At 42.0% G+C, this 56,451-nt stretch carries 59 protein-coding genes and 2 pseudogenes (1 of these 61 only partly in view); 12 read left to right on the top strand and 49 right to left on the bottom strand.

Annotated features, from left to right (window positions below; genetic code table 11):
* The 11 genes and pseudogenes from AC4HAJ_RS03535 to AC4HAJ_RS03485 form a co-directional block, all read right to left on the bottom strand.
* A protein-coding gene (locus AC4HAJ_RS03535) for a YggT family protein (protein WP_491078964.1) crosses the window boundary here: on the bottom strand, positions 1-237 show its 5' portion. It extends 3 nt beyond the left edge of the window; 237 of the gene's 240 nt are visible here — the first part of the coding sequence; the start codon lies at positions 235-237; its stop codon lies off the left edge, out of view.
* Positions 238-260: 23 nt separating this feature from the next.
* On the bottom strand, positions 261-887 hold the full coding sequence (locus AC4HAJ_RS03530; protein WP_491078781.1) for a cell division protein SepF: 627 nt from the start codon (positions 885-887) through the stop codon (positions 261-263).
* Between the two features lie 9 nt (positions 888-896).
* Complete coding sequence (locus AC4HAJ_RS03525; RefSeq protein WP_491078780.1) at positions 897-1,571, bottom strand: YggS family pyridoxal phosphate-dependent enzyme; 675 nt, start codon at positions 1,569-1,571, stop codon at positions 897-899.
* Between the two features lie 2 nt (positions 1,572-1,573).
* Positions 1,574-2,866, bottom strand: a complete 1,293-nt coding sequence (ftsZ, locus tag AC4HAJ_RS03520) for a cell division protein FtsZ (protein WP_491078779.1) — start codon at positions 2,864-2,866, stop codon at positions 1,574-1,576.
* Positions 2,867-2,885: 19 nt separating this feature from the next.
* Complete coding sequence (locus AC4HAJ_RS03515; RefSeq protein ID WP_491078963.1) at positions 2,886-3,092, bottom strand: cell division protein FtsA C-terminal domain-containing protein; 207 nt, start codon at positions 3,090-3,092, stop codon at positions 2,886-2,888.
* Positions 3,093-4,280, bottom strand: a pseudogene (gene ftsA / locus AC4HAJ_RS03510) (cell division protein FtsA); the annotation flags it as partial.
* A 208-nt stretch (positions 4,281-4,488) separates the two neighbouring features.
* Positions 4,489-5,190 (bottom strand): 5'-methylthioadenosine/adenosylhomocysteine nucleosidase, encoded by a 702-nt coding sequence (locus AC4HAJ_RS03505; RefSeq protein ID WP_491078778.1) that lies wholly within the window; start codon positions 5,188-5,190, stop codon positions 4,489-4,491.
* 33 nt (positions 5,191-5,223) lie between these two features.
* Positions 5,224-5,481: a cell wall synthase accessory phosphoprotein MacP gene (gene macP / locus AC4HAJ_RS03500; RefSeq protein WP_491078777.1), complete on the bottom strand. Its 258-nt coding sequence runs from the start codon at positions 5,479-5,481 to the stop codon at positions 5,224-5,226.
* A 10-nt stretch (positions 5,482-5,491) separates the two neighbouring features.
* On the bottom strand, positions 5,492-6,046 hold the full coding sequence (locus AC4HAJ_RS03495; protein ID WP_491078776.1) for an NUDIX domain-containing protein: 555 nt from the start codon (positions 6,044-6,046) through the stop codon (positions 5,492-5,494).
* A 12-nt stretch (positions 6,047-6,058) separates the two neighbouring features.
* On the bottom strand, positions 6,059-7,438 hold the full coding sequence (glmU, locus tag AC4HAJ_RS03490; RefSeq protein ID WP_491078775.1) for a bifunctional UDP-N-acetylglucosamine diphosphorylase/glucosamine-1-phosphate N-acetyltransferase GlmU: 1,380 nt from the start codon (positions 7,436-7,438) through the stop codon (positions 6,059-6,061).
* Between the two features lie 279 nt (positions 7,439-7,717).
* Positions 7,718-8,680, bottom strand: coding sequence for a Gfo/Idh/MocA family protein (locus AC4HAJ_RS03485; RefSeq protein WP_491078774.1), 963 nt, complete (start codon positions 8,678-8,680; stop codon positions 7,718-7,720).
* Positions 8,681-8,960: 280 nt separating this feature from the next.
* Between AC4HAJ_RS03485 and AC4HAJ_RS03480 the strand changes: the two genes are divergently transcribed.
* Positions 8,961-9,416, top strand: a complete 456-nt coding sequence (locus tag AC4HAJ_RS03480; RefSeq protein ID WP_491078773.1) for a hypothetical protein — start codon at positions 8,961-8,963, stop codon at positions 9,414-9,416.
* Positions 9,417-10,024: 608 nt separating this feature from the next.
* Here AC4HAJ_RS03480 and metG read toward each other — a convergent pair.
* The 3 genes from metG to AC4HAJ_RS03465 all read right to left on the bottom strand — a co-directional run bounded on the left by metG (position 10,025) and on the right by AC4HAJ_RS03465 (position 14,259).
* Positions 10,025-12,034, bottom strand: a complete 2,010-nt coding sequence (metG, locus tag AC4HAJ_RS03475; protein WP_491078772.1) for a methionine--tRNA ligase — start codon at positions 12,032-12,034, stop codon at positions 10,025-10,027.
* Between the two features lie 168 nt (positions 12,035-12,202).
* On the bottom strand, positions 12,203-13,096 hold the full coding sequence (locus AC4HAJ_RS03470; RefSeq protein ID WP_491078771.1) for a hypothetical protein: 894 nt from the start codon (positions 13,094-13,096) through the stop codon (positions 12,203-12,205).
* 164 nt (positions 13,097-13,260) lie between these two features.
* Complete coding sequence (locus AC4HAJ_RS03465) at positions 13,261-14,259, bottom strand: hypothetical protein (RefSeq protein ID WP_491078770.1); 999 nt, start codon at positions 14,257-14,259, stop codon at positions 13,261-13,263.
* A 259-nt stretch (positions 14,260-14,518) separates the two neighbouring features.
* On the opposite strand from AC4HAJ_RS03465, the gene AC4HAJ_RS03460 reads away from it, so the two are divergent.
* From AC4HAJ_RS03460 to AC4HAJ_RS03450, 3 genes are read left to right on the top strand one after another with little or no spacing between them, the layout of a single operon-like run.
* Positions 14,519-14,644: an SPJ_0845 family protein gene (locus tag AC4HAJ_RS03460; RefSeq protein WP_491078769.1), complete on the top strand. Its 126-nt coding sequence runs from the start codon at positions 14,519-14,521 to the stop codon at positions 14,642-14,644.
* The gene (locus AC4HAJ_RS03455) at positions 14,641-15,543 is read left to right on the top strand and encodes a permease (protein ID WP_491078768.1); all 903 of its coding nucleotides are present in this window, start codon (positions 14,641-14,643) and stop codon (positions 15,541-15,543) included. The genes AC4HAJ_RS03460 and AC4HAJ_RS03455 overlap by 4 nt, the downstream gene beginning before the upstream one ends.
* Complete coding sequence (locus tag AC4HAJ_RS03450) at positions 15,544-16,356, top strand: TIGR03943 family putative permease subunit (RefSeq protein WP_491078767.1); 813 nt, start codon at positions 15,544-15,546, stop codon at positions 16,354-16,356.
* Positions 16,357-16,699: 343 nt separating this feature from the next.
* Here AC4HAJ_RS03450 and ftsY read toward each other — a convergent pair whose 3' ends face one another.
* The 3 genes from ftsY to AC4HAJ_RS03435 are packed head-to-tail and all read right to left on the bottom strand — an operon-like array spanning position 16,700 to position 19,746.
* Positions 16,700-18,115, bottom strand: a complete 1,416-nt coding sequence (ftsY, locus tag AC4HAJ_RS03445; protein WP_491078766.1) for a signal recognition particle-docking protein FtsY — start codon at positions 18,113-18,115, stop codon at positions 16,700-16,702.
* A gap of 20 nt (positions 18,116-18,135) precedes the next feature.
* On the bottom strand, positions 18,136-18,948 hold the full coding sequence (locus tag AC4HAJ_RS03440) for a Cof-type HAD-IIB family hydrolase (RefSeq protein WP_491078765.1): 813 nt from the start codon (positions 18,946-18,948) through the stop codon (positions 18,136-18,138).
* Positions 18,949-19,746, bottom strand: a complete 798-nt coding sequence (locus AC4HAJ_RS03435; RefSeq protein ID WP_491078764.1) for a Cof-type HAD-IIB family hydrolase — start codon at positions 19,744-19,746, stop codon at positions 18,949-18,951. It lies immediately after the preceding gene.
* Positions 19,747-19,956: 210 nt separating this feature from the next.
* On the opposite strand from AC4HAJ_RS03435, the gene AC4HAJ_RS03430 reads away from it, so the two are divergent.
* The 4 genes from AC4HAJ_RS03430 (at position 19,957) to AC4HAJ_RS03415 (ending at position 23,192) form a co-directional block, all read left to right on the top strand.
* Complete coding sequence (locus AC4HAJ_RS03430) at positions 19,957-20,814, top strand: glycoside hydrolase family 25 protein (RefSeq protein WP_491078763.1); 858 nt, start codon at positions 19,957-19,959, stop codon at positions 20,812-20,814.
* A 132-nt stretch (positions 20,815-20,946) separates the two neighbouring features.
* Positions 20,947-21,420 carry an aminoacyl-tRNA deacylase gene (locus AC4HAJ_RS03425; RefSeq protein ID WP_491078962.1) on the top strand — a complete coding sequence of 158 codons (474 nt, stop codon included), beginning with the start codon at positions 20,947-20,949 and terminating at the stop codon, positions 21,418-21,420.
* 2 nt (positions 21,421-21,422) lie between these two features.
* Entirely contained in the window at positions 21,423-22,052 is a 630-nt protein-coding gene (locus AC4HAJ_RS03420; RefSeq protein WP_491078762.1) for a histidine phosphatase family protein, read from the top strand.
* A 12-nt stretch (positions 22,053-22,064) separates the two neighbouring features.
* Positions 22,065-23,192: a low temperature requirement protein A gene (locus AC4HAJ_RS03415; RefSeq protein ID WP_491078761.1), complete on the top strand. Its 1,128-nt coding sequence runs from the start codon at positions 22,065-22,067 to the stop codon at positions 23,190-23,192.
* Positions 23,193-23,274: 82 nt separating this feature from the next.
* On the opposite strand, the gene AC4HAJ_RS03410 is transcribed toward AC4HAJ_RS03415, so the two are convergent.
* The 6 genes from AC4HAJ_RS03410 to ccpA form a co-directional block, all read right to left on the bottom strand.
* Positions 23,275-24,030 (bottom strand): class I SAM-dependent methyltransferase, encoded by a 756-nt coding sequence (locus tag AC4HAJ_RS03410; RefSeq protein WP_491078760.1) that lies wholly within the window; start codon positions 24,028-24,030, stop codon positions 23,275-23,277.
* Position 24,031: 1 nt separating this feature from the next.
* Complete coding sequence (locus AC4HAJ_RS03405; RefSeq protein WP_491078759.1) at positions 24,032-25,015, bottom strand: aldo/keto reductase; 984 nt, start codon at positions 25,013-25,015, stop codon at positions 24,032-24,034.
* 135 nt (positions 25,016-25,150) lie between these two features.
* A complete protein-coding gene (gene thrS / locus AC4HAJ_RS03400; protein WP_491078758.1) occupies positions 25,151-27,091 on the bottom strand; it encodes a threonine--tRNA ligase in 1,941 nt (646 codons plus the stop codon).
* Between the two features lie 479 nt (positions 27,092-27,570).
* On the bottom strand, positions 27,571-28,905 hold the full coding sequence (locus AC4HAJ_RS03395; protein WP_491078757.1) for a glycosyltransferase family 4 protein: 1,335 nt from the start codon (positions 28,903-28,905) through the stop codon (positions 27,571-27,573).
* 15 nt (positions 28,906-28,920) lie between these two features.
* Entirely contained in the window at positions 28,921-29,967 is a 1,047-nt protein-coding gene (locus AC4HAJ_RS03390) for a glycosyltransferase family 4 protein (RefSeq protein WP_491078756.1), read from the bottom strand.
* Positions 29,968-30,085: 118 nt separating this feature from the next.
* Positions 30,086-31,087 (bottom strand): catabolite control protein A, encoded by a 1,002-nt coding sequence (ccpA, locus tag AC4HAJ_RS03385; RefSeq protein ID WP_491078755.1) that lies wholly within the window; start codon positions 31,085-31,087, stop codon positions 30,086-30,088.
* A gap of 199 nt (positions 31,088-31,286) precedes the next feature.
* Here ccpA and AC4HAJ_RS03380 point away from each other — a divergent pair, with 199 nt between their 5' ends.
* Complete coding sequence (locus AC4HAJ_RS03380; protein ID WP_491078754.1) at positions 31,287-32,372, top strand: M24 family metallopeptidase; 1,086 nt, start codon at positions 31,287-31,289, stop codon at positions 32,370-32,372.
* A 104-nt stretch (positions 32,373-32,476) separates the two neighbouring features.
* On the opposite strand, the gene AC4HAJ_RS03375 is transcribed toward AC4HAJ_RS03380, so the two are convergent.
* From AC4HAJ_RS03375 to AC4HAJ_RS03350, 6 genes are all read right to left on the bottom strand, one after another.
* Positions 32,477-32,776, bottom strand: a complete 300-nt coding sequence (locus AC4HAJ_RS03375) for a hypothetical protein (protein WP_491078753.1) — start codon at positions 32,774-32,776, stop codon at positions 32,477-32,479.
* 11 nt (positions 32,777-32,787) lie between these two features.
* Complete coding sequence (locus AC4HAJ_RS03370) at positions 32,788-33,078, bottom strand: hypothetical protein (protein WP_491078752.1); 291 nt, start codon at positions 33,076-33,078, stop codon at positions 32,788-32,790.
* A 22-nt stretch (positions 33,079-33,100) separates the two neighbouring features.
* The gene (locus AC4HAJ_RS03365; protein WP_491078751.1) at positions 33,101-34,471 is read right to left on the bottom strand and encodes a hypothetical protein; all 1,371 of its coding nucleotides are present in this window, start codon (positions 34,469-34,471) and stop codon (positions 33,101-33,103) included.
* Complete coding sequence (locus tag AC4HAJ_RS03360; RefSeq protein ID WP_491078750.1) at positions 34,455-35,048, bottom strand: hypothetical protein; 594 nt, start codon at positions 35,046-35,048, stop codon at positions 34,455-34,457. The genes AC4HAJ_RS03365 and AC4HAJ_RS03360 overlap by 17 nt, the downstream gene beginning before the upstream one ends.
* Positions 35,032-35,481, bottom strand: a complete 450-nt coding sequence (locus tag AC4HAJ_RS03355; protein ID WP_491078749.1) for a hypothetical protein — start codon at positions 35,479-35,481, stop codon at positions 35,032-35,034. Before AC4HAJ_RS03355 ends, AC4HAJ_RS03360 begins: the two co-directional genes overlap by 17 nt.
* Before the next feature lie 187 nt (positions 35,482-35,668).
* Positions 35,669-37,213, bottom strand: a complete 1,545-nt coding sequence (locus AC4HAJ_RS03350) for a ClC family H(+)/Cl(-) exchange transporter (protein WP_491078748.1) — start codon at positions 37,211-37,213, stop codon at positions 35,669-35,671.
* Between the two features lie 323 nt (positions 37,214-37,536).
* Here AC4HAJ_RS03350 and AC4HAJ_RS03345 point away from each other — a divergent pair, with 323 nt between their 5' ends.
* The gene (locus AC4HAJ_RS03345; protein WP_491078747.1) at positions 37,537-38,214 is read left to right on the top strand and encodes an NAD(P)H-dependent oxidoreductase; all 678 of its coding nucleotides are present in this window, start codon (positions 37,537-37,539) and stop codon (positions 38,212-38,214) included.
* Between the two features lie 124 nt (positions 38,215-38,338).
* Positions 38,339-38,731, top strand: a complete 393-nt coding sequence (gene gloA / locus AC4HAJ_RS03340) for a lactoylglutathione lyase (RefSeq protein WP_491078746.1) — start codon at positions 38,339-38,341, stop codon at positions 38,729-38,731.
* Positions 38,732-38,917: 186 nt separating this feature from the next.
* Here the strand turns inward: gloA and msrA (AC4HAJ_RS03335) are convergent.
* Positions 38,918-39,409 (bottom strand): annotated as a pseudogene (gene msrA, locus AC4HAJ_RS03335) (peptide-methionine (S)-S-oxide reductase MsrA); the annotation flags it as partial.
* A 21-nt stretch (positions 39,410-39,430) separates the two neighbouring features.
* A complete protein-coding gene (gene msrB / locus AC4HAJ_RS03330) occupies positions 39,431-39,868 on the bottom strand; it encodes a peptide-methionine (R)-S-oxide reductase MsrB (protein ID WP_491078745.1) in 438 nt (145 codons plus the stop codon).
* Positions 39,869-40,118: 250 nt separating this feature from the next.
* Between msrB and lctO the strand changes: the two genes are divergently transcribed.
* Positions 40,119-41,255 (top strand): L-lactate oxidase, encoded by a 1,137-nt coding sequence (gene lctO, locus AC4HAJ_RS03325; RefSeq protein WP_491078744.1) that lies wholly within the window; start codon positions 40,119-40,121, stop codon positions 41,253-41,255.
* Positions 41,256-41,366: 111 nt separating this feature from the next.
* Here the strand turns inward: lctO and smpB are convergent, their stop codons facing one another.
* The 18 genes from smpB to AC4HAJ_RS03235 all read right to left on the bottom strand — a co-directional run bounded on the left by smpB (position 41,367) and on the right by AC4HAJ_RS03235 (position 56,236).
* Positions 41,367-41,837: an SsrA-binding protein SmpB gene (smpB, locus tag AC4HAJ_RS03320; protein ID WP_491078743.1), complete on the bottom strand. Its 471-nt coding sequence runs from the start codon at positions 41,835-41,837 to the stop codon at positions 41,367-41,369.
* Positions 41,838-41,861: 24 nt separating this feature from the next.
* Positions 41,862-44,255 (bottom strand): ribonuclease R, encoded by a 2,394-nt coding sequence (gene rnr / locus AC4HAJ_RS03315; RefSeq protein ID WP_491078742.1) that lies wholly within the window; start codon positions 44,253-44,255, stop codon positions 41,862-41,864.
* 174 nt (positions 44,256-44,429) lie between these two features.
* Positions 44,430-44,666 (bottom strand): preprotein translocase subunit SecG, encoded by a 237-nt coding sequence (gene secG / locus AC4HAJ_RS03310; protein WP_491078741.1) that lies wholly within the window; start codon positions 44,664-44,666, stop codon positions 44,430-44,432.
* A gap of 45 nt (positions 44,667-44,711) precedes the next feature.
* The gene (gene rpmG, locus AC4HAJ_RS03305; protein WP_491078740.1) at positions 44,712-44,858 is read right to left on the bottom strand and encodes a 50S ribosomal protein L33; all 147 of its coding nucleotides are present in this window, start codon (positions 44,856-44,858) and stop codon (positions 44,712-44,714) included.
* On the bottom strand, positions 44,855-46,048 hold the full coding sequence (locus tag AC4HAJ_RS03300; RefSeq protein WP_491078961.1) for a multidrug efflux MFS transporter: 1,194 nt from the start codon (positions 46,046-46,048) through the stop codon (positions 44,855-44,857). The genes rpmG and AC4HAJ_RS03300 overlap by 4 nt, the downstream gene beginning before the upstream one ends.
* Positions 46,049-46,134: 86 nt before the next feature.
* Positions 46,135-46,722 (bottom strand): dephospho-CoA kinase, encoded by a 588-nt coding sequence (gene coaE / locus AC4HAJ_RS03295; RefSeq protein ID WP_491078739.1) that lies wholly within the window; start codon positions 46,720-46,722, stop codon positions 46,135-46,137.
* A complete protein-coding gene (mutM, locus tag AC4HAJ_RS03290) occupies positions 46,719-47,540 on the bottom strand; it encodes a DNA-formamidopyrimidine glycosylase (protein ID WP_491078738.1) in 822 nt (273 codons plus the stop codon). Before mutM ends, coaE begins: the two co-directional genes overlap by 4 nt.
* 56 nt (positions 47,541-47,596) lie before the next feature.
* A complete protein-coding gene (gene era / locus AC4HAJ_RS03285) occupies positions 47,597-48,493 on the bottom strand; it encodes a GTPase Era (protein ID WP_491078737.1) in 897 nt (298 codons plus the stop codon).
* A gap of 68 nt (positions 48,494-48,561) precedes the next feature.
* A complete protein-coding gene (locus tag AC4HAJ_RS03280) occupies positions 48,562-48,966 on the bottom strand; it encodes a diacylglycerol kinase family protein (RefSeq protein WP_491078736.1) in 405 nt (134 codons plus the stop codon).
* Complete coding sequence (ybeY, locus tag AC4HAJ_RS03275; RefSeq protein WP_491078735.1) at positions 48,947-49,444, bottom strand: rRNA maturation RNase YbeY; 498 nt, start codon at positions 49,442-49,444, stop codon at positions 48,947-48,949. The genes AC4HAJ_RS03280 and ybeY overlap by 20 nt, the downstream gene beginning before the upstream one ends.
* Before the next feature lie 364 nt (positions 49,445-49,808).
* Complete coding sequence (locus tag AC4HAJ_RS03270; RefSeq protein ID WP_491078734.1) at positions 49,809-50,798, bottom strand: PhoH family protein; 990 nt, start codon at positions 50,796-50,798, stop codon at positions 49,809-49,811.
* Positions 50,799-51,005: 207 nt separating this feature from the next.
* Positions 51,006-51,221, bottom strand: a complete 216-nt coding sequence (locus tag AC4HAJ_RS03265; RefSeq protein WP_491078733.1) for a YozE family protein — start codon at positions 51,219-51,221, stop codon at positions 51,006-51,008.
* Complete coding sequence (gene msrA, locus AC4HAJ_RS03260) at positions 51,218-51,727, bottom strand: peptide-methionine (S)-S-oxide reductase MsrA (RefSeq protein WP_491078732.1); 510 nt, start codon at positions 51,725-51,727, stop codon at positions 51,218-51,220. Before msrA (AC4HAJ_RS03260) ends, AC4HAJ_RS03265 begins: the two co-directional genes overlap by 4 nt.
* A 152-nt stretch (positions 51,728-51,879) precedes the next feature.
* On the bottom strand, positions 51,880-52,572 hold the full coding sequence (locus tag AC4HAJ_RS03255; protein WP_491078731.1) for a tyrosine-protein kinase: 693 nt from the start codon (positions 52,570-52,572) through the stop codon (positions 51,880-51,882).
* 9 nt (positions 52,573-52,581) lie between these two features.
* Complete coding sequence (locus AC4HAJ_RS03250) at positions 52,582-53,280, bottom strand: Wzz/FepE/Etk N-terminal domain-containing protein (protein WP_491078730.1); 699 nt, start codon at positions 53,278-53,280, stop codon at positions 52,582-52,584.
* A 10-nt stretch (positions 53,281-53,290) separates the two neighbouring features.
* Positions 53,291-54,022, bottom strand: coding sequence for a capsular polysaccharide biosynthesis protein Cps4B (gene cps4B, locus AC4HAJ_RS03245; protein ID WP_491078729.1), 732 nt, complete (start codon positions 54,020-54,022; stop codon positions 53,291-53,293).
* A gap of 2 nt (positions 54,023-54,024) precedes the next feature.
* Positions 54,025-55,497 (bottom strand): LCP family glycopolymer transferase CpsA, encoded by a 1,473-nt coding sequence (gene cpsA, locus AC4HAJ_RS03240; protein WP_491078728.1) that lies wholly within the window; start codon positions 55,495-55,497, stop codon positions 54,025-54,027.
* Positions 55,498-55,699: 202 nt separating this feature from the next.
* On the bottom strand, positions 55,700-56,236 hold the full coding sequence (locus tag AC4HAJ_RS03235) for a hypothetical protein (protein ID WP_491078727.1): 537 nt from the start codon (positions 56,234-56,236) through the stop codon (positions 55,700-55,702).
* Positions 56,237-56,451 lie beyond the last annotated feature (215 nt).

Raw genomic sequence — 56,451 nt, 5'->3', positions numbered from 1 at the left:
AAAATTCTGTAGTCCTTGTAAGAGGCGATCAAGAATTTGTAATAATAGCAAAAGTGCTACTACTGAAAAATCTAAACCTCCAAATTCTAAACCCAGTTTCCTAACAGGATTCAATAAAGGGGCTAGAAATTCTTCAAGGCTCTGACCGATTTTTGATGACCTAGCTTCTGGAATCCATGATAGCAATGCGTTTATAATAAGGGCAAAACTAATGATTCTTATCAACAAATGGCCCACTAAAACTATTAATGTCACTGGTCTTATCTACGTTTCATATCGTAATCAAATGAAACATCTTGGTTTGCATTTGATAGATTCATTTCTTCCATGTTAACAACAACATCTTTTGGTGTTAACAAATACATGGATGATCCAACTTTTTGAAGATTCCCATAAAGGACTCGACTAGCTCCGTCAATGAAATCAAGACAACGGCGGGCTTGAGCTTCAAGCATATATTGGAAATCAATCAGTACGCATTCATTATTGATAAGCAGGTCAACTATCTCTTGAGCATCCTCGTATTTTCGTGGAAATTTTAGAGCAATTGTAGTGCCATTAGCAGATGGCACTGAGACATCATTAGAACGTGATGACATAGTTTTAATCTTTTCCTCCTGTAACTGGCGGTCCTGCTGAGAGACGGGCTGTGGACGTTCTACCGAAATAGGCACAGCAGCTCGCTCTCTTTGAAGACGTTGGGGCTGAGAAGCTGTAGTTCTTAGTGATTGACGCTGATCCTCTTGCTGAGGTTGTTGCAAGGAAGAAGATACAGATTGAGGTTGAATCTCTCTTGCTCCCTCTGCCTCTGGTGTTTCAACTACTTCGCTGGCATCATCCGTATCAAAGTAGGAAACGATTCTTTCAAATCTATCTTTTAAAGCCATAATTCTCTCCTAGTTTTTAAAGAATGAAGTTCCAATTCGAACGAAGGTTGATCCATTTTGGATAGCAGCAGCAAAATCTCTACTCATCCCCATACTCAAATCATCGAAAGGCATATTCTTTATCTTTCTCTCCGCAAGTACTTGTCGTAATTCGTTTGTCTGTCTAAAAATAGACTCCAGCTCTTCGTCACTAGCATCTAAAGGAGCCATTGTCATTAGGCCAACAATCTTAATCTTGTCGTATGCAGCGAGGGCTTCAATAGCGGAATCTATCTCATCTACTCTAAACCCGTGCTTACTCTCTTCTCCTGATATATTGACTTGTAAGAAACACTTAATCGAGTGATCTGCTCTTTTTTGTATTTCTTGAGCCAATTTCACTGAATCTAAAGCATGGAAATAGTCCACATAGTTGATGACATCTTTAACCTTGCGTCTTTGAAGTGTACCAATCAAGTGCCAAGTTAGATGATGGTCTTTGAGAGCTGCGTACTTATCAAGAAACATATCGACACGATTTTCGCCGATATGCTTAATTCCTTGATCTACTAGCTGTTGAGCAACGGAGGCGTCTACATATTTAGTGACAGCAATAATAGAAATCTCTGATGGATCTCTATCAGCCTGACGGGCTGCCTGTGCCACCGACTCAAAAACTTGAGTTTTATTTTTAAACAAATCCATGATTAACGATTTTTAAAGAATGGCGGTGTTTCTAACTCATCATCGCCTGTGTTAACTTCAGACGGTGAAAATGAGGTGACATCTAATTGGCTGTCCAATTGATTTTCCGTTGGGCGTGCTATTGTATCACGACGTAAATCCCAATCTCCAAAAGCAGATTGCTGAGGCTGCTGAGGACGAGCTGGAGCTTGTGGCATGTCACGATGCTCAGCCATATCAAAATCAAAGCCTGCCCCTCGACGTTCTGGAGCCACTGCTTGCCCATTCATATCATTTTGAGCAACCGGTGCTTGACGGTAAGATGATGGCTTAGCAAAACCAGATACTTGTTCAGCTTTTTCTTGGCGAACCCCTGTTGCCACAACAGTTACGCGAATTTCATCCTTCATAGAATCATCAATTGATGTCCCAAGCCAGATATTGACACCTTGACCTGCTGCCTGCCCAACAATTTCTGAGGCTTCTTCTGCTTCTGTCAAAGTCATATCCATACCACCTGTAACATTGACGATGACATCTTCAGCACCATCAATAGTTGTCTCAAGCAGTGGTGAGTAAATCGCTTTTCGAGCTGCTTCAATGATGCGCTCTTCGCCGGTACCAATACCAATTCCCATAAGAGCGTTCCCTTTATTAGCCATGACTGTTTTAACATCGGCAAAGTCAAGGTTAATCAAGCCTGGGCTCGTAATTAAGTCCGTAATCCCTTGAACACCTTGGCGAAGAACATTATCAGCTTCACTCAGAGCTTCAAGTAACGGTGTCTTTTTATCAACAATTTCCAGAAGGTTATTGTTTGAAATAATTAGCAAAGTATCTACTTGCTCACGAAGTTCGTTGATTCCTTCGATGGCAAAATTTCCACGTTTGTTTCCTTCGAAACCAAACGGTCGAGTCACTACAGCCACCGTCAGTGCACCGATGCCCTTAGCAATACGTGCAATAACTGGGGCAGCACCAGTACCAGAGCCTCCACCCATTCCGGCAGTAATAAAGACCATGTCAGCGCCTTGTAAAGCTTCAGCGAGAACTTCTTCACTTTCTTCTGCAGCTTTACGACCAACCTCAGGTTGACCTCCAGCACCTAGTCCACGTGTCAACTTAGGTCCTAATTGAATGACCGTTTCAGCTTTTGATGAACTTAGGGCTTGAATATCTGTGTTAGCAGCGATAAATTCAACCCCTGAAACACCCTCTTCAATCATGCGGTTAATAGCGTTTCCGCCGCCACCACCGACACCGATAACTTTAATGACCGCACCTTGTACTGATGCTGTATCAAATGAAAATGCCATTTTAGATCCTCACTTCAAATTAATCAAACATACCGCTAAAGATGCCACGAACACGGTCGCCCATTTTAGCTTTTGGCTTACTTTCTTGCTGTGGTTTTGGAGCTGATTCTTGGATCGGCTCTGGAATTGTAAAGTCAGTTGATGGGGCTACTGGTTGCTGTTGAGCTGGTGCAACCGCTGGCTGAGCAGGAGCCACTTGCGGACCAGAAACTGGTGCAACTGGCACCACCGGTTTACGACGTAAGAGTTCTTCACCAAGAACAGCACCCTGCGCAATAATATCAACTTCACTCATAACACCAACGAATTCAACTAGACTAATCACATTGGCGAACATAGGATTTCGAATACCAACCTGGGTTGGAATATGTAATTTCACTTGAGTTCCAAAGACTTCTTGAGCTAGCTCAACAACTCCAGGTAACATGGCTGCACCGCCAACTAAAACAATTCCTCCGGGTAAATCTAGCAGGCGTCCACGATCGAGATCCTGTTTGACACGATCAAAAATGTGACGAACACGTGCTGAAATAATTTCAGCCAAATAATGCTCAGAAATTTCTACCGGCTCATCACTACCTACACATTCAACAGGCATTGTTTCAGTTTCACTAGCCTCTGCCAAATCAGCTGTTCCAAAATTAAATTTGAGAGCTTCTGCTGTTTGAATAGATGTCTGCAGCACTTTTGAAATGTCTTTTGTGACAAAGTCTCCACCTTCTGCGTAAACATTGGTGTATTGTAGTTCTTGGGCACGCATGGAAGAAACTGTCGTTTGACCACCACCCATGTCAATAACTGTCGCACCAAACTCACGTTCACCCTCATTCAAAACTGACTTGGAAAGCGATAGAGGGGTGATGATGATGGTTTCAACATTGATACCAGCACGATCTACAGTTGTACGTAGATTATGAAGGATTGTACTTGGCCCTGTATAGATCAAGCCACGCATCTCAAGTCTGATCCCCATCATGCCTCGAGGATCACGAATGCCTTGGAATCCATCAACGATAAATTCCTCAGGAACCAAGGAAATTACTTCACGCTCTGGCGTGATACTCTTCGTCAAAGCTGACTGAACAACACGCTCGATATCTTCGTCCTTAATTTCTTTTGATTCCGTAATGACTGGAATCATACCTTGCGTTGGCTCGATCTGTAAGAGATTAGCTGGAAGACCGACATTGACCTTATCGATATTAATGCCAGCCTTTTCCTCTGCTTGCTCCACAGCTTCTTTGATAGAATTGGCCGCAGCTTCGATATCTACAATAATGCCATCTTTAACACCTGAACTTGGGACATTACTAACCCCAATGACATTCATTTGGCCATCAACCCATTCGGCCACCAATACTTTAATCGAGCTTGTTCCTATATCTAATCCTGTAAAAAAGCCATTCCTAGCCATTCACTCGACCTCTCTAACTTTCTGTTCTTTTTTCCTATAATAGACTGCTAAACTGTGCAATAAGGGCACAAGGGCAGAATTATTCAGAAAGTATTATATCATAAAATTTCTAGAAGTGGGTTGATTTTCCACTTTTTCTTAGATATTGACTCTTGAGGTATAAAAAGCGAATCCAGACTTGGATTCGCTCTTCTAAAGATGACTTCCCTTAAACCGCCCCCTTATACCTCTCCATAAAGTCAATGAGTACTTGGGCTGAGCGTTTGCCTGCCTCGATAATAAACTCTTCAAAGGTAAGGTTTGCATCTTGCTCAGCTGTATCACTCATGGCTCTAATAACGATAAAAGGTTTATCTGCAGCTTTTGCAGCTTGAGCGACTGCAGCGCCTTCCATCTCTACGGCTAAAGCATCAGGGAAATACTTCTTGATCTGATTAATTTTTCCTTGGTCTGCAATGAAACTATCACTCGTGGTAATCAGGCCCAGGTGACTAGTTAGGTGATGCTTCTCTAGCATAGATTTGAAACCAGCAACCAGATTAGGGTCACTTACAAAATACAGAGGCTGCATAGACATTTGTCCATAATCATAGCCGAATGCTGTCAAATCTACATCATGATAAGCTAATCGATCAGCAATAACCACATCACCAATTGCGATATCTGGTGCTACGGCTCCTGCGGATCCGGTATTAATCAGAGCATCCACCTGGAAATGATCTACCAAAATAGCTACTGACATAGCTGACATAACCTTGCCGACACCCGATTGCACTAGGACTAGCTCATGCTGACCAAGGTTTCCACTATAATAGGTATGTCCCAGCACTACTTCTTGTGACTTATTTTCTAAGGCAGCAACCAATGATCTGAGTTCCTGCTCCATGGCAGCAATAATTCCAAACTTCATAGATCCCTCATTTTCTTTATTAGTGGGGCGATTTTACCAAGTAAATATAGCAAAAATCAATAGAGCCAATAAGACAATAACAATGAGTAAAATCTTATTGAGCTTGGATTGAAAAGCATTTCGCTTAGCATTCTCAATGCGACGACTTTTATAGGTGTAACCTTTTTCATAGACAATATCATCCATGTCCAGATAGATCTGTGTATCTTGAGAATAACTATCGTCAGACTCCAAGGCTTGATTGCGCTTGGCATTCTCAATAATCTCATCGGTTAGTAATGGTTTTGCCATGACAACTCCTTTATCTTAAGATTTCTGGGTGCAAAGCTAGATACTGCAAGGCTATTAGGGTCTTAGCATCCACCACTTCTCCTTTGTCTATCATTCTCAGACAGTCATCAGGACTCAAGGCCAGAAGCTCTATGAATTCATCCTCATCTTTGGGACGCGGGTTCTCCACTTTCATCAGATCCTTGGCCAAATAAAGCCTTATACGTTCATTGCTGAAACCAATAGCGGTATAAAAATCGTATAATTTTTCAAGTTTTCCTGCTGTATAACCAGTTTCCTCTTCCAGCTCACGCAGAGCAGCCTGATCTTCGTAACCTGCCTCACCGTTTTCCAACTTACCTGCAGGTATTTCAAGCGAGATGTTTTCAATAGCCTTGCGATACTGTTTGACCATAATCACCTTATTTTCAGGTGTTAAGGCTAAAACAGCTACGGCTCCCTTGTGAAAGACTAATTCTCGGTAGGAGGTTTGTCCATCTGGTAGGCTGACTTGATCCTTGGCGACTGTAATCACTTGTCCTTCAAAAATTGTTTGTCTTGAGAGGGTCTTCTCTTCAAAATCCATTGAATCTACTCCTTAATGCTGAGAAGGATGATGGGGTTTGTCTTGAGCATAGCCTTCTTTATTGACCTGACGGCCACGGGCAATCGCAATGCTGTCTGTCGGAACATCTTCATAAACAACTGAACCAGCTGCTGTCAAAGCACCATCCCCAATTTCAAGAGGGGCAATCAGCGTCGAGTTGCTGCCAATAAAGACATGATTTCCCACTTTGGTTTGGAATTTATGCTTACCATCATAATTAGCAATAATAGTTCCCGCACCAAAATTTGTCCCTTGACCAACCTCTGCATTACCAATATAAGTGAGGTGGCCTGCCTTGACACCTGATTGGAGATGGGACGCCTTAACCTCGACGAAGTTTCCAATATGAACACCTGCGTCAATGTGGGAGTCTGGGCGTAGATGGGCATAGGGCCCGATGGTAACATCGTTTTCAATAATAGAAGATTCTATTACAGAATTAGTAATGACAGTCCCTTTAGCAATGACAGAGTCGATAATCTGAGTTCCATTGGTTAGTACAACTTGGCTGGCAATCTTAGTATTGCCTTTTAGGGTGACATTGGCTTCAATGAGGACATCTGGCTCTATCTGGACATCTACATCTATGTAGGTGCGTTCTGCATCTTGGAAAGTGACCCCGTTGACCATGTGATTGTGGTTGATGCGCTGGCGCATCACACGCTCAGCTGTTTCAAGAGCGACACGGTCATTGACGCCGAGACTTTCATTGAAATCTTCCAGAGTAAAGGCTCCGACTTTCTCTCCATTTTCACGAAAAATAGCAATCACATCGGTTAGATAGTACTCACCTTGGGCATTGTCTGTATTGATATCTTTAAGGGCTTCAAACAGGCGCTTGTTGTCAAATAGATAGGTTCCTGTATTGATTTCCTTGACCTGCTGCTCAAACTCTGAAGCATCCTTTTGCTCAACAATCTTGGTGACCTCACCATTTTTATTTCGGATAATCCGACCATAGCCGTGAGGATCCTGTGCGGTCGCTGTTAAAATAGTCGCTACATTTTTGTGATTGATATGAAACTGGATCAGCTCTTTTAGGCTATCTCCTGTGATTAAAGGAGTATCACCAGCGATAACCAAGGTATGTCCTTCTAAGCCAGCAAGATGCTTTTCAGCCATCATCACTGCGTGTCCAGTTCCTAGCTGCTCAGTTTGCAGTGCAAAGGCAGATTGCCCCTCCAAGACTTCTTGAACCTTATCGGCCTTGTGACCAACAACTGTCACTGTTTTTTCTGGTGAAATCGCTGAAACACTGCTAAAGACATGCTCTAGCATGCTAATCCCTGCAACCTTATGCAGGACCTTGGGTAAATCAGATTTCATACGTGTTCCCTTACCTGCTGCTAGAATAATAGCATAGTTTGACATAGTTGAATTTCCTTTCAAAAAAGTGGGCTTGGGCACACTTTTTTACTCTTATAATCGCTAATAGTCTATCACATTTTCGGGGGTTTTCCTAGGTCATCTGTCATAAATCAGCTAGGGAAAAGCGTCTGGGACAAAAGTTAGGACTTGTTTGTATTGCTTCTGGATTTACCAGAATGGCGCAGCGGTGGGGAGTATGACTTTCTAGTTGCCAAGAGTCTTACTCATGTACAGTGTATGAGGTGCTAACCACTACCGGTTGACTCCCCTCCACTTTTTTCTTTAGAAATTAGTCACAGCTTGATCCAGTACTGCCATAACTTGACGACTGTGATCCAGTGCCTTAGTTGCTGCTATGTGATCGTTTTGCGCCATCATCTTCTGAAAAGCGACGAACTCTTGGTACATACGATGATGTGAATCTTTAATTGTCAAATTCTGAGCGGGTTGACCATTTAGCGTTAGGTAAACTTCTGGCATGCTATTACTTGGTCCCAGCAGGGTTATAGATCCCTTGGTTCCTTGGATAGTTGAGCGGATTTCTGCCGAAGAATCTTTAGCACCGACACTGACTGCCTTAAAGTCCTTAAAGTCCATTAGCAATACGCCCGAAGTGTCAATACCACGCTCTACATTGGCTAAGTAATTGACTGATTGGGGTTTCCCAAAGAGACCGACCAAAAGGTGGATATTGTAGATATTGAGGTCACGCAGGGCTCCACCGCCCATTTCTGGATTAAAAACAGGTGCGATCTCTCCTCTTTTAAAGGCGTCATAGCGTGAAGAATACTGGGAATAATTGCAGGTTACAATCTTTATATCTCCAATATCATCTAAATGCTCTTTCATGACGTAAAAATTAGCTAGGTATTGGTTGGTGATAGCTTCAAATAAAAAGCAGCCTTGGGCTTTGGTGATTTCTGTTAATTCCTCTAACTCTCGGCTAGTCATGGTAAAAGGCTTTTCACAGATCACGTGCTTACCTGCTTTTAGGGCTTCTTTAGCATAGTCATAGTGGGTGTGATTAGGGGTTGCGATGTAGATTGTATCCACAGCTTTATTGGCTAAAACCTCCTGGTAATCACTGGTTGCTTGTGGGATGCTGTAGCGCTCAGCTAGCTGTTCTGCCGTCTCTATTGATCGGGGAGTTGATAAGATTGCCTCTAATACAATACCATCAACCGTTTCTAGTACGGGTAAAACCTCTTTTACAATCATGCCTGTCCCTAATAAAGCTAAGTGCATCGGAACACCTCCATATCTTTTTTCTTATTTTAACATGATGTCAAGGCATCGTCAGGTTTTGGTGCGTATTCTTTGGTGATTTCTTTATCATCGGAATTAGGTCGACCATTTTAGAGCTCTCGCTGTTAGGCGCTGATTTTTTCCAGCCTTAGGATGTTTATTTTTTAAGTTTTTGTTAATTTTTGTTGACTCCCAGATTGTAGTCTGTTACACTAAGGTAAAATCCTGTATACATTCCTATATTAATATTAATCTTCCTAAAGGAGAGCTATATATGCGTATGACTCCTTCGATTTCTAAACCTATCTACCCAGGCTCATCTACATCTGTTCCGAAATCTTTTCCTATTGCTAATATTCTGACCTCTATTGCCTGGTTATCTTTTCTCAGCCCGATCTTGCTTACCATTATAGCAGTTTTCTATCTTGATACATTTCCTGTACATGAGCATCCACCAGACGAGATATCCGAGATCTTCCCAATCATTACTATCTTGTTTGCACTTGCTGAGATTGCACCTTTACTTTTAACTTTCTATGTTGTTTTTATTCTGAGCTTTGTAGCTATAGTTAATAGTTTGATTTTATCTATTATAAGCCTCAACGTTTATCGAAGGACTAAAACACTCGGACAACCAACTAATCTTTTTACCGAGATTTCAAATATTATTCTGATCATTCTTAATTCTATTTCGCTTTTTCTTATCACTCCAATAACTCTACTATTATTCAGTTAATATAAGAGGTTATGCTTCTCATGAATACCTATCGTCCTAGTCTGCTATTACTAAAAAGTCCTAAGATGTTAGCATTTATCAGTTTTGGACTCACTGCTTTTAATGCTTTTATGGCCTTTATTTTACTCCTTGCTTTTGCCTTAAACTTCAGGTCGTCTAATCCATCTTATTGGTTTTCATTTTTGTCAGCCATCAGTTTAGTTTGGCTATGGTTCTGTGTTTTTACTGCACCTGCTTGTATAGTGCTATCTACTGTCTCTCTTTTACTACCTAGACGAATGGGGTTTAGTGCACTCATCCACTATCCTAGGATTAGCACTGGTAATTTCATCTGCCTGAGCCTTAATATCTCTATTTCCCTTTTGTTTTGTATCTGCGGTATTATGCTGTTGGTCAAGTGAACGTTTTAAAATTCAAAAGAGACTGAGACAAAAGTTCTCAGCCTTATTTATTTGGTCAATTTTATTTGCTAGGCGCAGTGGTTGGTTGGATATCCTTATCCCTTGCCATGCAAGTGATAGCGGCTATCCTAACCAACTGTGCGGAGGTGAGACAACGAAATCAAATACTTCGAATTATTGATTTCTGTCCCACTCTCTTTTTGAATATTATCCGATGATAGAGCCATTTGGAATAGATGGATCCACCGTTAGAACGGTCAGTTTGCCATCGTGTTCAGCTGAGAGAATCATTCCTTGACTAATGTATTTCCTCATCATTTTACGTGGTTTTAGGTTGGCGACAATTTGAAGTTTCTTACCAACTAGTGCTTGCTCATTAGGGTAAAATTTAGCAATCCCCGATAGGATCTGACGATCTTCTCCATCACCAGCATCTAGGCGGAAGCAAAGAAGCTTATCAGAACCTGGCACTTTTTTGACTTCCTTGACTTCTGCGACACGAATTTCAGCAGCATCAAAGGTGTCAAATTTGATATCGGCCTTGCTTGATTTCAGCTCAACCTCCTCAGGAATCCACTCTTTTTCGACTTGTGGTTGATTGGATGCCATTTGCTCTTTAATATAAGCGATCTCTTCATCCATATCAAGGCGGGGGAAGATCGGGGTTCCTTTAGCAACAACTTGCGTATTGTCCGGGAAGCCTGATAGCTTAAGGTCTTGCATTTGGAAGTTTTGACCGAGTCCTAGCTGCTCCATGATAGCTGTTGAGGTCTGCATCATAAAAGGCTGCAATAAGTGAGCGACCACCCGTAGGCTTGCTGCCAAATGCGCCATGACTGAGGCCAGTTTTTCTTTATCAGCCTCTTCTTTTGCTAGGGTCCATGGAGCTGTTTCATCAATGTACTTATTGGTTCGAGAGATGATGGTCCATACAGCATCTAAGGCCCGTGGGAAATCAACAGCTTCCATTTGTTTATGATAGTCTGAGAGGTTTTTTGCGACTACCTTGGCCAAGTCAGCATCAAAATCCGTAACGTTTTCCACATAGGCAGGCACCTGACCATCAAAGTACTTGTTAATCATAGCAATGGTACGATTGAGCAAGTTGCCCAGGTCATTAGCCAACTCATAGTTGATACGACCAAGATAATCCTCTGGAGTAAAGGTCCCATCTGACCCCACAGGTAGGGAGCGCATCAGGTAGTAGCGCAAAGGATCCAGACCAAATCGCTCAACCAGCATCTCTGGATAAACTACATTGCCCTTGGATTTAGACATTTTACCATCTTGCATGACAAACCAGCCATGGGCGACTAAGCGAGTTGGTAGGGGCAGGTCAAGTGCCATCAGCATAATTGGCCAGTAAATCGAGTGGAAACGTAGAATATCCTTACCAATCATATGGAGGACTTCATGATCCTCATCATTGTGCCAGAATTTGTCAAAGTCGGTATGGTTTTCCTGACCATAACCTAAAGCTGTAATATAGTTAGAAAGTGCATCGATCCAAACATAGACAACATGTTTAGGATTAGAAGGAACCTTGACTCCCCAAGTGAAGGTTGTCCGGGATACTGCTAAATCTTCCAAACCCGGCTCGATAAAGTTTTTGAGCATTTCATTCATCCGACCATCTGGCTGGATAAACTCTGGGTGTTCTTTATAGTAGGCAACTAAGCGGTCTGCATATTTGCTCATGCGAAAGAAATAAGACTCTTCTGAAACCTTTTCAACTTGGTGACCAGATGGAGCAATCCCACCGATCATATTTCCTTGCTCATCTCGAAAGACTTCGGATAGTTGACTTTCTGTAAAGAACTCTTCATCTGCAACTGAGTACCAACCTGTATATTCGCCTAAATAAATATCTCCTTGAGCAAGTAATTGTTCAAAAATCTGCTCAACTGTCTTTTCGTGGAAGGTATCTGTCGTGCGGATAAACTGGTCATAGGAAATGTCCAAGAGCTTCCAAAGCTCCTTGACTCCCTTTGCCATTTCATCAACATAATCTTGAGGGGTTAGGCCAGCTTCTTGGGCCTTGTCCTGAATCTTTTGACCGTGCTCATCAAGACCAGTCAAATAACGAACATCGTAGCCCATCAAACGCTTGTAACGTGCTAAAACGTCACAAGCAATCGTTGTATAAGCTGAACCAATGTGCAATTTCCCCGATGGGTAATAAATAGGGGTCGTGACATAAAATGTTTTATTAGACATGTGAATTCCTTTCGATTCTACATGGACGATCGCCTTTATATTTCAAGGTTTTGTCCTATGAATCTTAGCGTTATCGACGCTTATTATACCACAATTTAGCTAGTCACAAAAGGTGGAATACTGGGATCCTAGAGCCAGAGAGGAGTTATTTATCCGAGTTAGATCGTCTTATTTTGCCTTAAGATTAATCATATAATTATGCTCAAACTTTGATTTAATATGCTGACGAATTTTTTTGACCTTGCTCAAACGCTTTCCGGTAATACGTTTATAGGTGGCTTTACGCACTAGCTTACCTGCAGCATTTCTTGTATAAATGGTCAGATGATCTCCATCGACACGGTAGTTAATATCATAGGTGTAGAGGAGTTTGGCTCTAGCCACATCCTTCTTTAGATTGACATCAGGTGCACGTTTGTAGTAACTCTTCAGTTTGGTATTGAGAATTTTTTTAGTATTTTTTTCAAAGGCTTTACTGGATACATCAATTTCTATTGTTTTATTCCATTGATTGACTCTATAAAAATCCGTTAGATAACTCTTAACTGTCACCACAGGGTAGTCTTCAAAGGTCCCTTGTAAAGCATAATAAAGCCCTGTTTCATTGAAATGTCTCTCCTCATCAACTGTCAGGAGGCCTAAGTAAGTATAGTCATTATTTCTGGCTGCTTTGAAGGCATCTTTCCACGAGTCGCTTTGGGCATCATAATAAGTTAAAGTCGTTTGCTCCCATGTTCCTTCTATATTGGCATCATTGTAGGATTTCCAGTAAAGACCTGTAATCACGAAAGCTGCGATAGCCACTATAGCATAGACGACTACTGCTAAAAACTTTAACAAGGCAGTATAAGATTTTGGTGGAAAAAATCTGTTTTGGCTCAAGGACTTGAAATTTGACCTTAGGGTTACACTCTTTTCGTCATCACTTTTTATTGTTTGTAGAGATTGTTCTGAGCTCGACGTGCTTATAGCACCTGTTTTTACGGCTGCCTCTATCTCCTCAGCGCTAGGCTCTTGAGCATTCAGATCACGATAGCGACGGATCCATTCTTCTTGTTTCATACCACTCCTTCTATTCCTCTCTAAACAATCAACTTCATTACTTTGATTTATCCGTAAGTCCTAAAGAGAATGACTAAGACCTAGTCAAACACGGAAAATACTTGTTAAATAGGAAGACTGTCATAAAGTGAGAGTCTGGAGCCACTAGGCTCCAGACTCGTCTTTTATTTGATATGATAATTCTTTTCAAACAAGGATTTGAATTCTTCAAAGGTACTTACTAGGGTCTTTGCATCATCATCTGAAAGACGCTTGTAGACTGCCTTAGATATAGTTCGATCATTGACATCTTTGGTTAAAATGGTTAGTGTCTCCCCTTTGACCGTATAAGTTCGGGTGAAGTTTAGATTGTCTGTTAGGCTACGGATGTCTTCATTAACATCAGCGGATTTGACATAGTCATAGTAACCGCTTAAGTCTTTTTCCAGTGTATCTCTGACCCGCTGTTTAAATAGGGTCGGCGACTTATTAATCTCAATAGACTTATCCCATTGATTAACGATGTACTCATCGTCTAGGTAGCTTCCCAAAGAAAGATAAGGCTGATCTTTATGATCATTGATATAGTAGTAAGAATCTTCTTGGAAGTTTCCCTTGTCATCAATGGTGATATAGTCTGCATAGGTGAAATCATTATCCTGATAATTGGCAATGACATCAATCCATTTGCTGCTCTCTCTATTGTAGTAGTCCCAGCGGGTCAATTCCCAAGTTCCGGTGATATCAGCTGAGCTATAACGCCACCAAGCTGCACCGCCGGCTACTGCTGACATCAGCGAGAAAAAGACCAACACTACCGCAAATATCTTAGCGATTTTTGCCTTGCGATTATATTTGGGAGTTGGCACAGAAACGGTAGTCACACTCTTCTTTTGGTGTGCGCCTACTGTATAAGAGTGGGGGGTAGAAGTCGCTTGAGCAGATGGTGCTTGAAAAACACCGCCAAAAGTAGCACGTTTGATCGGCTGTTGTCTGTCAAAAGCACTCGGCGCTTTATCATCTGATGGAATAGATGATTGAGCGGCATTTGCTTGTGGCATCTGAGGTTCAGCGATTGTTTCGCCTCCCCAGATTCCTGCTTGTCGTGCTGCTTGCACTTCTTCATCGGTCGGCATACGTCCATTGACCGACTGAAACAGATCCATCCATTCTTTTTGATTCATTACTTTTTGATTCCTCGTAATCGTTTTGTCATCTTTTATTATACCATAGAAAAAGCTCCGATTATAGCAAACTCAGGCAAATATTTTAAAAAATAACTAAATTTTATCAATAAGTGCCCTTTGATTCAAACTCTACCATTTGACTCCCAAAAAAATTAGACCTTTAATCCTGATTATTATTGATTGATTGTCCTCTATGATTAAATCAAGAATTTGAATCTGAAATATAGTATAATATAGAAAACTAAAGGAGGCGTTTATGGCTATTGAGTATAAGAAAAATGATCAACTGGAAAAGATGCTAGAGGGCTTTGCTAGCTTTCCTGATTTTGAAGGTGGTAAAGATCCTAAAGCTGACAAGAAGAAAGATCAAGCAGACAAATGAGTATCTTTAATCACTTACCAGACAGTGTCCTTCAATGGTTAGCCATCTTCTTGTCTATCATCATTGAGGCACTGCCTTTTGTTTTACTAGGATCGATTTTAGCTGGTTGTATCCATATCTATGTAACTCCTGATCTGGTCAACCGCTATCTGCCCAAGAACAAATTTCTTAGGATCCTTTTTGGTAGTCTGATTGGCTTTGTCTTTCCCTCTTGTGAATGCGGTATTGTGCCTATCGTGACGAGATTTTTAGAAAAGAAGGTTCCAAGCTATACAGCTGTTCCCTTTCTAGCAACAGCTCCTATCATCAATCCTATTGTGCTCTTTGCGACTTATACTGCCTTCGGAAATTCTTTTTATATCGTAAGTCTGCGCTTGGTAGGTGCTCTCTTGGTGGCTAGCTGCCTGGGTATTTTGCTTGGCTTTTTTACAGATGAGCATATTTTAAGTCAGACTTATCAGGCGCATCCACAAGAAGATGTCAGTTTGCTCACACAAAGACAAAAGATCTTTAAAGCTCTAGTCTATGCTATTGATGAGTTTTTCGATACGGGGCGTTACCTTATCTTTGGGAGCTTGGTAGCTTCTGGTATGCAGATCTACCTCCCAACTCATTTTCTTCGGACCTTAGGGAGTTCCCCCTTCCTAGCTATCTTGGTTTTGATGCTATTGGCCTTTGTCTTGTCACTATGTAGCGAAGCAGATGCCTTTATCGGTGCTAGCCTCTTATCGACCTTTGGCGCTGGACCTGTTTTAGCTTTCTTGCTCATCGGGCCTATGGTTGATATCAAAAATCTTATGATGATGGCTAAATCTTTTAAACCTAGATTTATTGGTCAATTCGTCGGTCTTTCAAGTCTAGTCATTATACTTTACACTCTGATTGTAGGAGCCTTATAGATGCTACGATTTTTAATATTAGCAGGTTATTTTGAACTCAGCATGTACCTCTATCTCACTGGTAAGCTGAGTCAATATATCAATACACACTATACCTATTTAGCCTATCTCTCTATGATTTTATCCTTCGTTTTAGCTATAGTACAGCTGATTATTTGGGTGAAACAACTAAAGGTTCATAGCCATCTGCATGGCTTTCTTGCTAAGGCAGTAAGTGTCGGAGCATTGGCTTTTCCTATCCTCGTTGGGATCTTGGTGCCTACAGTTAGTCTCGATTCCACCACTGTCTCAGCTAAGGGTTACAATTTCCCACTAGCAGCTGAATCTACTCGTGGTACCAGTGATGATGGCACCACGGTTCAATATTTAAAACCAGATACTTCTGCTTATTTTACTTCATCAGCCTATCAGGCAGAGATGACAAAAGAGCTAAAACCCTACCTTAAACAGGATCAGATCACTATTACGACTGAGAATTATATGGAAGTCATGGAACTTATCTACCTCTATCCTGATCGCTTTGTTGATAAGACTATCACCTACACTGGCTTTATCTTTGACGATCCCTCTCAAAAAAACCATCAATTCCTCTTTCGTTTCGGTATTATCCATTGCATTGCCGATTCCGGAGTTTACGGACTTTCAACAAGTAATCTGACATCCAACTATCCCGATAATACTTGGGTCAAGGTCACCGGAAAACTACACCTGGAATACAATAAGGAACTTGATCAGACATTACCTGTTCTGGATGTTAGTCAAGATCACACTGTCCCTAAGCCAGATAATCCTTATGTTTATCGTATCTTTTAGCTTCTTCATGAAATCACTAAAAACATTTTATGATAAAAAAATAGCATTTGAGGATATTCCTCTTTGCTTTTTTTAATATTAAGATACAATTATTCCAGATGTAAGGTTAGTTGTTGCAAGTCTAGATAACTTTCATTCTTTTCCAATGTAATTATTCTTTCCTAATTTGACCTTATAAGTTTTCTAGCGTCCCACTAATATTACATCCTAATAACTACTACTTCATTGACGCTCATTTTATTCTCCACATAAATGAGCCGATATAAGAAAAGCCTGTCTTTTTGACAGGCTTTTCTTATGGATTTAAATAAATAGTATACCACTACTAATTTATCATCTCTGCTTAGAGGAGACCATCTAGGAGGCCTTGCATAAAATCAGATGAATGGAACTCACCGATATCATCAATTTTTTCACCAAAACCGATGTACTTCACTGGAATATCTAATTCTTGACGGATAGCTAGGACAATACCACCCTTGGCTGTACCGTCAAGTTTTGTCAAAACAATACCTGTCAGAGGGGTAATCTTTGAAAATTCCTTGGCTTGACTGAGTGCATTTTGACCAGTCGAAGCATCTAAGGCGAGAAGCGTTTCATGTGGCGCCTCTGGAACGACACGCTTGATAATGCGCCCAATTTTTTCCAACTCTGCCATAAGATTGTCTTTATTTTGCAAGCGACCTGCTGTGTCAATCATCAGAATATCGACACCCTCTTGGACGGCTTTTTCAACACCGTCAAAGACAACGCTGGCAGCATCTGCCTTCTCGCCGCCAGTAATAACTGGGACCTCTACTCGCTGACCCCACTCTACCAACTGGGCAACTGCCCCCGCACGAAAGGTATCAGCGGCTACCAGCATAACTTTTTTGCCTTGAGCTTTATATTTATGAGCCAATTTTCCAATCGATGTTGTCTTACCCACACCATTGACTCCAACAAAGAGCATAATCGTCAAGTCATCTTGAAAATTGATACGCTCATTGTATTGGCCATCTTTTTCATAGATGTCGACTAGTTTTTCAAGGACAACACGACGAACATCTTCCGATTTCTTCACATTTTCTAACTTAACTTCATGTTTAAGCTCTTCTGTTAGGTTTGTTGCTACCTGTACGCCAACATCAGATAAGATCAGAAGCTCTTCAAGATCCTCAAAAAATTGCTCATCTACATTGCGGAAATTAGCGAAAAAAGCATTTAGACGAGCACCAAAGCCTTTGCGAGTTTTTTTGAGTGTCCGTTGGTATTTTTCTTGCTCTGTTTCTTGATAATCATCTGACTGTGCAGGAGTATCATTTGCCGCTTCTATTTGGTTCTCTATGTCAGCTTCTTTGTGATTACTGGGAGCTTCTTCTGAAGCAGGCCAATCTTGGGACTGGCTACTTTCTTCTGAGGATACTGCCTGGTCAGTTTCTGATCTCTTTTCTTCTTCTGAGATCAGACCTGTCTCCTCAGCGAGTGAGGCTTTCACCGCATTGTAATCTGCCATAAAGTTATTAGAGTCCAAGACCTTATCTACCCACTCTGGATCTACAAACGGTACTTCTGAATGGCTCATTGACTGTGATGCTTCTTGACTATCTAGCAGTTCTGATAGGGAGTCAATTTCTGAAGTGTCAAGGGCAGATGAAGTTGCTGCCTGAGACCTTTCAGGTGACTGCGACAGAGACTCAGATAGTGACTGCTGTAATTCCTCACTGCTTGATGTTTGATTTTCTTTCTTCCCACCAAATAATCTATCAAATAAACCCATAATAATCTTCTCCTTAAAATTTATAATACATACTGGCTGATCGCTCGAGCGACGCCTGAATTCTCATTTGAATACTTTATCACAATATCTGCAGCAGCTTGAGCTAAGGGGGTGGCATTAGCCATAGCTAAACCCAGCCCTGCCCACTTGAGCATACTGACATCATTGGCTTCGTCTCCTAAGGCCATCACTTGCTGCCTGGAGATTCCCAGTCGCTGACACAGTATTTCGAGTCCAGCAGCCTTATTTACACCCTTGGGCATGATTTCAAAGATAATCTCTCTGGACTTGAAGGCATCAAACTGTTGGTAGAGATGCTTTGGAAGTTGATCTAGTCGTTGATCTAGATAGTCTTGATCGCAGACCGTGACAATTTTATTATAATCTCTATCTATCGGCAGCTGATCTAAACTCAGAATCTCTCTAAAGGATAGCAAGGGATTAGCTTGAGGATAGTTAGAATGCTTGCCTTGACTGGCTAGGCTGTAGACCAGATCGTCACTCAAGATATCTACGGGCAAGGCAAGAGGCTCAAGTATAGACTGAATTTGTTGGATCTCATCTAAGCTCAAGCATTTCTTGGATAGTACTTGACCGGTATTTTTCTGTACCAGACCACCATTAAAGGTAATACTATAGTCGTCATCACTAAGTAGACCAAGATGGTCTAGTAGATTTCCAATAGCTGCTAAAGGGCGACCTGTCGTAATCACGACCTTCACATCTTTTTTCTTTGCTTCTAAGATAGCCTGACGATTGGCAGCTGTGACCTTTTTTTCTGCGTTGAACAAAGTCCCATCTAAATCCAGGGCGATAAGGCGTATGTCTGACATCTAACTCACCAAACTTTCCATATAGGTGAGCACTGCCTGGTCGTTGCAATGACCAATGATTTCATGGCTGATAGCCTTGATCTCGTCTCTAGCATTTGCTGTTGCGATAGCCTTACCAGCTAGCTGCATCATCTGATAATCATTCATATTATCACCAAAGGCCAAAATCTGACTGGATTCTATTCCTAAATGCTGGCACATCCCCTTAAGACCAACAGATTTGTCCACATGGTCTAGAATAATATCCATAGAAACAAAGCCTGTGGTCAGAGCTGTCAGTCCTTGGAACTCTTGTGTAATCCACTCCTCACGCTCCCTGACAGTATCTTCTGTAAAATCTACAGTCAGTTTCAAGATGTCATCATCGATATCATCTAGACTAGCAATCTTTTGAATATTTTCATAGTAGAGGGACATATGATCCATATAAGACTGACTGGCGCCTTCTAAAACGTAGGCTCCCTTTAAGCCAGAGAACATATAACCATTCATATTTGGCAAGTCTTCTAGTGTCTGGGCTAGCCGACGATAGAGGGAGGGAGCCATCTTAGCTTCAAAGAGGATCTGATCTTGGTACTGAACATAGGAACCATTTTCAGCAACAAAGGCGATGCTATCCTCAAATCCTTTGAAAATCTCTTTGAGTGCTAACATGGAACGTCCGCTAGCAACGGTGAAAAGAAGTCCTTTTTCTTTGAACTTAGGTAGGAGCTTAGCCAGTCTTTCACGATCATAGCTGCTGTCCTCTCTTAAAAAAGTTCCATCCATATCTGTTGCAATCAGCTTGAAGCCGGTCATCGTTTTCCCTCACTTAAAGTTTCCTGTACCCTATTTTATCAGAAAGTTAGGCATTTTTCTGCTTTTTTATCCAAGTATTCCATTCTTTTTGTAAGTGGAAGATGCTCGACACCTGTCTAGGATATAACCGTAGTCTTAGTTTTTCAATATATTTTTTTGAAAAAATCTAGTACTTTGATTTTTGGCAATAATTACGCTACAATAAGGATAATGAGAAGAAGATTAAAACCTCTTGTCGTTTATGTCTTTCTGACCCTAATTGGTTTGTTTATCAGTTGCCTTGCTGTAATGGAAATTTCATCTGAAAATCACAGTTTGGCAGCTGCAAAAAATAACATTCCCCAGGCTAGTACCTCTATGAATCAGACGGCATCATCTTCGACAAGTTCTAATGATGACGACAGTTTAATGCCTATCATCGATGTCTCAGGTTGGCAGCTTCCCGAACAAATAGATTATGATATTCTTTCCAAAAATATTTCTGGTGCTATTGTTCGTGTATTTGGAGGTTCACAGATTACTAAAGATAGTAATGCTGCCCATTCTACAGGTATCGATAAATCCTTTAAGACACATATTGAAGAATTCCAAAAGCGAGATGTTCCTGTAGCTGTTTACAGTTATGCCCTTGGAAGTTCTGAAAAAGAGATGCGTGAGGAAGCCCGTATTTTCTACGAGAAGGCGTCTCCTTACAAGCCTACCTACTATTGGATCGATGTGGAAGAAGAGACCATGTCAGATATGAATAAAGGGGTTGAAGCCTTTAGAGACGAGCTCAAGGATCTCGGTGCTAAAAACATTGGGATTTATATTGGTCCTTATTTTATGTTGGAGCAAGAGATCTCGGTGGATAAGTTTGATTCTGTCTGGCTACCTACCTATGGTTCTGACTCAGGTTACTACGAAGCAGCTCCGATTACAGACATTGACTACGATCTTCATCAGTATACCTCACAAGGTGTTTTACCAGGATTTGATAATGTCTTAGATCTTAATCAAATCAATCCCAATAAAAAACCCAAAGACATTTATAAAAAATTATTTGGTACAGCTAATAAAAAAGATTAAACGCAGACGTCAGACTAAGTTTCAACTTAGCCTGACGTTTTTGTAGCTTTAAACCAAGGTCTGGTAGCGCAATTTTCTTATCAGTCTTATGATATAATAAGACTGATTATCATGACAAAGAAAGGACTAACTATGGCTAAAAAGAAAAAAACCAAAAAAACACTAGTCGATCAAATTTTGGATAAGGCAAAAATCGCACATGATTCCTTAGACTTTAATGGCTTAGATGGGGAACTTCCACAGGGAATCGAGCGCCATGAAATCTTTAAAACCTTGGCCTTGATCGGTGATAAGACAGGCCCTATTATCGGAATTGTTCCCATCACTGAGCACCTTTCTGAAAAAAAGTTGGCCCAGATATCTGGCAATAAAAAGGTTCATATGATTCCTCAAAAGGACCTCGAAAAAACAACAGGCTATGTCCACGGTGCTAATAATCCTGTTGGGATCCGTCAAAAGCACCATTTTCCTATTTACATCGATACTGTTGCTCTTGAGATGGGGCAGATGATTGTATCAGCAGGAGAGCTTAAGCGCTCTATTCGCATTGATTCTCAAGTACTAGCTGATTTTGTCTCAGCTGAATTTGCTGATATTAAGGAGTAGGTATGCAGTTATATTTTGTCAGACATGGAAAAACTCAATGGAATCTGGAAGGGCGGTTTCAGGGAGCTAGAGGAGATTCTCCGCTCTTAGCCGAGTCCTCGATCATCCTTGAGGAACTGGGACAGTATTTATCAGATACTGTCTTTGATCAAGTCTACTCGAGTCCTCTCAATCGTGCTTTATCTTCTGCCCATCTGATCATGCAAGAAAATCATCATCCGACAGCTATCATTACAACACCAGCCCTAAGTGAATGGAATCTGGGCCGTTTAGAGGGACAAAAATTTTCCCTCTTATCAGCCATCTATCCGGATCAAATGACAGCCTTTCGGACCAATCTCCTGCGCTTCAACAATGAGCTTTTTGAAGCAGAATCTGTCTATCATGCTACCAGACGTGTCGCTGATTTCGTAGCTGATCTGAATTACGATAAGGATCAAAAAGTATTATTAGTTGGACACGGTGCTTGCTTCACTGCTGCTATCAACTACCTCCTAGGAGGAGAACCTGGGGAGTTACGCCAAAAAGGAGGATTGGATAATGCTAGTCTGACTATTTTAGATAGCCCAGATGGCAAGCATTTCACACTCCTGAGATGGAATGATACTTCTTATCAGAAAGAACCTATTTAATCTGGAGGGGTTATGTCAAAAATTACCGCCAAGCGTGTCACCAATTATGAGCTCTTTTACGATCTTGTATTTGTTCTAGCCATATCTCGTTTGATTAATTTTTTGCACACTGACTCAATCAATCTTGGACTTTTGACGTCTTTTGTCGTATCGACCAGCCTTTTAATGTCTATCTGGGTCTATCAAACCATCTATCTCAATAAGTATGGCGAATCTGATATGATGGATATCTATCTCAATATCCCTGCCATGTTTATTTCTGGTAATTTTGGCCTCATGCTAGGGCTGCGTCACTACACGATTAAAGAATATCTCATCTATAACGGTCTCTTGCTCCTAGCCCATGCTATCATTTTATGTCAGTACTACCTACGTGGAAGAAAAATTGGCTTTAATACTGATATGCTTGCTTCTATGAAACGATTAGTGATTTTACTAGTCTATGTCAGTTCTCTTATCTTAGTCAGTGGTGTTTTCCGCCTGTTTGATTATCATGATCCTCGTTTTTTACTGCTCTGGCTTGCGACTTGGCTACTTCCCCTTTTCTTTCAACAATCTCTTGATATTCGGCGGATTAATTTTCCCCACTTAGTAGAGCGCTTCCAGTTATTGATGATCATCACCTTTGGAGAAACCGTTACTGGTCTAATTCGAACCTATCCTCTCTATCAATCTCCCATTCTGGGGGTCCTTTATTTTACGGGGATTTCTTTCATGTTTGTGGCTTATATTTCCCAGACTTATCTGACTATTAACCGGCATCAAGAGACAAGGGGATTGGTCTTGATCTACAGTCACCTTTTGATGATTATTGCTATCAACTTGGTTACAGGCGGTATCGAAAGTCTGTCAGATCCTAAGCACATGAGCTACGGCCTGGGCTTATTTTTGGGGGGACTAGCGATTTTTTATCCGTCACTCTATGCCACTTCTATCTATAATCGTAGGCTTTATCGCTTTGCTCGAAATAATTATCTTCCCTACATGGGAGTCCTAGCCATTGGTTGCTTGGCTATGTACGCTACTAGACATTCTTCTTTGATCCTTGCAGCTATATTTGCTGGGGTCTGCTTCATTATTCCAAGGCTGAATTTCCATGCCAGACGTAAAGCCAGAGCCAAGGCTCAAGAGACATCTTAGTTCTGCGTAGCTGTCTAAAAAATCCTTCTGCTAACTAATGAGCAGAAGGATTTTTTGATGATATTATTAAATCTAAAGGAATCTAACAGATCCTATCTATACCATAATGGAATTTTTGATTTTTTCGCACCTGACGGTCAAAACCATAGTCTTCAAAGATGGTGTCTTTAAAGTGAGCTTTGATAATAACCGCTTTTCTGGCTAGACGTCTAGCCTGTTTGATAAAGTCTGGAGTGAGGCTGTTTCCTTTAGCCAGTGGCCTTATTCCTTCTAAATTCTGGGATTCCTGAATACTGCTTGAAAACATAGGATCAGCATAAACTACATCTACTGACTGGGCAGGCTGGGTCATCATGTAATCAAGTGCTTCTTGGTTATAGGATGTTAGTGAGCGCATTGCTTGATCTAATCGCTTATTGCCAGAAACAAAATGCTTGAGCCCATGGCTAATGATCAAGTGAATCAAGGGACTAGCTTCTAGAGCTGTCACCTGATGACCAGCGCTAGCCATAAGGAGACTATCACTAGCCAACCCCATCGTTGTATCTAAAATCGTCAGGGGGGCTTTCCCTAGGAGATCAAGTAAGGGATCGTGCGGGGCTTTCATTCTCAGCATGGCTGTATCTGGGTGAAAATACAGCTGAGCTCCATCTGTATGAACAAAAAGCAACTTATCTTGGTAAACAATCAAGGCTGGGCCATAATTGCTAATCAACTTACTTAGTGATAACTTCCGGCGCTCAATATAGATAGCCCTCTGCTCACAAGCTAGTCGTTTGGCTTGAACCACCAGATTAGGATTTTGTCTCAGGCTGGTTGTTACAATAAAACTTGTCACTTTAATAATCTCCACGGATAAAATCGTGGACTTCTTGCCAATAGAAAGTCGATAAACGATCTAGCTCCTCTTGGCTAAAGGGTTTGGTAGCTGCGGCTTGAAGGTTAGTGTCAATCTGCTGGATAGATTTAAAGCCTGGGATAACAGCTGTTATCCCTTTTTGTTGCAGGATCCATTTCAGGGCTGCATCTGCCATACTGTTACGGCCTTCCTTGATCCATGCTAGCTTGTCTACTAGCTCAATAGCCTTGTCAAAGGGAAGTCCGCCAAAGGTCTCACCGACATTAAAGGCGGCACCATCTCGATTAAAGTTACGGTGGTCATTGGCTGGGAATTGACTGTCTTTATTGTATTTTCCTGTCAAAAGACCGCTAGCAAGCGGTACCCGGGCTAGGATGCCGACATTTTGCTTAGCTGCCTGGGCAATCATCTGGTCGACTGGTTTTTGACGCAAGATATTGACAATAACCTGGAGGCTGCTGGCCTTGGTGTTTTCAAGGACAAAAAGACCTTGGGCATCAGTCTCAACACTGACTCCATAATAGCGAATTTTTCCTTCTTTTTTGAGATCCTCTAAAACAGCAAAGACCCCTTGATCTTCTAAAACTTCTGTACTAGCGCAGTGAATCTGGTAAAGGTCAATGGCTTCTACTCCTAAGCGGCTTAGGCTATCCTCACAGTAGCTTTTCACCTTGTCATAGGTGAAATTTGCAAGATCCGCAAAGTTGTCACGACGGCCGAACTTAGTTGCAACATAGATTGTTTCCGAACGTTCTTTTAATACTTGGCCGATGATCTCCTCACTGCGACCACTGCCATATACATCTGCTGTATCAAAAAAATTGACCCCAGAATCCACAGCATGATGGAGAGCTTTGAGGGATGTCTCTTCGGCAACATTACCCCAATCTCCTCCAAGAGCCCAAGTTCCTAGGCTAACCTCGCTGATCTTCATATCTGTATGTCCTAGTTGATTGTACTTCATCGAAAATCCTTTCTTATCCTAGTTTGACGCCACTATTATATCATGAGAAACCATTTTGAGGATAACGAAAAAACTACCTTCAAACACTTTGTTTCAAAGGTAGCTTGCTCATATTAGTCACTCAAAGTCTTGGGGTTATTCTGGACGTGATTTTCTTGCAATATCCGCTAAGATGTTTTCAACAAATTCATCCAAAGCTTCGGTATGGGTCTGCTTGCTGCCGTAGCGACGAACATTGACAGATTTGTCGGCCATTTCCTTGTCTCCCACAATCAATTGGTAGGGAACTTTTTGCGTTTGACTTTGACGAATCTTATACTGCATTTTTTCATTGCGCTCATCTACTTCAACACGGATACCACGGTCACGCAAAGTCTTTGCTACTTCCCAAGCATAGTCTGCATGTGCTTCATTGGAAATTGGGATTACAGTAACTTGTTGCGGTGCTAACCAGGTTGGGAAGGCACCCTTGTAAGTCTCAATCAAGATAGCAGTAAAGCGCTCCATAGTAGAGATGACTCCACGATGGATCATGACAGGGCGGTGTTCTTCGCCATCAGCACCTGTATATTTGAGATCAAAGCGCTCTGGCAAGAGGAAGTCCAACTGGATAGTTGAGAGGGTTTCTTCATTACCAAGGGCAGTTTTGACCTGAATATCCAATTTAGGACCGTAGAAGGCAGCTTCTCCTTCTGCTTCAAAGTAATCTAGCTCCATATCATCCATAGCCGCTTTAAGCATAGCTTGGGCATTTTCCCACATTTCGTCATTATCATAATACTTGTGGGTATCCTTAGGATCACGGTAGGATAGGCGGAAACGGTAGTCCGTCAGATTGAAATCTTCATAGACATCGATAATCAGCTGCAAGGTTTTTTGGAACTCTTCTTGGATTTGTTCTGGGGCAACGAAGGTATGACCATCGTTGAGGGTCATTTCCCGTACCCGCTGCAGGCCTGTAAGGGCACCAGATTTTTCGTAACGGTGCATCATACCAAGCTCAGCAATACGAATCGGTAATTCACGATAGGAGCGCACATGATTCTTATAAACCTGGATGTGGTGCGGACAGTTCATTGGCCGTAAAACAAATTCTTCCCCGTCGCCCATATCCATGGTCGGGAACATGTCCTCACGGTAGTGTTCCCAGTGTCCTGAAGTCTTATAGAGATCAACAGATGCTACTGGTGGTGTGTAGACATGCTGATAGCCAGCTGCCAATTCTTTATCGGTGATATAGCGCTCTAAGATACGACGGATTGTTGCTCCATTTGGCAGCCAGAAAGGTAAACCTTGTCCAACTTCTTGAGAAATCATAAAGAGATCAAGCTCTTTACCAAGCTTACGGTGATCCCGCTCTTTAGCTTCTTCCAAGCGTTTGAGATAAGCCTTTAGATCTTTCTTGTCAAACCAAGCTGTCCCGTAAATTCGCTGCATCATGGCATTGTCGCTGTTACCTCTCCAATAGGCTCCTGCTACGTTGAGCAGATGAAAAACCTGGATGCGTCCAGTTGAAGGCACATGTGGTCCACGGCAGAGGTCAACGTATTCCCCTTGACGGTAGATAGTCAGCCCACCTTCGTCTTCAGAATGTTCTTCGATTAGTTCTAGCTTGTAAGGATCGTTTTTAAAGATTTCACGCGCCTGATCTTTTGTCACTTCTTCACGAATAGATGGGAAGTTTTCTTTGACGATCTTCTTCATTTCTTCTTCGATACGAGGCAGGTCTTCATTTGAGATTTGACCGTCTTTATTATCCGTATCATAGTAGAAGCCATCTTCGATAGCTGGGCCAACACCCAAATGAATATCTGGGAAGAGGCGGCGTGCTGCTTGAGCAAAGAGGTGAGCAGCTGAGTGACGCAGGATGGCAAGAGCATCCTCATGGTCAGGGGTTACGATTTCAATCGCACCATCCTCAGTAATCGCACGATTCGTATCAATCAACTTACCGTTAAATTTACCAGCTAAAGCTTTTTTAGCCAGAGAAGTGCTGATTGATTGTGCAATTTCAAAAGTTGTCACGCCAGATTCAAAGTCACGCACGGCGCCATCTGGAAAAGTAATTTTAATCATTATTGTCTCCTTTTATAAAATTCTTTTTTATTACAGCTGCCTTAAGTGGTCGGCACGCAAGCAACCGACTTCGTCGCTCCCAAGAGACTATTATGACGCAAGGCTTTGAAACAGACTATCAGATTGCTGCGTAATCACCCAAGGTAACTGTCAAAATATAAACATAAAAAATACGACATCCTCAAAGGACGTCGCAACGTGGTTCCACCTTCATTTATTCACGACAAAAAGTCATGAACCTCATGTTTGGTGATAAGGGGACCACCCTTTTATGTTTGCATAAAATCTAGGAAGGAGTATTTCCTGCTAGATCTGTACTTTTCCACCAAGCAAGTACTCTCTGTAAAAAATCAACCGCAGAAAACATATCTTCGCCTAATATTATATCAATCTGGTAAAAAATAGCAAGGGTAACTGCGTAAAACAGCTTAGCCAGCATCGTTTCCACTTAAATTTTGACGTCTTATTACTTAGTAGGTCTAGTCCAAGAAATCCCAAATAGATTTAACCAGTTTTGCTGGAGCCTTGACAACTTTCCGTGAGGTACTGACAGTTGTCTTGACTGCCTTGGTTGGTAGGATAACTGCCGATTTAGCAAGACGAAGGGTACGATCTGTCGCACTGCCTTCAATCGTCAACGATACCTTGCTCGGTCGCTTGCTCTGGTAGGAAATCAGGATATCTAGGTAAAATTCATAGATCGATTGCCCAAAATGCTTATCTGAAACCTCGTAGCGCTTCTTCTCCAGCTGTACCGGTGTCATCTCTGGCGTCCTAGCTATAGCTTCCAGAATCGCCTCAGGAAGATCTTGCTCTTGATAGAAAAGATGGCCAAACATCCGATTAGTGATCAGATCATCAAGGTAGGGATTGCCATGGGCAATGATCGGCGTCCCCATAGCTAGACTCTCAATATAGGTCAGCCCTTGTGTTTCACTGGTTGAGGCAGAAATAAAGAAATCTGCCGCTTTATAGTAGACCGCTGTTTCTTCATGAGCGATCATTCCAGTAAAAATCACTGCGTCACTGATGGATAAATCCTCGACCTGCTCCTTAAGTGTCTCTAAGTAGGGACCATCGCCAACAACAACCAGCTTAACATGAGGATTGTGGACCAATACTCTTGGCATAGCAGCTAAAACGGCTTGGATATTTTTTTCAGAGGATATCCGAGATAGGCTAAGGAGCACCTTGTCATCGGGAGCTATCCCCAAATCTGCCCTTAATTGGGCCACTTGCTCTTGCGACACCAACTGACTATCATAGTTTTCTAAGGGAATGCCTGTAGAAATAATTCGTTTAGGAATCTTTATACCGTAGTCCTCCAATAAATTGAGAACAATGCGGCTGGTACAAACCACACCATCTAGGTCACTTAAAAATCCTCGGACGATATATTTGACCATGCTGGGACGAATCAATTTACCATTAGCAATGTAATCCACATAATCTTCATACTGAGTATGGTAGGTATGAACTACTGGAATGCGCAGGGCGGCCCCTACCCATTTTCCTAATAAGCCCAAGCTAAACTCTGTCTGCGTATGGATGATGTCCAAGTCCAGATCCTTAGCAATCTTGTAAGTGGTTACTAGACCACGATAAACCACACGGCGGTCAGAAAAAGAGACAAAAGGTACGCTAGGAAGACGGATAATGGTTGGATCTTCATCTCGCTTAAGTCCCTTATCTGTTGCTGTAAATATGTAAACGTCATGCCCCATCTCCTCAAGAACAGATTTGAGCGTTGCCGTGCTGGTTCCGACTCCTGAAATTTGGGGAAAATAGGTATCTGTGAATAATCCAATTCTCATCTTTTTCAATCCTGTTTATTTTTTCTGCCTGCCAGCCTGCGCTTGTTCTTTATAAAAGGACAACCAAGTCTCTAGAAGCCTCTCTTGCGAATAGGTCTGAGAAATAATTTTGGCTGATGCTTGCAGGTCTGCAAGACCCGAATGATCTGAGGTCAACTGGACTAAGCCCTGACTCATTTCCTCTACATCCTTGGCTGGGTAGTACATGCCTTCTAAAATATCATGATAAAGCTCCAAATCTCTCAGCATGATAGGAACACCACAACTGGCAGCCTCCAATATGGTCATAGGAAAGAGCTCCTTATAACTAGGTAGGATAAATAAATCTGCACTTCCGTAGAGCTGGCGCATTTCCTTGGGACTGACAATCCCTGGAAAGCGGACATTATGAGGGGGATTAGCCATGATTTTTTTATAGGCCTCATAGCCATCTGTGATGCCCCCAAAGGAAAAACCACCTGCCCACACAAATAAATGGTCTGGATGCTCTTTGGCCAGCGCCAAAAAATCATCAATTCCTTTTCGCTTTTGCACCTGACCGGCACCTAGGACGACAAAGCGATCGTCCCAGCCTTGTTCTTGCCGATAGCTAGTCCGCTCCGCTTCACTCAGAGGGTACCACTTCTCCTTGTTGACAAAGTTAGGAATATAGGTGATTTTTTCTCTAGGAATACCAAAGTCTACCAAATCTTGAATAAAGCTTGGGTTGACAACCACTAAGTGGTCCATACGATTGTAAAAACTAGTTACATAGCGGCTGACGATGCCATGGAAAAGCTTAGGAATCTTTAAGCTCCCATCAAGTGTATCCGGCAAAAAGTGGACATAACCGATGTTGCGTCCACTGCGTTTTCTCCGAAAGCTCGCTAAATAGTAATTTAAATCAATGGTATGATAATGGGTAATATCTGCCTTAATAGGTAAATTTTCTGTGACTTCGAGCTGATCTTGAGCCTCTCTTTTCAAGAGGCTAACCAGCTCACGATAAGCACCTGATACCCCTTGACCAGGAACTTTTTCACTCGAACTTAACATATTTACCTTTAATTTTTGCTCTGTCATGTTTTTATTATAGCTTATTTTACTAGAAAATTCATGACTTCATGCTAAAAATACGCACTCGTAAGCTATAAAAGTGAGTCAAACAAAAAAGTGCCTCATCACAGGACACTTATTAGTATTAGAGACTGGAGCTGCGTTTGGTAATACCATGATTAAGGATGATATGATGCTCATCTAAGTCTTCCTTATTCATGATTTTAGTCAGCATTCTCATACTGACAGCACCTAAATCATAGATTGGTTGGTTGATCGAGCTCAAGTTGGGGCGAGTAAACTTGACGATAGGGGAGTCGTTGCTGGTGATAATCTCAAAATCTTCTGGGACAGACTTTCCAGCTGCAAAGAGACCATTGAGTAGACCTGCTGCCAACTCGTCATCTCCCACATAAGCTGCTGTTGCTCCAGAATTGATCACACGCTCAGCTAAGGCAAAGCCTTCATCATAGTTGGACTTAACCTCAAAAATTAGTCCTTCGCTATAGGTTAGACCCTTGTCTGCCAAGCCCTCTTTATAGCCTTTAAGTCGCACCTTACCATTGATATCATCGATCAAGGGACCAGAAACAAAGGCAATGGCTGCATGGCGTTGGGCAAGTTCTTCAACAACATCTTTGGTCGCTAAGCGATCATCGATCGTCACACTTGGAAACTGCTGATCCAAATCAACTGTTCCTGCCAGAACAACGGGCGTTCGTGAGCGTGAAAATTCAAGGCGGACCTTGTCCGTCAAATGGTGCCCCATAAAAATAATACCGTCAACTTGCTTGGCAAAAAGCGCATTGATCACGGCCACTTCATTGTCACCATCCTCATCACTAGAAGCTAGGACAATATTGTACTTATACATGGTTGCAATGTCATCGATCCCTTTTGCTAGGATAGAAAAATAGCTATTAGCAATATTGGGAATGACAACACCGACAGTCGTGGTCTTTTTACTGGCTAGCCCGCGAGCGACAGCATTGGGACGATAGTCTAGGCGTTCAATCACAGCCAAGACCTTCTGACGGGTATTTTCTTTGACATTTTTATTACCGTTAACCACACGACTGACCGTAGCCATAGAGACACCTGCTTCACGGGCAACATCATAGATCGTAATCGTTTCATCTGTATTCATGGGAATCTCCCTTCTTATATGAAAATAACGCTTTCAAATGTATATTAACACATTTTGTAAACACTTTCAATTTTTTTTGATAAAATCAGAAACCATCTTAATCTGACCATCCTTGTGCTTTTTCTATCTAAACCTTGATTTTTTTGGAGTATTTTGAAAGAATAGACTGGATCAATCACGTTATGAAAAGAGGTTTCCTATGTCAGCATTAAATCAGTTACAAGATTACCTTATCGCCAATGAGGCTCGCTTGGCTATCCTATCAAATCCTGTGACGATTAATTATTTAACCGGATTTGATTGTGATCCTCATGAGCGGCAGCTCTTTCTCTTTGTCTATAGTGATCTTGAGCCTGTCCTCTTTGTACCTGCCTTAGAGGTTGCTAGGGCTAGGAGCGTTGTTAGCTTTACTGTTATTGGCTATGATGATGCGGAGAATCCTTGGAAAAAAATGAGCGAGGGGTTACCTCGATTGGAAGATCATATCATTTTTACAGAGTTTGACCACCTCAATCTCACTAAATCCCACGGTCTTCAGTCTATCTTTCTGGGGCACTTTTCTGATATCTCTCCTTTTATCAACCAGATGCGCTTGATAAAGAGCCCAGATGAGATCCAAAAACTCCTCTTATCTGGAGTCTATGCTGACTATGCTATAAGGGTAGGTATCGATGCCATTAGGCAAGGGGTAACCGAGATGGATTTGATTGCCACTATCGAGTACGAACTCAAAAAGAAAGGGATCAGTCAGATGAGTTTTGACACCTTGGTTCTTTCAGGCAGCAATGCTGCCAATCCCCACGGTGTCCCAGGTACCAATGTCGTCCAGAATAATGATTTTCTTCTCTTTGATCTTGGTGTTATGTATGAGGGCTATGCTTCTGATATGACACGAACTGTGGCTATTGGTAAACCTGATCCTATCAAAGAAGAGATCTATAAGGTCTGTTTAGAAGCCCAGCTCACTGCTCAAGATATGATCAAGCCAGGCGTCCTCGCTAGTGAGGTTGATGCAGCAGCTCGTCAGGTTATTGAAAAGGCTGGATATGGCCCATACTTCAATCATCGCTTAGGACACGGAATCGGCATTGAAGTCCATGAGTATCCGTCTATTTCAGCAAGCAGCGATCTCATCCTCCAAGAAGGGATGTGCTTCTCGATAGAGCCAGGTATCTATGTGCCTGGTAAGGCTGGAGTCCGTATTGAGGATTGTGGCAGCGTTGGTAAAAACAGCTTCCAACCCTTTACCTTTACACCTAAAGAACTTCACTATGTCGAGTTATGATGAGAAAGTCAGCCGTAAGCAAAGAAAAATCTGTGAAGCATTCACAGAAAAAAACAATCCACTCAAGAATTTTCCTTGAGTGGCTTTTATGATAGCCTAACTGACTATTCCTCTAGACGTTTATCAAAGTCTATTTTTTCTCTAAGACGGGCTTCCTCAAGATCATCTTCTTTAAAGCGGATCTGTCTGATAAAGTCGTCATGTCTATCCTCTACTTCTGCTAAGTAACCAATGAGATTGATGTTAGGAGCCTGCATTTGTATCTCTTGAAAGATAGCCTGTTTTTCTTCAAAAAAATGTCGGCTATCCTGTCGAAGGTCGTAGAGCTCCCACTCCATCTCATCGAATTCCCTCATCCTAGCAAAGTGATCATCCTCTAATCGTTCACGCTCTTTCCTATCCATATCTAACCTCCTTAAGCTTGAACTGGGTTATTAAAATGAGGTTCAGAGAGTGACTGTGCTTGATTGATAGCTGCATCAGCTGAAAGACCTTCTAGAGCTGGCTCAATCGTTGACATAATTTTAGAGACCGTTTGAGATTTTAATTCTGAAGATAGGCTATCTAGCTCACTTTGGAGGTCTGAGCCTATACTTGCAATTTTACTTTGTGCTGCCGCTACCAAAGCTCTAATCATGGCTCTTTCTTGGGCTTTTTTCATCTCTTTTAGAGCTTTTTTGAGCGCATCAATATCTTCTGCTTTCACTTATTTTCCTCCTTCATCTATTTTATAACAAGTCTAGCGCACCAGAGCTGAGTCCCTCGATTTCATCAGCTTGACCCAAATCAGCGTTTTCAATCGCTTCACCCGCAGATTTAATCTGACCACTAAGACTCTCAACTCTATTGGTAAATGTCTTAGCTTCTGCCTCGTTTTCAGAAGCAATCCCTTCATTCCAAACACGATTAAACTCTATCTCAGCTAGCAAGGCTTCAACTTCTCCATCTGATAGCTCTTCTGCTATACTAAAGGCTTTCATCTGCGTACGCTCTACCAACTCTTTAATGTCATTGCGAGACTCTTCCATCAAGTCCTGAATCTTACTAGCGAGATCTGCCACTTCACTTGACAGACTTATAGCACCTAGAAGGAGCAGGGCTTTCCGAAGTAAAATCCGCTGACCTCCCTTAGCTGAGCTAAAGCGTCTTACCATATCCTGTAAATTCCCATACTGACCATCTTTATCTAAGCGATTCACGACAGCAGATTCCAGTGTTATGTTCTTAGTATTTTTTAAATTGCTAGTTTTAGCATAGGAACCATAATGTTGTTTATAATATCTCATATAATTTTCAACAGTACCGCCTACTTTTGCTTTGGCTTTGGCAATTTTTTTGACTTGCTCCTCAGTCATTCCTGAGCAGAATATATTTAATTTTTCATAATATTTTACATCTAATCCATTACCTTTGATATGAAAAAAATCTATCTTATGGCTAGTACCCTCGACAGTAAAAACTTTTCCATAGCCAATCGCACCTCCATTTAAATCAAACTTTGTAATAGATTTTCCGTCATCGGAATATACATGGCAATTTTTATTTAAATAATCTAACTCATCTTTGCTAAAATCTTCAGCTGCTGCTTTACTTGCCCACGGCTGAAAATTAACAACCTTATCAATTTTATTTTCTGCTCCTACTTTTGCTACAGCCGGTCCTGCTTGGCTATGACCTGAAATTGCTGTGACCTCTCCTCCATGATCTTTAGCTATCCTTTTCGTATCTTTATAAAAGGCTCTAACTTCATCAGTTTGCTTTGTCAATCCCTGTGTTGCACTAGCAGCATTCGAAGCAGAATCATAGTTTGTAGTTTGTGTACCTCCAACAGTAATTGTGACATTATCATAATCAACATTATTTCCATTAGCATCACAGGGAGCTACTGCAATAGCCTGTGTATTATTATTTTCTTTATCTGATTTTCCTTCAACAGGTATCGGAGTATTATTTGTAGAATTTATTACCTTATAATATTGTCCATCAACTTTAAGTGGTTTTTCACCTGATAGTATTTCTTCATTATTTTTCACGTCTCCTTCAACTAATGGTCTAGTTTTATTTTGAACATCTTGTATTTGCTCATCTGTCATAGTCATAGCCTACATCTCCTTTATATGTTAAATTATAGTCAATCTTCATCAACGGACTTCCCTTTTTACTTTTTCTCACACCTGTTAAAGAATGATTGTCGATGAGGCTTTCCATACTACTATCTATAGTTGAAGACGATTGTAATTTTGCATTTTCAGGTAGTGTTAAGTCATTCGAGACATCTATTTCTATTTGACGATCAATATCTTTTAAGATAACTACTGGGTTCCCAACTCCATCGTATTGCAGTCCATAAATATCATCATCTGTACCAAAATGACCATTGACACTTTTATCAAGCTCACATCGATGTCCTTGTTCATCGGTGATAATAACTCGAACAAAAGTGTATGAATCTGGGTAACTTACAATATCTGTAAATTCTACTGTTTTTATTCCAGAATAGTTTTCTTTTATATAAGTTCCAATTTGTTCCTCTAAGAGTCTAAATCCTCTCTGATAAAGACTAGCTTCCTTATTATATTCCATATACTTAAATCCTTTCCACCCAGCAACTACTAGAAATAAAATAGCGATTAAAGAAATAATTCCCCAACTTCTATTTCTACGCTTCCTTGCCATAGCTATCTCCTTTTGCTTGTAACTCTGCTGCTAACTCGTCATAGATAGCAATCAGCTGGGATTGGCTGTAACCTGATTTCTGAATGAGTTTATCTATGAGCTGATTGACACGTTCCATATCATGAGCTAGCTTGCCTTCCAGAGTGCAAACATCATTTTGAGCTTTATGTGCTGCCTTATGAGCCGTCTTTAGCGATTCCCAAGAAAACTTTAGATTATTGGCAAACTCTACATCTTGTCGCCTCTTAATTTCTGGAATGAGCCTAAGAGAAAAGTCACGGACTGCTTCTAATAGCTCGTTTGAAAGGTAGGATAAACGGTTGGTAAACGCCTTATGCTCCTCCAATTCTGTCTGATAATGCTTGATGAGGTGCTCTTTTTGTTTAAGGTAGTAGAACCTTCTCTTAAAAATTTCTTTTTCACTTTTTTCCATATATAAGTCTCCTAGAAGTCAGTATACTACAGCCCCCCCCCGATTTGTAAAGGTTTTCATAGGCTATTTTCATTGAAAACGTTTTTAGTTTTTCTTTAAGTATTGTAGCAGATTCTAAGGCAAAAGGTTCTGGAAAATTCTTCCCAGAACCTATAGAATTATTCAGTTCTCATCAACTGTCCTATGCTCACTTACCCAATAAGAGATCCCTGACCTGATCAATCTTGTCCTCTGGCATAACGACATTAATCGTGTTGCCTAGAATGAGCTGGGTACTGCCTGAGACGATATGAGACTTGCCGTTTTCACGCTGACTCGTAATCAATACTTCTTTAGGGAGATCGAGTTGATAGATGGCCTTTCCAGCTATTCGCTCCGTTACAGGAATCTCTATCCAGGTCAGATCTGAATCTTCTATCTTGGCCTTGGCGCCAGCTAGTAAATTTTCTAGCATAGCCTCGTAAACAGGCACACCGCCCATGAGATCCATGACGATGTAGGCCGCTAGAGTTACTGTCCCTAAGGCCATGAGCTGGCGTAAATCTCCTACCATTTCACAGACCAGAATCATAGCTGTCAAAGGAGCCTTGGAAATGGCGCCAAAGTAGGCACTCATTCCCAAAATAATAAAGAGGGGGTAACTAGCAGAATCACTCCATCCAAGAAGAAGCGTCCCCTTGCCCATCAAGGCTCCTAGACAGGCTCCCAGGGTCAAGATAGGTAGAAAAATGCCTCCAGGTAGGCCTGATCCATAGCTGACCATACTATAAATAAAACGAATGACAAACCAAGCTAGGAGTAAAAATAAGGAACTAGATGTAGTCGCCAATGAGGTGATAAAGCCATTACCTCCGCCTAAGAGCTGGGGAGCTAGATAGCCTAAAGGTAAAATGGCTATAAAGGCGAGAATACTATGATAGCGGCTCTTTAGATGTAGGAGCTGGCCTAGCTTTTGATACCAGAAGGTAATTCTCAAGACGACCCACTCATAGTGGTAGGCTAGAATCCCAAGTAGAATCCCCATCAGAAGGAAAATGAGATAATTAGAGAGAGGGGGCAGGGGCAGATCTGATGACATGGCTAAGACAGGTGTCTGTCCAAAGACACGCATCGATACAATATTAGCCGTCAGACTAGCAGACAAGGCTGTTATCCAAACTCGACTGGAGAAATGATGATAGACCTCTTCAACGACAAAAAGAAGGCCAGCAATTGGGGCATTGAAGGCTGCCGATACTCCTGCAGCAGCACCGCTAGCAATCAGGGTTCGCTCTTCGATTTTACTGAGCTTGAGCCATTGGGCTATTCCCTTGCCCATCACAGCACCGACCTGAATACTAGGACCTTCACGTCCCAACATCAAGCCGCTGGAAATGCCAAAGACACCGACTAAAAATTTCCGCCATAAGATAGACCACCAGTTCTGATGCATGAGCCCCTTGAGCTCCGCTTCAACCTGTGGAATTCCTGATCCCTTGATATCTGGTTCTTCGCTCATCAAGCGACCAGAAACCAGCGTATAAACCAGGTAGAGAGTGAACAATCCTGCCAGTAACCAAGGAAACTGGTGGGAGAGATGATAAATCTCTTGGATATGATCAAATATGACCTCGATCAAAAGACGAAATAGACTCACGCAAAAGCCACCCAACAGACCTACTAAAATTCCTAAAAAGACATTTTTTAATATGGAGCTGGATAAATAACCAAACTCCTTGCGCTGATTTTGCATAATCCTCCTTCTTTTTTGACAACTTATTTAGCTCTGACTCCTACAAAAATGGTAGGTGGCACCGATCGAGCTGACAGCAGTAAACTGTACACTTTTCATATTAACAGTGACTTGAGAGGCTCTTACCTCTGGTAGGAGAAAAACACTCTAACAGTCAATAGTGCTCAATTAGAGCTGGTCTTACCTAGATGCTACCTATCTCTAAGACAAATAGCCTAGTCATGCTTTAGCCTCTTATTCTATCTTAGCACATTAGTCTTAAATTATTGGCAGGTATTTTAGAAAATGATATGATAACAAGGGTTAAGAAAAGGAGGTCTCACATGGTATTAGATTCCGTCAAATCACAGATTCGAGAAGCTTTTGATCATCGTGTCGCTGTTCGTGTATACAAGGATCAAGAAATTTCTCGGACAGATATGGAAACCATTCTAGACACTGCTTGGCTCAGTCCATCATCGGTTGGGCTTGAAGGTTGGCGCTTTATTGTCTTGGATCGCCAGCATATCAGAGAGCTAGCTCCAGAGCTTAAACCTATTGCCTGGGGAGCTGGTTCGCAACTGGACACAGCCAGTCATTTTGTTTTGCTCCTAGCTGAACGGCAGGCGCGTTACGACAGTCAAGCCATGCGTGATAGTCTGATTCGCCGTGGTTTTACTGAAGGTGATGAGGTAGAGAGCCGCCTCTCTCTTTATAAGGATTTCCAGACTAGAGACATGGAGATAGCAGATGATCCACGCGCGCTCTTTGACTGGACAGCCAAGCAAACCTACATCGCCTTGGGTAATATGATGACTACAGCTGCCCTGATGGGGATTGACTCTTGTCCTATAGAAGGGTTCAACTACAAGGAGGTCAATGCTCTTCTAGCCAGGCACAAGCTCATCAATCCGAATCAAGAAGGGATCGCCAGCATGGTATCCTTTGGCTATCGTCTAAAGGATCCTAAGCACCCTCGCCGTCGTAAACGACGTGAAGAGGTTATCACTTGGCTAGACTAGAGACTAAAGACTACATGTCTTTAGCAGGCAGGTCAAGCAGGTGACAAGGATGTTCTTTTTTCTAACCCCTGCTAGTCTTATGGGACTGCTGGTTCCACTCAGTATTTTTTAGAAAGGATTTCTCATGAAATTTTTACATACTTGTATTCGTGTCAAAGATTTAGACGCATCTATCAAATTTTACACTGAAGCTTTTGACTTCAAAGAAGTTCGTCGTATGGACTTCCCAGAGCATGAATTTACTATCGTTTATTTAGCTCTCGAAGGTGATGAAAGCTATGAGCTTGAATTGACTTACAACTATGGTCACCCAGGTTATGACCTTGGTGATGGCTACGGTCATATCGCTGTTGGCGTTGATGATCTGGAAGCCTATCATGATAAGCATGTTCAAGCCGGTTATACAGTCACTGATATCAAGGGGCTTCCTGGTAAAGAAAATATGTTTTACTTTGTTCAAGATCCAGATGGCTATAAAACTGAAGTCATCCGCTTGAGCCAATTCTTCGAAGATTAATGATAGAAAATTGGTAGCTAATTTTTAGTAAAAAATAGGCTGAGACAAAAGTTCTCAGCCTTATTTATTTGGTCCATTTTATCTGCTAGGCACGGGTCGAGCAAAGACAATCAAACTTCTTAACATGATTGGTTGCTGTCCCTCTCTCTTTTCTTGTAATCTTTATCGCTCTTAGCTGGCCGTTGGATCTGTCAGCGGTACCTTTGCCAGATTTAAGTCAATATGGCAATAGCCGTTGGGATTTTTCTTGAGGTAATCTTGATGATACTCCTCAGCATCTAAGAAATGGCGTAAGGGCTCAAGCTCAACAGCTAGAGAACGGCCTCCATGCTCACGACTAACTTGATCCATCATAGCCAGAGCAACGGTACGATCTTCCTCATCTACATAGTAGATACCGGTGCGGTATTGACGACCGATGTCATTACCTTGACGGTTGATTGAGAAGGGATCAATCACACGAAAATAGTGCTGCAAAAGCTCACTTAGACTGATACGCTCAGGATCATAAGTCACGGCTACTGTTTCAGCATGATCAGTAGCATCGATCAATTCGTAGGACGTTACCTCTGATTGTCCGTTGGCATAACCAACACGGGTGCTAAGGACGCCATCAAGCAGGTCAAAGTAACCTTCAACACCCCAGAAACAGCCACCAGCTAGATAAATTGTTTTCATCGTCATACACCCTTTCTAGTCTTACTCGACAATAGCTTTATAATCGCCGTAGCCTTCTTGCTCCATATCCTCATAGGGAATAAACTTGAGGGCTGCAGAGTTGATGCAGTAGCGTAGACCTCCACGATCTACTGGCCCATCATTAAAGACATGACCGAGATGAGAGTTAGCCTCACGGCTGCGCACCTCAATACGTCGCATACCATAAGAAAGATCTTCGTGGCTTGTTACCATACGATTTTCGATAGGTTTTGTAAAGGCTGGCCAACCACAGCCAGAATCGTATTTATCCGTTGATGCAAACAAAGGCTCACCGCTCACAATATCGACGTAGATCCCTTTTTCAAAGAACTCATCATATTCACCTGTAAAGGCACGCTCTGTTGCTGCATTTTGCGTGACTTCATAAGAGAGGTCACCAATACGCTGACGCAGGTCTTGTGCATTATCTTGTGTCATATGCCTACCTCTTTTCTTTATATAGTGAAGTTAGTTTACTGCTTTTTTGCATGTGCGTCAAAAAATTACTCCGCTTTTTATAGCATTCACATGCCGGACTAATAGGCTTTCTTCATTACGATAAGAAATTTGTAAGCTAGTGCTTGTGTCAATTTCACAAGCATGCTATAATCTCTTTGAATAGGTTTTGTAAACGTTTTCTTGTAAACGTGAAAATTTCTATCTGATTATGATTTAGGAGGTGTCAGTTATGGCATTCTATACAAGCAGTGCACAAGGGCCTATCGATTTTATCAATGCCTTTGATTTGGAAAAAATGGCTCAAAAGGTTATTCCAAAAGGAGCCTTTGGTTATATTGCATCCGGTGCGGGGGATACCTTCACCCTGCATGAAAATATTCGCTCATTCAACCATAAATTGATTGTACCTCACACCTTGCGTGGCGTGGAAAATCCTTCTACGGAGACTGTATTTGATGGCGATAATCTATCGTCACCCTTGATTATGGCTCCGGTTGCTGCACATAAGTTAGCCAATGTTCAAGGAGAAGTCGCCTCTGCCAAGGGAGTACATGCCTTTGGCTCCCTCTATACGACTTCCTCCTATTCTTCGACAGATCTTCCTGAGATTACTGAGGCATTACAGGGTACACCACATTGGTTCCAATTTTACTTTTCAAAAGATAATGACATCAATCGTCATATCATGGATCGTGTCAAGGCTCAAGGCATAAAGGCCATTGTCCTAACGGCTGATGCTACTGTCGGTGGCAATAGGGAGACTGATGCTAGAAACGGCTTTGTCTTTCCGATTGGTATGCCAATCGTTCAGGAATATTTACCTGACGGTGCTGGTAAAACTATGGACTATGTCTATAAGTCAGCTAAACAAGCGCTATCTCCTAAGGATGTTGAGTTTATCGCCCAGTATTCTGGACTGCCTGTCTATGTCAAGGGACCACAGTCCAAGGAAGATGTCGAGATCGCCCTCAGTGCCGGTGCTTCTGGTATCTGGGTAACCAATCATGGTGGGCGCCAGCTCGATGGTGGACCTGCTGCCTTCGACTCTCTCCAAGAAGTCGCTGAGGCTGTTGATAAGCGTGTTCCTATCGTCTTTGACTCTGGTATCCGTCGTGGTCAGCATATCTTCAAGGCGCTGGCTTCTGGTGCTGATCTAGTTGCTCTGGGCCGTCCTGCTATCTATGGACTGGCTCTCGGCGGCAGTATCGGTGTCCAACAAGTCTTTGAAAAACTCAATGATGAACTCAAAATGGTCATGCAACTGGCTGGTACCCAAACGATTGACGATGTTAAAAATGTCACCCTCAGACACAATTCTTATGACCCATCTGTCGAGTATGATGTCAATGAATTGAGACTTTACTAAGGATATTTTAAAAATAATCTCATCAGACAATCCAATGTCAATATTCTACTGATGATCATCTCTGAATTCCATTAAAAAAACCCCAATTCCTTATGGAAAGGAATTGGGGTTTTAGTGATTAAAATTCTTCATGACGCGCTTAATATCACGCTCTTGGTCTCGGCGCTTGATGGTTTCTCGCTTATCATAATCGTGTTTCCCTTTGGCTAAGCCTAAGAGAATCTTGGCAAAGCCCCTCTTGATATAAACTTTTAAAGGGATCAGGGTCATGCCGCTTCCTTTTAACTCCTGCTCCAGGCGAGTGATTTCACGTTTTTTTAAAAGGAGCTTACGGGTGCGCTCTGGGTCTTGGTTCCAAATATTTCCCTGCTCAAAGGGCGCAATGTGGACATTAACCAGCCAGGCTTCCCCATTTTTTAATTGAGCATAGCCATCTTTTAGCTGAATCCGAGAGGCCCGAACAGATTTAATCTCAGTTCCTGTCAAAACTACACCAGCTTCAATCGTGTCGACGATGGTGTAATCATGCCTACCTTTTTTATTTTGCGCCAAGGCCTTGCTGTCTGGGCTATTTTTAGCCATAACTATCCATCATCCTCTCTAATCTTAGCGTTTTTTCTTACGACGCCGTCCATTTTCACGACCTTTATGATCATTGTGGGGACGGTTTTGATTTTTGCGCTTATCTGGTTTTTTCTTAGAGGTTTTGTGGTCATCAAATCGAGGCTTATTGGTCTTTTTATCCTTATCACCAGACCCTCGATCATTGCGACGACGCTTGGATCCATAACGATTACTACGGAATTCACGAGCCTTTTCTTCACGGGCACGACGGGCTTGGTGGTCTACTTTTTCTACAATATCAAAGTCACTTGGCAGGTATTCAAAATCAATATCGCCTGTTTCTTTATCAGCCCTACTCAGGCGAACACGGATAGGCTGACCGATACGGAACACCTTACCCGTCCGTTCTCCCTGAAGACTCATGGTCCGTTCATGATAATGGTAAAACTCAGGAAGGCTGGTGATATGGACGAGCCCCTCGATAGAGTTTGGCAACTCGACAAAAAGACCAAATTTGACCACACTGGCAATAATAGCATCAAACTCTTGTCCCACCTGGTCTTCCATGTATTCAGCCTTTTTCATGGCCTCAACGGTACGTTCAGCCTCTATAGCACGGCGCTCCAAGGCAGAAGACGATGTCGCCAATTCTGGGATAACCTCTTCAAAGTGCTCTTTTTTCTCTTGGGTCAGTTGGCCATATTCACGGACCATACGATGGACCAAGAGATCAGGATAACGGCGAATAGGACTGGTAAAATGCGTATAGTACTCAGCAGCTAGGCCGTAGTGACCATGATTATGCTCAGAATAGCGAGCTTGCTGCATAGAACGCAGTAACATCAGAGACATGACATCATAGCCTGATTCTCCCTTGATCTTATCCATAAATTCCTGAAGCGATTTTTGGCTGAGACTGGTTGCTGTTCCATAGATAGGTATCCCAAAAAGCGAAGCATAGTCCATAAACTTCTGCAATTTTTCTGCCTTTGGTGTCTCATGGATACGGTAGATAAAAGGAAGATCCGCTTTGGCAAAGTGCTCCGCCACACACTCATTGGCTGCTAGCATGAAGGACTCAATCATCCGTTCAGCAATACCACGGTCACGCAAGACGATATCTGTCGGCTGCCCCTTGTCATCGACTAAAATGCGAGGCTCTGGACGGTCAAAATCCAAGGCACCTCTGCGTTGGCGCATGTCTACTAAGATTTTATGAAGCTCAGCCATATAGCTCACAGAATCCATAATGGGCTTAAATTGCTCAATGACGGCTTGGTTGCCTGCCAACATTTCATTGACATCCGAGTAGGTCATCCGAAAGGTTGTCTTAATGACTGTCTGAGTAATGGTATGTTTGAGCACACGCCCTTGAGGATTGATCTCCATAATGGCTGACTGGGTTAAGCGGTCCACATTAGGATTAAGAGAGCAGATACCATTTGACAGACGTTCTGGCAGCATAGGAACGACACGATCCGTCACATAGACCGATGTCCCCCGGGCTATAGCTTCCTGATCCAAAGCCGAACCTTCGGTGACATAGTAGGATACATCAGCAATGTGGACCCCTAATTCATAGTTCCCATTAGGTAGCTTTTTGATGTGGACAGCATCATCTAGGTCCTTAGCTTCCTTGCCATCAATGGTGAAGGTAATCTCATCTCGCAAATCGAGTCTGCCTTCCATATCAGTCTGTGAAGGTGCCTCTGGAATCGCTGCAGCCTCAGCCATGACCTCCTCCGGAAAGTCCGAGACAATGTCCATCGATTCCAATACCTCAAGGACATCAATACCAGCGTCATCCTGATGGCCAATGATGTCAAGGACGTGAGCGATAAAATAATCGTGATGACGGGTTGGGTATCTATCAATAGCCACCTTAACAACCTCAGAGCCATCAAGGGCAAGAGGTTCTTTTTTGATATAAATTTTTTGGGTGATTTTTTGATTTTTAGACGTGATGTAGCCTGCATACTGCGGATGTTCATCATCCAGGGTAAATTTACCGACTACTGTCTTGATAGCACGGTCGACAATATCTACTACCCGAGCCTCCGCAGCAGTACCTTTCAGGCGATCTGCAGGCTTTTTGATAACAACCTCTACAGTATCCCCATCAATAGCATGACCTACATCATTACGACCGATGAACATGTCCTCTTCATCATCACTGACATGGAGGAAACCAAAGCCATTCTTATTCGCCCGAAATATACCTTGGACGGTTATTTCCTTTTTGCTTTGGGATTCGCTTCTACATAGACCGACCGATCCATCTTTGTGAAAGCGCAATTGTCCCTGACTCTCTAACTTGGAGAGCATCTTAATCAACTCTGGAAAGTGGTCGGCTCCTGCCATATTTAAAGCTTGAGCCAGTTCATTAACGCTAGACTTTCCAGCTTCTTTTAAATACTCAATTATTTTGTTTTTCATGGTACTCTTTCTTATTTTAGGGAGGAAGTATATCTCATCAATTTGGTAAGGATACTATAACTTTTAGCTCGCTTTGGTAGTGACGATTGGATCGATCCCTACTTTTAAAAAACTCAGGATCGACAAATCCTTATCAAAAAAAGGAGCCTGACTGGGCCGGGCTCTTTTTTGTGATTACTTACTTGATAGGATAGCAAGAACTAGGGCATCCAACAACCACAAGAAGATCATGATGGCTGTAAAGCGCTCCATAAAGGCCTCGAACCCACGCGCTTTTGAGCGTTCAAACAAAGCTTCTGAACCGCTGTTATCAAATACATTGCTGCTTGGATTTTTCTGAGGCTGCATAAAAATAGCAATAATTAAAACCACAGATATAACTAGCAAAGCAGTTAGTAAAATGTTGTACATCGCTTTTCCTCCACTATAGTCTTAGGTAGTTTACCATAATACCTCTCAAGATTCAAGGTGCAGGGTCACTTTTCGCTCTTTAGGGCAGTACTTGGGCACCTGAATTTTTTCTGGATGGCTTGTCTTATTTTTACTGGTCAGGTAGTTTTTGTTACCACAAGAACTACACTTTAAATGTATCTTTATCCTCACTCTATTTCCTTAACCTTCAAATACTGTCTAAAGTTGATAAAGCTCCAACTAAAATTGATGAAAACAATCAGGGCAGTGATATAAAAAACCCAGAAGTAACCTAGTCCTGCTGCAACACTGGATCCGATAAAAGGACCTACCACCTGTCCGATATTCGTGAACATCTGATTATAGCTAAAGATCCGTGATAAGCCTTCTTTGGGAGAAATCTTGGTGAGCAGGGAGTTGACACTAGGCATAAGGGCTCCTGTCCCAAAGCCGTACATAAAGCGTAAAAGCCCCAACTGCAAGGGTGTCTTGGCCTGAGCAAAGGACAAATACATACAAAAACTGTAAAACAGGGCTAAGAGTAAGAGGCGGTGATTACCGATACGATCGCCAATCTTCCCCAGAAAAGAACTCGATAGCATACTGGAGAAACCCATAGCTGACACGATTAAACCTGATACAAATAATAAGTTTTCCTTTTGGCCGAGATGTCTGATATAAAGCGCCAATATAGGGGCAATGGACTGGGCGGAAATCTGAATAATCATGCTGGTTACAAAGAGTCCCAATAAAACCTGGCCATCCTTTACTTGTCTCAATAGTTCCCTAGTGGCAAGTTCTTGATTCTTGTGGACAGGTTTGAAATCTTCTTTGACCAGAAAAATGGTCATGACATTCAGGATAATCAGGAGAACCCCCACAAATAAGAAGAGATTACGAATCCCTAATAAATCTGCAAAGTAGCCTCCTAACAGAGGTCCAATTAGGGTCCCTGCAGTTACCCCTGTAGCTAGGGTTCCAAGCGCATAGCCTAATTTTTTCTGTGGTGCTTGGCTGGCGATAAGAGCTGTGGAATTAGGGACATAGCCAGCAAACATACCATTGAGCAGACGCATCAGCAATAGCCAAAAGACATTGGGGACAAAAGCCAGCCCGCCCATGGTAAAGGCCATGACTAGGCTGGCTCGGATCATCATGGGTTTTCGGCCGTAGCGATCAGCTAGCTTCCCCCAAATGGGGGCAACAAGAGCTGAGGCGAGGGCTGATAAGGAAACAGACAAACCAGCATATAATTCAACCATACCTGGTTTCGCCCCCAGCTGCTCTACAAACAGGGACATAAAGGGCATGACCAAAGAAAAGCTGGCTCCTGTCAGAAAGTTGCCAAACCAAGCTACTCTTAAATTTTGTCGCCAATTAATGGTCTTACTAATAGGTCATCATCTTCTTTCTTAAACACTTCGTCCATATTATAGCACATGTTGTGCCAGGGCCCTAGCCAGGCTTTCTAGATTTTCTCCAACAACTGATCTAGCTGGGCGTAGGTCCTTTCTAAACTGGCATTATTATCAATAATTTTGTGAGAGCGTTTACGTTTTTGTTCTAACGGCATCTGCGCTGCCAGGCGCTCTAGGGCTTGAGTTTTCGTGAGGTTATCTCGTTCCATTAAGCGCTCGATCTGCTTATCGGGCTCCAAGCTAACCAGCCAAATCTCATCAAACCAGCTATCAAACTCTAACTCAAACAGGAGGGGAATATCCATAAAAAAGATAGCTTGGGTTTCGGACAAGCGATCTCTTCGTTTAGCTAACTCCTCACGGATAATCTTATTTTGAAGCTTGGCAGACTTCTCTTGATTCGCTGGACTTGAGAAAATCATCTCTGAGAGTTTAGGGCGATCCAGTTGACCGTCTGCTTGCAAGATAGCTGTTCCAAAGGTAAAAACTAGAGCTTGATAGAGAATACCGCCCTTTGCCTGCAGCTCATGGACGACTTGATCAGCATCGATTACCTCATAGCCTGCTTGACGAATATAAGCACTTACCCTTGATTTCCCAGAGGCAATACCGCCTGTTATTCCAATAATTTTACTCATTTTTTCTGACATTTAGGACAGTAGTGACTGCCCCGTCCCCCTACTTTAATCTTTACGATGGGCCTTCCACAACGCGGGCAGGGGGCGTCTGCCCTGCCATAAGCCTGCAGTTCTTCCTGCATGGTGCCATCTTCACCAAGAGCATTGCGATAGGTTCTAATGGTCGATCCACCTTTTTTGATAGCTAAGTCTAAAATCCTAATAATCTCATCGTGGAGTCTCTTGATCTGGGCTTTTTTGAGACTCTTAGCAGGGGATTCTGGATGCACTCTAGCTGCCCATAGCACCTCATCAGCATAAATATTTCCCAGTCCAGCGACCAGTCGTTGATCGAGTAACAGGGACTTGATAGGCTTTGAAGACGCTAATATCCCACGCTCAAAAGGGGCTAGTTTGAAGACAGCTTGCTGGGGCTCAGGACCTAATTTCTTGCCTAAAAAATAGGCGTCTTCCTGATTTTTGACCAACCAGTCAAAGGTACCAAACTTACGAACATCTTGATAAACTAAAGTCGCACCATTATCCAGTCTAAAGAAGGCATGAAAGTGCTTATTAGCTGGAACCTGATCGTAAAAGAGCAGATACTTGCCCTCCATACGCAAGTGGGAGATCAATAGGTAGGAACCAAAATCAAAGATTAGGTACTTCCCTCGCCTGCGCATGGCCAGTAATACTTGTCCGGGTAACTCTAGCCTCAACTGATCAGGATCAGTCTTGATCATCTTTGGAATCTTAAAGTCAGCAGATAGGAATGTCCGTCCAACAAGCAGACGCTCTAGCCCCCGTCTAACAGTCTCCACTTCAGGTAACTCAGGCATAGCATTCTCCCTTCAAAATAAGAGTCTGGAAGCCAAGGTCCAAACTCTCCTTATGATTAGTATTCTTTTTTGTTATAACCAAAGTCAGCCAAGTCTAGCTTTTTATCCCGCCAATTTTTCTTGACCTTAACCCAGGTCTCGAGATAGACCTTGTCTCCTAGCATGATTTCAATATCACGTCTGGCCATCTTGCCAATTTTCTTTAGCATGGCGCCTTGCTTACCAATGATAATCCCTTTTTGACTATCACGCTCAACCATAATAGTCGCACGAATATGGATTTTGTCGTTCTCTTCATCACGCTTCATAGACTCAATGACCACGGCAACTGAGTGCGGAACTTCTTGCTCAGTCAAGGTCAGTATCTTCTCACGAATCATCTCAGAGACCAAGAATCGCTCTGGATGATCGGTAATCTGATCTTCTGGAAAATATTGGAAGCCTTCTTCTAAATTATCTTTGAGAAGGTTCAAAAGGGTATCCACATTATTGCCCTGAAGGGCAGAAATCGGTACAACTTCCTTGAAAGTCATCTGGGACCGGAAGTCATCAATCTTTTCCAGAAGCTGGTCAGGATGGACCTTATCAATCTTATTGATCACTAGGATTACGGGGATGTTGGCTGCTTTGAGCCGCTCCATAATCATGTTATCTCCTTTGCCTCGCTCTTCGTCAGCTGGTACCATAAAGAGGACCGTCTCTACTTCACGTAAAGTCGAATAAGCTGACTCGACCATGAAATCACCAAGGGCGGTCTTTGGCTTATGAATCCCCGGCGTATCAATAAAGACAATCTGCTCATTTTCTGTAGTGTAGATTCCCATAATTTTATTGCGGGTTGTCTGTGCTTTATCGCTCATGATGGCAATCTTTTGCCCCATGACTTGATTTAGGAAGGTGGACTTCCCAACATTTGGTCGCCCTAAAATGGCAACAAATCCTGATTTAAACATATTATTATCGAGTCTAGCTCAAGCTAGTACTCAGCCCTTTCTAAGACTATTCATCTTGTCATTTTTTATCAATGAAATAGAAATTCCCAAATTTTTGGAATAAAAATAATCATTCCTGTCACTACCGCATAGGCTGAGATCATTAAAACAGCACCTGCTGCCATGTCCTTAGCATTTTTAGCCAACATAGAAAAGTGGTAATTACTGGCTAAGTCCACAACATTTTCTATAGCAGAGTTGATCGTCTCAAAGGTGATGACCAAAAAGATAGCTGATAGTAAAAACAGCCATTCGATCGCTGAGATTCTAAAAATCAGACCTGCTAGGATAGCTAGTACTGCTGAGACCGCATGCTTTTGCATATTGCGCTCTTCTTTAAAAGCTGTCACTATCCCAGTTAAGGCAAATTCCAAACTCGACGTCAGGGTTCTATTTTTCCATTTTTTAGGGGAATTAGTCTCTCGTAAGTCCATAAGCTGTCAAAATCTCTTCCTGTAGGGTGAACATTTCTTTTTCTTCCTCGGGAGTATAGTGGTCATAGCCATTAATGTGAAGAAAGCCGTGTACAGCTAAGAAGCCCATCTCACGCTCAAAGCTGTGACCATAGTCCTCTGCTTGCTCATGAGCCTTATCTACTGATATGAATAGCTCTCCTATATAAGCATCATAGTCTTCCATCATATCAGCCAAATCCGGATCCATAGCCAAGTCTTCCTCAGAAAAGAGGACTGGTATCTCAGGCTTATACTCTAGGCTGACAACATCAGTTGGACGATCCATCCCACGGTACTCTAGATTGATTTTATGGATAGTGCTATTATCCACAAAAGTAAGAGCCATTTCCTTATTGTCCTTGCCCAATTTCTGTGCTGCAAAGTTTAGCATGTCCGTAATCTTACTCATCAGTTCTTGTGAGACTTCTTTGGTCTCGTCAGTCATTTCAATATACATTGCTTTATCCCCATCTTTTCAATCTTTATTATAGCATAAAAAGAGATTAATAGCCTAAGACCCTAGAAGGATTGTCTCCTCGCACGATTGAGTCGTGTCATGGCTCAGGCTGTGATTGTTACTTTCTCAACAGTAGCGATAAGCAACCGTCCTCAAGATAGGTATAAAAATCGAGCCTGAGACAAAAGCCCAGACTCGTTAGTATTATTCAGGATTTAACTAATAAGCTGTTGTTATAAGTCCTGTTGACTATAACAAGTAACTCCTGTATCGTTCATCATCACTTTAGCAGCATAAGGAACTACTGCTTATTTAACGACATCTCTTAATTAATAAATTTTTAGTATGTGATTTGATTTTAGTCTTATACATTTTCGGCACTTGCATCGGTATTGCCTGCACTTGGGGCCTCATAGGCATTGATAATTTCTGCGACGACTGGGTGGCGGACGACATCCTTAGCTGAGAAATAGACAAAGTCTATCTGGCTAATACCTTTCAATTTTTCAGTGGCATCAATCAATCCTGACTTAGCACGATGGGGAAGGTCGATCTGGCTGGTATCTCCATTGACAATCATCTTAGAGTTGAAACCTAGCCGGGTTAGAAACATCTTCATCTGCATAACAGTCGTATTTTGAGCCTCATCGAGAATAACAAAGGCATCATCTAGGGTACGGCCACGCATATAAGCTAAAGGCGCAATCTCAATAATATCACGCTCCATAAGACGACTGGTTTGCTCCTTACCAAGAATTTGATACAGGGCATCATAGACAGGACGCAAATAAGGATCTACCTTTTCCTTCAGATCTCCTGGTAAGAATCCTAAACTCTCACCTGCCTCAACAGCCGGGCGTGTCAGAATGATTCGCTTAACCTGCCCTCGCTTGAGTGCTGTGACAGCTAAGGTGACTGCCAAGAAGGTCTTACCAGTCCCAGCGGGTCCAATACCAAAGACTACGTCATGTGTTTTGACACTGTCTATATAAACCTTTTGCCCCAGTGTCTTGACACGGATTGGTTTACCATAATTGTCTTTAATGATCTCTTCCTCATAGAGGGCGACAAACTTATCAATCTCATCATTTTGGGCCATGGTTAAAGCTGTCACAACATCTGAGGTATTGATCAACATGCCTCTTCCCACTAGTATCAGAAGGGCTTGTATGGTCAGCCTTGCTAGCTCGAGCGCTTCCTCACTATCAGCAAGTATCTGAATCCATTCCGTTCCAGCATGGATGACAACACCAGTATTTTCTTCAATGAGCTTGAGATGACGTTCATTACTTCCAAATAAAGACATGGCATCATCAGGATGATCTAGCTTGATGTCAACAGAATGCTCTTGCAAATACGGGACCTCTTTTCACTATGATTATTAAGTCACATTATACCTTATTTCATATGAAAAATCACGCGCCAGCGCTGATACAAAAGAGCCTGAGACAAAATCTCAGGCTCTCTAGTCCTTGCTATCAATTTACCAGACTGATGCAACAGTCCTAGGCAACAAAATCGGCATCGCTATTTCAGTTATCGATTTTTGTCGCTGCAAGTATCAATGCGCTAAATAATCCTCCCAAATGCGGTCAAAGTCACTAAGATTAAAGCTAAAACTTGCTTGGTCTTCCAGATAGCGGCTGATTTCCTCAAAATTATCTGTATGTTTGGGAAAGGTGGACTCCTCAAAAATTAGATCCGCTAGGAGAGCTACAGGCTCCTTTGATTTGGGATTTCGCTGGGTCATAAGCCAGGTATAAAATGATTTTCTCACTTCCAGTTGGCCTCCAAAAACTCATGGCGAATTCTGCTCGATTCGGCGTAACGCTCAGGATTTTTCTTATAAAATTCTTGGTGATAATCCTCAGCCAAATAAAAAGGCTGGGCTGGCTCGATCGAGGTAACAATCGGATCGCTAAAGCGCCCTGATGCTGCTAGTCTAGCCTTAGATGCTTCAGCAATCTCTTTTTGCTCCTGCGTTGTATAAAAGATTACCGGACGATAGTTGTCTCCTCGGTCTTCAAACTGTCCAAAGGCATCCGTCGGATCAGTCTGAGCCCAATAGAGCTCTACCAAATCGTTGTAGGATACTTGAGTCCCATCGAAAATAATCTCGACAGCCTCAGTATGCCCCGTCTTATGCGCTTTGACGTCTTCATAAGATGGGTTTTCAACATGACCACCCGTGTAGCCAGATCGGACAGATAAAATCCCTTCTAGCTCTTCAAAGGGAGCCACCATACACCAAAAACATCCTCCTGCAAATATCGCACGCTCCATATTAGATCTCCTTATCTCGATGCCTTGGCATCTTTTATTGTCACTCATTATATCAAAAAATAGGAGGGCGGAAAGTCTTTAAGCACAAAAAAATAAAGGACACTGCCCTTATTTTTTCTATAGAAGCTAAGAATAGCTTAATCATCTGCTGCTCAGCTTTGGCCGTAATCTCCGTAGCTACCATAGTTACCGTAGCCGCCATAGTTTTCAGAGCGTTCATCAACCTTGTTTAAAATCACACCAAGAAATTGTGAGCCGCTTTTTTCCATCTGCTCGATGGCTTTTTTCACGAAGCGAGCGCGGATAGCACCAGCCTCAGTGACAAGAATTGAGGCATCACACTCTTGGGCAATAATGGCAGCATCAACGACCTTTCCAATAGGAGGGGTATCAATGAGAATGTAATCATAGTTCTCTTTTACAGCTGCAATCATTCGTTTGAAGTTTTCGCTTTGGAAAAGCGCTGTGGGATTGGGAGGAACTTGTCCAGCTGGGATCATAGATAAGTTTTTGACACTTGTACGGCTGATGGTCTCTTGCAAGTTTGAGTAACCCGTTAGAAAATCAGTCAGTCCCTTTACAGGCCCGTCTGGCTTAAAAGAACCAAACATCACCGAATTACGGGTATCTGCATCAATGAGGAGGGTTTTGTAGCCAGCACGTGCAAAAGATACCGCTAGACTTGAGCTTGTGGTTGATTTTCCTTCTTGAGGTTGAACAGATGTCAGGGTGATCACCTTGATCTGACTACCGCTAAATTGGATATTGGCACGAATAGAGTTATAGTACTCTTCTGCTGCATCGATTAATTTTTCTTTTTTACTCGTTAATTCTAAATAGGCCATGTTTTCTCCTTATAGATCTGATACAACAGGGACAACACCAAGAAGGGTACGATCAAGCATTTTTTCAACATCATCTCCAGATTTAATGCGATCGTCTAGCACTTCAAATACAATCAAGACAAGGATCGTCAGGAAGGCTCCTGCAAAGACGGCGATAACAAGGTTGCGTTTGATGTTTGGTGAGGTCGGTGCATCAGGAACTTTTGCCATCTGTGCAACAGTGACATCGTCAACCTTGGTCACCTCTTTTATTTTTTTGATGGCAACGTCACGAACAGCATTGGCCAAGCGGCTAGACTCTTGGGGATTGTGATCCTTGAGGGAAATCGTAATCAAACGTGTATCTGTCGGTACATCAACAGTGATGCGGTCTGCTAACTCTTCTGCACTCATATCTAAATGCTGCTCGCTAATCACTTCATCTAGGACATCTTGAGACCGAATGATTTCTTTATAGTCATTGACCAAATAAGTTCCTGCTTGAATATCCTGATAATTGACGGTCGACTCGTTTTGTTTGTTATTATTAACAACATAAACACGTGTTGAAGCCGTATATTCTTTGGGAAGAATAAAGGCACTGGCAAAGAGGGCAATGAAGCCGAATAAGAGGGCAATAAAAATAATGAAAAATTTGCGTTCCCACAGCTTACGTATTAGTCCGAATACATCAATCTCAAACGATGCATCATTGTCTTTTAAATTCATAAAAACTCCTTTAATTTGTTAAGTCCTTTAGTAGGGCAGACATATTGTCGTGAAAGAGGACTTGAGCTCTAGTCGATCCATAATTTTTTTCGACTTCTGCATAGGCCTGTGCCATATAGGGAGGTCGCTTATCTAGATTATGCATATCGCTGGAGATACAGGTGATGAGGTTCTTTTCCAAAAAATAGCGACCACGAATTTTAAATTGCTTTTCTGGATCTGCCCACCATTTTGGTTTGAGCACATGATTACTATTGACCTGTGTCAGGCAGCCCATGTCCAGCAATTCCTGAACGCGATCTTCTCTCTTTTCTAAGGCATTGTAACGTTCGATATGAGCCACAATCGGAGTAATTCCTAGCAAGAGCACCTTGGTCAAGGCAGTATGGATATCACGCCAGGGAGTTGTTAGGCTGAACTCTATCAAGGCATAGCGTGTTCCAGCCATGGTAGGAACCTCCCCATCTTCTAATTTTTGTCGGAGGTCCTCAGTATAGTAGAGCTCTCCGCCGAAATAGAGCTTCAGATCAGGAAAGCGCTCTAAGGCTGCTTTCTCAACTGTTTTAAAATTGGCTCTGATAATCTCCTCTGGGGTCTCAAACATTCCTTTTCGGCGGTGAGAGGTTGATACAATGGTTCGGACACCTTGTCGATAGCTCTCTGCAATAAGCGCCAGACTCTCCTCCAATGTATCTGGACCATCATCGACATCAAAGACAATATGTGAATGAACATCAATCACCTTTATTTACCTCCTAAAACATCGGTAATCTTTGATTTAGCAGAGGAAAGGCTGTTTTGATCCAGCTCCATCATGTAGAGGGAAGCATTAGGCATAGCAAAGGACTGTAGTTTTCCTGTGGAGCCTGTACCTGTCACTGCTTGAGAGTCCACTTGAAATTTTGTTCCTGAACCCAGCTGATTGTTGGCAATGGTCATAATATCTTGAACAGGCATATTGGTCTGAATGGAATCCTGCAGATTTTCAACAATGGTACCCGCATTAAAGGCTGAGTCAACGCTGGCTAATTTATTGATGATAGCAGAAATAACCTTTTCTTGGTTTTTACCACGATCATTGTCTCCATTTTCTAGGCTATAACGCTCACGGACAAAGGCGAGAGCTCCTTTAGAGTCTAGCTTAACATTGCCTTTTTCAAATGTATAGTCCTTATCAGTATGAGCGGTAAAGGCTTGATCATTATAGACTTCAATACCTCCAATCACATCGACTAGTTTGATAAAAGAAGTGAAATTGAGGCGAGCATAGTAGTCAATGTCTGTATCATAGAGATTAGCTAAGGTTTTCATGGACGTTTCAACGCCATAGAGACCAGCATGCGTCAGCTTATCTTTTTGATTTTGACCGCCGTCTGGAATCGTCACGTAAGCATCACGAGGTGTGGTGGTCAGCAAAACTTTATTGGTCTTGAGATTGACAGACATAATGATATTGACATCTGATCGTGAAACTGAGTTGATGGGACCATAGGTATCAATACCAGATACATAGATATTGAAGGAATCTCCTTTAAGTTGTTGGGTATCTACTGCTGTTGCTGTTTGAACCTTGGCTTCATAGATAACCTTGATCTTATCTTTGTAATTTTTATCTTGTTCTTTGAGAAGTTCGGCATAGGCGCTATTTAGAACAATGGCCTTAGCAGATCCATCTGTCAGATGTTCATAGCCTTTGGCATAAGAATCTACATGCGTCATTGTTAGATTTTTATTGGTATCTGTCTTAATCTGCTTAGCAAACTCATCAATATTGGTCCCATCTGTCTGAATAGGAGCTTCAGCCTCCTTAATATCATCCAGACTATCAATACCGCTGCCCTTTAGGGCTACTACTTGCATGGTCACCTCAGAGTATTTTGCTGAATTATTCAAATTGCCAACAAAGCCTACTAGAGAGTTCATGCCTAAAAACGCAGTTGCTACTATACCAGTAAAAATGACCAACAAAAAACTATTCAAAGTTGGTCTCTTATTTTTCAATAGGAGATAGCCTGTCAGACACACTATTAAGACTAAAAATAGGGTGATAATGATATTGAGAAAGTTAACAGCCAAGAATTTATACTTGAATATTGTATAAATAGTGATGGCAGAGATCATGGTAAAGATGACAAACAGTAAACAGTTGATAAAGAAATGTGTACTAAAATTTCTTTTTTTCTGAGTCTGACGACTACGACGGCGGTAATTAGACATTACGTTTCTCCGGCTTCCATAGGATATTGTATTTATTATACCTGAAATTTTCATCTACTCCAAGTAGTTACCCCAGTACTTCGTACCAGTATAATTGGGCTAATAATAATATTACTTTAAGAAGTATAAAATAGAGTTAAAATCGAGTAAAAAAGTGACCAATCTTGGTCACTTTTTTACAATTTTTCATTGAGATGCAGGACTATTCGACAGGTATTTGAGATTCTTGAGGCACTTCTCCCTGATAGTTGGCTGCTGGATCTGAGGTACTTCCCGCACCGCTAATGGCATCCAGCTGGCCTTGCAAGTCTGTCTTCTCATCGGATGATGCTAACTTATCGATGGCTTCCTGAGCTTCTTGAATACTCGTTTGGGTTGGATTGCTACTTGCATCAGATACCGCAATCTCTGCCAGCACTAGGTCTAGCTTGCCTTGCATCTCTTTTTTAAGCTTTTTGTCTTCAATAGTATCGATCTTTTTTTGAAGAGCTTCAGCTGATTTACTACTTGGATTGTTTTCTAGATCCTTTAAATCTTTTTCGATATCTTTTTTACTGACCTTTTCTGCACTTGATGACGTGCTTAAGGTTTGAGAGGATGTTAAGGTTGAGCTAGCTGGTGCTACTTCGGTTTCACCTCTCACCATAAAAAACAAGCCTGCAATCATCATGGCTAATACAATACTCGCTATAAGGTAGAAGGTTTCACTCTTACTCAGTCTAGCTTTCTTTTCTCTCATACTTTTATATACTCCCTTTTATTTCACTTATTTTCATTATAGCTTATTTTACTAAATATTCAAGAGGGCAAACTATTCTTAGGACACGTCTATCATTCGAAAATGATAATGTCTTAGCTAGGTCGAATGTGAAAATGTCCCGTCTGGTAAACTAGAAAGATGAGGAAAATAGAACTAACTATGATAGAGTCAAAGAAATACCTAGTCATCAAAGC

It is taken from the genome of Streptococcus sp. ALY_211 (assembly GCF_058314555.1).
This window is presented reverse-complemented; position numbering and strand designations above follow the sequence as displayed.

Excerpts from the sequence above, each read along its gene's own strand:
- AC4HAJ_RS03530 (WP_491078781.1), bottom strand. The coding sequence starts at position 887 with ATGGCTTTAAAAGATAGATTTGAAAGAATCGTTTCCTACTTTGATACG.
- AC4HAJ_RS03525 (WP_491078780.1), bottom strand. The coding sequence starts at position 1,571 with ATGGATTTGTTTAAAAATAAAACTCAAGTTTTTGAGTCGGTGGCACAG.
- ftsZ (WP_491078779.1), bottom strand. The coding sequence starts at position 2,866 with ATGGCATTTTCATTTGATACAGCATCAGTACAAGGTGCGGTCATTAAA.
- AC4HAJ_RS03505 (WP_491078778.1), bottom strand. The coding sequence starts at position 5,190 with ATGAAGTTTGGAATTATTGCTGCCATGGAGCAGGAACTCAGATCATTG.
- macP (WP_491078777.1), bottom strand. The coding sequence starts at position 5,481 with ATGGCAAAACCATTACTAACCGATGAGATTATTGAGAATGCCAAGCGC.
- AC4HAJ_RS03495 (WP_491078776.1), bottom strand. The coding sequence starts at position 6,046 with ATGGATTTTGAAGAGAAGACCCTCTCAAGACAAACAATTTTTGAAGGA.
- glmU (WP_491078775.1), bottom strand. The coding sequence starts at position 7,438 with ATGTCAAACTATGCTATTATTCTAGCAGCAGGTAAGGGAACACGTATG.
- AC4HAJ_RS03485 (WP_491078774.1), bottom strand. The coding sequence starts at position 8,680 with ATGCACTTAGCTTTATTAGGGACAGGCATGATTGTAAAAGAGGTTTTA.
- AC4HAJ_RS03480 (WP_491078773.1), top strand. The coding sequence starts at position 8,961 with ATGACTCCTTCGATTTCTAAACCTATCTACCCAGGCTCATCTACATCT.
- metG (WP_491078772.1), bottom strand. The coding sequence starts at position 12,034 with ATGTCTAATAAAACATTTTATGTCACGACCCCTATTTATTACCCATCG.
- AC4HAJ_RS03470 (WP_491078771.1), bottom strand. The coding sequence starts at position 13,096 with ATGAAACAAGAAGAATGGATCCGTCGCTATCGTGATCTGAATGCTCAA.
- AC4HAJ_RS03465 (WP_491078770.1), bottom strand. The coding sequence starts at position 14,259 with ATGAATCAAAAAGAATGGATGGATCTGTTTCAGTCGGTCAATGGACGT.
- AC4HAJ_RS03460 (WP_491078769.1), top strand. The coding sequence starts at position 14,519 with ATGGCTATTGAGTATAAGAAAAATGATCAACTGGAAAAGATGCTAGAG.
- AC4HAJ_RS03455 (WP_491078768.1), top strand. The coding sequence starts at position 14,641 with ATGAGTATCTTTAATCACTTACCAGACAGTGTCCTTCAATGGTTAGCC.
- AC4HAJ_RS03450 (WP_491078767.1), top strand. The coding sequence starts at position 15,544 with ATGCTACGATTTTTAATATTAGCAGGTTATTTTGAACTCAGCATGTAC.
- ftsY (WP_491078766.1), bottom strand. The coding sequence starts at position 18,115 with ATGGGTTTATTTGATAGATTATTTGGTGGGAAGAAAGAAAATCAAACA.
- AC4HAJ_RS03440 (WP_491078765.1), bottom strand. The coding sequence starts at position 18,948 with ATGTCAGACATACGCCTTATCGCCCTGGATTTAGATGGGACTTTGTTC.
- AC4HAJ_RS03435 (WP_491078764.1), bottom strand. The coding sequence starts at position 19,746 with ATGACCGGCTTCAAGCTGATTGCAACAGATATGGATGGAACTTTTTTA.
- AC4HAJ_RS03430 (WP_491078763.1), top strand. The coding sequence starts at position 19,957 with ATGAGAAGAAGATTAAAACCTCTTGTCGTTTATGTCTTTCTGACCCTA.
- AC4HAJ_RS03425 (WP_491078962.1), top strand. The coding sequence starts at position 20,947 with ATGGCTAAAAAGAAAAAAACCAAAAAAACACTAGTCGATCAAATTTTG.
- AC4HAJ_RS03420 (WP_491078762.1), top strand. The coding sequence starts at position 21,423 with ATGCAGTTATATTTTGTCAGACATGGAAAAACTCAATGGAATCTGGAA.
- AC4HAJ_RS03415 (WP_491078761.1), top strand. The coding sequence starts at position 22,065 with ATGTCAAAAATTACCGCCAAGCGTGTCACCAATTATGAGCTCTTTTAC.
- AC4HAJ_RS03405 (WP_491078759.1), bottom strand. The coding sequence starts at position 25,015 with ATGAAGTACAATCAACTAGGACATACAGATATGAAGATCAGCGAGGTT.
- thrS (WP_491078758.1), bottom strand. The coding sequence starts at position 27,091 with ATGATTAAAATTACTTTTCCAGATGGCGCCGTGCGTGACTTTGAATCT.
- AC4HAJ_RS03395 (WP_491078757.1), bottom strand. The coding sequence starts at position 28,905 with ATGAGAATTGGATTATTCACAGATACCTATTTTCCCCAAATTTCAGGA.
- AC4HAJ_RS03390 (WP_491078756.1), bottom strand. The coding sequence starts at position 29,967 with ATGACAGAGCAAAAATTAAAGGTAAATATGTTAAGTTCGAGTGAAAAA.
- ccpA (WP_491078755.1), bottom strand. The coding sequence starts at position 31,087 with ATGAATACAGATGAAACGATTACGATCTATGATGTTGCCCGTGAAGCA.
- AC4HAJ_RS03380 (WP_491078754.1), top strand. The coding sequence starts at position 31,287 with ATGTCAGCATTAAATCAGTTACAAGATTACCTTATCGCCAATGAGGCT.
- AC4HAJ_RS03375 (WP_491078753.1), bottom strand. The coding sequence starts at position 32,776 with ATGGATAGGAAAGAGCGTGAACGATTAGAGGATGATCACTTTGCTAGG.
- AC4HAJ_RS03365 (WP_491078751.1), bottom strand. The coding sequence starts at position 34,471 with ATGACTATGACAGATGAGCAAATACAAGATGTTCAAAATAAAACTAGA.
- AC4HAJ_RS03360 (WP_491078750.1), bottom strand. The coding sequence starts at position 35,048 with ATGGCAAGGAAGCGTAGAAATAGAAGTTGGGGAATTATTTCTTTAATC.
- AC4HAJ_RS03355 (WP_491078749.1), bottom strand. The coding sequence starts at position 35,481 with ATGGAAAAAAGTGAAAAAGAAATTTTTAAGAGAAGGTTCTACTACCTT.
- AC4HAJ_RS03350 (WP_491078748.1), bottom strand. The coding sequence starts at position 37,213 with ATGCAAAATCAGCGCAAGGAGTTTGGTTATTTATCCAGCTCCATATTA.
- AC4HAJ_RS03345 (WP_491078747.1), top strand. The coding sequence starts at position 37,537 with ATGGTATTAGATTCCGTCAAATCACAGATTCGAGAAGCTTTTGATCAT.
- gloA (WP_491078746.1), top strand. The coding sequence starts at position 38,339 with ATGAAATTTTTACATACTTGTATTCGTGTCAAAGATTTAGACGCATCT.
- msrB (WP_491078745.1), bottom strand. The coding sequence starts at position 39,868 with ATGACACAAGATAATGCACAAGACCTGCGTCAGCGTATTGGTGACCTC.
- lctO (WP_491078744.1), top strand. The coding sequence starts at position 40,119 with ATGGCATTCTATACAAGCAGTGCACAAGGGCCTATCGATTTTATCAAT.
- smpB (WP_491078743.1), bottom strand. The coding sequence starts at position 41,837 with ATGGCTAAAAATAGCCCAGACAGCAAGGCCTTGGCGCAAAATAAAAAA.
- rnr (WP_491078742.1), bottom strand. The coding sequence starts at position 44,255 with ATGAAAAACAAAATAATTGAGTATTTAAAAGAAGCTGGAAAGTCTAGC.
- secG (WP_491078741.1), bottom strand. The coding sequence starts at position 44,666 with ATGTACAACATTTTACTAACTGCTTTGCTAGTTATATCTGTGGTTTTA.
- coaE (WP_491078739.1), bottom strand. The coding sequence starts at position 46,722 with ATGAGTAAAATTATTGGAATAACAGGCGGTATTGCCTCTGGGAAATCA.
- mutM (WP_491078738.1), bottom strand. The coding sequence starts at position 47,540 with ATGCCTGAGTTACCTGAAGTGGAGACTGTTAGACGGGGGCTAGAGCGT.
- era (WP_491078737.1), bottom strand. The coding sequence starts at position 48,493 with ATGTTTAAATCAGGATTTGTTGCCATTTTAGGGCGACCAAATGTTGGG.
- AC4HAJ_RS03280 (WP_491078736.1), bottom strand. The coding sequence starts at position 48,966 with ATGGACTTACGAGAGACTAATTCCCCTAAAAAATGGAAAAATAGAACC.
- ybeY (WP_491078735.1), bottom strand. The coding sequence starts at position 49,444 with ATGTATATTGAAATGACTGACGAGACCAAAGAAGTCTCACAAGAACTG.
- msrA (WP_491078732.1), bottom strand. The coding sequence starts at position 51,727 with ATGGAGCGTGCGATATTTGCAGGAGGATGTTTTTGGTGTATGGTGGCT.
- AC4HAJ_RS03255 (WP_491078731.1), bottom strand. The coding sequence starts at position 52,572 with ATGGCCTATTTAGAATTAACGAGTAAAAAAGAAAAATTAATCGATGCA.
- AC4HAJ_RS03250 (WP_491078730.1), bottom strand. The coding sequence starts at position 53,280 with ATGAATTTAAAAGACAATGATGCATCGTTTGAGATTGATGTATTCGGA.
- cpsA (WP_491078728.1), bottom strand. The coding sequence starts at position 55,497 with ATGTCTAATTACCGCCGTCGTAGTCGTCAGACTCAGAAAAAAAGAAAT.
- AC4HAJ_RS03235 (WP_491078727.1), bottom strand. The coding sequence starts at position 56,236 with ATGAGAGAAAAGAAAGCTAGACTGAGTAAGAGTGAAACCTTCTACCTT.